The sequence below is a fragment of the Granulicella sp. S190 genome (assembly GCF_009766095.1).
GTDB lineage: Bacteria > Acidobacteriota > Terriglobia > Terriglobales > Acidobacteriaceae > Edaphobacter.
The window spans coordinates 50,230-102,627 of the sequence record NZ_LMUD01000002.1; the positions used below are offsets into that span (position 1 = coordinate 50,230).

Genomic DNA, 52,398 nt, shown 5'->3' on the forward strand with positions numbered 1-52,398 from the left:
GCGGAGTCAAGATAAGAGGCTTGGGGCTGGCATCGTTGGCGAATCCACTTGAGTCTGGCGCGAGCCGGATGATGCTGGATGAAGGTCCTGATCCCTGCAGGGTGACGCAGCAGCCAACCCATTGCAGGGTGTTGCTCACGAGATAGGTTCCGGGTGGAAAGTAGAGGGCCTTTGGAACTCCGTTGTAGTCTTCGGACACATTGGAGCGTCCGTCGGAGAGAGCACTTTGAATGGCGGCGGTGTCATCTGTGACTCCGTCTCCTACCGCGCCGTAGGTTTTAACCGAGGTCATAAAACCTGCGGGGAAGGTGAGCGCTCCGTTGAGCTTGGCACCTGAGACAGCCCGTGGCTGGGTTGCAGCAGCGGTGCCTCCTTCTTCGACGCTTGCCAGTTGGCCGGAGCAGCCGATGAGGCTGAGGACGCAGAGAAGGCCTATCGCACCTTTGACCTTGACGGGCGGCGAGTTGCGCGTTTGCTGCAAACTACTGCACTGCCCTTGTAAAAGGGATATGGGGAGGGACGAAGGCTGACTCATACGCAAATACTTGCATATTTCCAGACCCACCGCAATACTACTAAGGTACCGTGCTGATGAAAGCTAACTCTATACAATCGGCTTAAATGCGCTCTCGTTATACACACCTATAACCTCAAAAACGGAGTACGTTGCTTGTTGGCTTTTGGCGTGGCTTTAGATTCAAATAGTTATCTCCGTTGTGTCATTCTTAGTCAGCTTCTATCAGACGGTCTTAGCAGAGTGGAATGTCGTTGACTCGCACGCGCAGGCCGTTTTCCAAGTACGCACTTCACGAATAATTTACATATCAGGATGTGGTTGCGAATGAATGTGTTGTTGTCGGCCTATGCGTGCCTCCCGAACTCTGGCTCTGAACCGGGAAACGGCTGGAACTGGGCGGTACATCTCGCCGAGCGTGGCATTCACGTGACTGTACTTACTCGCAGCGAAAACCGCGAGCAGATTGAAGCGCATGAACGAGAACATCCCAGCAAAAATATATCCTTCGGATTTGTAACTGTTCCTGGACGATTAAAACCCGGGAGCGGCATACACTATGCGCTTTGGCAGATGTTGGCCGTGGGAGTGGCGAGATCGCTTGACCGGCAAAGACGATTCGATATTGTTCATCATGTGACGTACACGAGTATTCATGTGCCCACGCAGCTGTGGCGGTTGGGCCGACCGACGGTGTTCGGTCCAGTAGGAGGAGGGCAGACTGCTCCTGCAAGTATGCTCGAATACTTTGGACCCAGCAGGCGTTCAGAGGAGCGTCGAAGCTTATTGACGAGGATACTTCCCTACTCTCCCTTTCATAAGCGATGGCTGGGGAAGATGAGCGCCGTGCTGGCTGCGAACCGCGATACGTTAGAGTTGATTCAGGAGATGGGTCGCGCCGATGTTCGTCTTCAGTTCGATAACGGAGTAGGCGCAGAGTACCTGGCTGGGGAGCCGCGCCTCTATCGCGCCGTAACAGATCCGGTTCGGTTGATCTGGGTAGGAAGGATGTTGCCTCGGAAGGCACTTCCGATGGCGCTCGATGCGCTTGCCATGACTCGCCAGAGATCCACTCTTACGATTGTGGGGAATGGCCTTGCGGAGGACGCCGTGCGCCAGATGATTGCGGAACGCGGATTGAACGATCGCGTTGAGTGGGCAGGGCGACGGCTGACATGGGATGAGGTTCGCACAGCTTACCTGGAACATGATGCGCTGTTTTTTACGAGCCTGCGCGAGACCTCGGGAGTGCAGCTGCTGGAGGCAATGGCGGTCGGCTTACCGGTTATCACGCTTGATCTGCATGGTGCGCGAGATGTGGTGCCTGATGGAGCCAGCATCAAGGTGCCTGTCACTAGTCCGAAGGCTGTAGTCGCAAGTCTTGCTTCGGCCATCGACCAATTTGCATTGATGACGGCTGAACAGAAGAATGCAATGTCTCAAGCCAGCTGGGATTTTGCGAAGACGTGTACGTGGACGACACGCGCGGCGGATGCGGATGCGCTTTATAGAGAATTGATCGCTCAGCATTGAGGCAGGTTTCCCTTACGAGTGTTGACATGAGGAGCTTGCCATAGAAGACTCGTTTTAACACTATGAAGTTTTGTTCGACAGGTGCACGGTTCGAACGCTTGTTTCGTTGCAGTCTATTTGTTCGACGAGGGACCAGGAGGATTTTCATTGGAAGTCCGCACCGCGAAGCCTAGCCTGGCTACTTTAGCTGTTCAGACGTGGCTCTTTTTTTTGAGACACGAGACGAAGTTCACCAAGCTTCATCTGACACGTCTACGCCGCCGGAATGAGACCTCGAAGTTAAGCGCGGTGGCATCGGGCGGCCCTGTTGTCTCGGTGACTACGTATGGCGAGCGGCTTCGATCCGTACATCTGGTGCTCGAGTCGATTGCGGCGGGCTCTATGCTGCCATCAAGACTTATTCTGTGGGTGGATCATGAAGAGGCTCTCAACAATCTCACTCCCGGCCTGAAACGATTGGTCGCGAGAGGCCTGGAGATTCGGCTCAGTGAGAACTTTGGACCACATACAAAGTACTACCCCTATCTTCTTTCCACGGATAATTTTGACTGCGCCCTGGTGACTGCAGACGACGATCTCTTATATAGCCGGTGGTGGTTAAAGGGTCTTGTGCGTTCCTACGATGACAATTCAGAGGTTGTGAATTGCTACAGGGCGCATCGAGTAGGATTCGAGGGAGCATCTCTTAGCCCCTATCAGACGTGGGAGCCATGCAGGTCGACGGATCCAAGTTTTCTTCACTTCGCGACAGGGGTTTCGGGCTGCATTTATCCGCCATCGCTGCTGAAGAAGCTGAAGGCTGCGGGCTCTGAGTTTATGCAGCTTTGTCCAAAAGCAGATGACGTCTGGCTGCATGCCAACGCTTTACGAGCGGGTATGAAGACAAGGCAGATCTGGAATCGCCCTCTGAGATTTCCGTTTGTACCAGGAACACAGGACAGCGGACTTTACCATAGCAATGTTCTCCAATCTCGGAACGACGATCAGATTCGCAAGACTTACACAGAACACGATCTGGGTGAGTTGAAATCCGCTGCGGTGTTGGCGGATCAGCGGTGAACTGATTTTTGAACGACTGATCTTTTTGATTGCGGTAAGACAACGGATGACCTATGACGCGGGGAGAACGATGACAGTTGCGACTCAACTAACACCGATGGGGCTCGGCACGGGACGCCTGGCATCCCTTGGGTCGTCGCTTAGCCGACTTCAAGCGACTGAGCTGATTCATGCGGCGATCGATCATGGGATTCGAGTGATCGACACGGCCGACACGTATGGGTCGGGAGATGCAGAGCGCACCATTGGAAGTGCGCTGAGAGAACGGAGCCGCGAGGATTGCTTTCTTATCAGCAAGGCAGGTTTCGCCCACGTTGCGCTGCCTGCTGTCTTTTCTCCTCTTAATCAAATTGGAAAGAAGCTCGTTCAAAAGGTGTCTCCGGGCCGGAGCTTTTCGAAGGCCTATCTAATAAGTTGCGTGCAGAAGAGTTTGAAGCGGCTGGGGACAGACCACCTCGATGCTTTCCTGCTACACGCAGCGGTAGCCGGTGAGCCGACCTCAGAGAGTTGGGAGGCGCTTGAGGAGATACGCGCCAAGGGGCTTAGCCGCATGACAGGAGTTTCTTCAAGCGACGTTGACGTTGTGCGAGAGGGGTTGGCTTCGGGGCAGGTTGGAGTGGTAGAGACGCCGGTCTATGTGTCTGCCTCGCATGCCGACGAGATCTGCACGCTGTGCGCGGAGCAGGGCGTGCCCGTTGTTGCGAATGAGGTGCTGAGGCCGCAGGCTTTCTTGAAGACTCGCGCTGATGTTTGGGATGCGGTCCGCGGTCGCCATGGGGTAGCATCCGTGAGCACGGTGCAGCTGTTGATCGCGTATGCGGCTGCGCAGCGAGGCGTGAAAACAGTGCTGGTGGGAACACTTTCGTCGCATCATCTTGTCGATAATCTGCAGGCTCTGCAGTACTCCTCCAGCATGCACGAGTTTTTCGCCGAGATGAAGGAGAGCTTCGCATGATTGTGATTGGCAATCCTTCAGGAGGAGCGCTCGAAGCTGATGTCTGCCTCATTGGCGGAGGACCGGCGGCGATCAGTATTGCGCTGGAGCTACTGAAGACAGATACGAAGTTTCTTCTTTTGGTGGGTGGAGGGGCTACTCGGGAGTCAGCCTCCGATCAGGATTTGAATCGAGGGCTGATCGCAAGACCCGGCTCGCACGAGAGCCTGGAAGAGAACCGAAGGCGTGTCTTTGGCGGTGCCTCTTCTGCGTGGGGAGGCCGTTGCATTCCGTTCGATGCGCTCGATTTCAAGGAGCGCTCGTGGATCGATCACAGCGGATGGCCATTTTCGTATGAAGACCTAGAACCTTTTTATCGAAGGGCTCTGAGTTTATGCAGGGCGGGTGAATATGAGTTCGATAGCCGCAGAGTGTTTCCCAAGGAAAGTGCCGAGATCGTTCCGGGGGTGAACGGCGAGGGTCTTGAGGATTGGCACCTGGAGCGGTGGAGTCCACCTATCAATTTCGCGAAGGAGTTTGAAAGTGTCCTCTCCAAAGCTACGAATGTACACGTGCACCTGGAGACGCATGCGCTGGAACTGGTTTCGACGGAGAGTAAAGACCGCATTGATTTTGTGAGAGCGATCTCGCAGGGAAAGCGGTTTGACGTTCGAGCGAAGACGTTTGTGGTTGCAACAGGAGGCATCGAGAATGCTCGGATCCTGCTCTCCTCGAAGAATCCTTTTCATCCGACAGGCGTAGGGAATGCAAAGGATCTTGTCGGGAGGTATTACCAAGCGCATCCGCATGGAACCTATATCTCGCTCGCTCCTCAAAACCGGCGGGCGATTAAGTATGACTATGAGAGGGACGCTGCGGGCGTTTACTGCCGTCGGCGCTGGTCGATCTCTGAAGAGGCCCAGGCTGGTCTAAAGATTAACAACATCATCTTTTTTCTGGATCGCACCAACGCAGCGCACGGACATCGCGATGCCATCTTCTCGGCGGTCTTTGTGGCAAAGGCATTCCGCGGAGTGCTTCGGGCGCACGGGGTTTCGAAGAGGTGGTCGAAGTTCAAATCTCTCTCGCCCGATATACGACAGCATCTCGGCGTTGTGATGAAGGATGGTATCGCCTCTGTTCCCAGGCTGGCTCGGCTGGGCCGAGCGCGCTGGGCGAAGGACCGGCGACTTCCCTCGGTTCTTCCATCGGTGGAGTCAAAGTATCTCGGGCTTTACTACCAGGCGGAGCAGGTCCCGAATTATGACAGCCGGATCACTCTCTCCGCGGAGCACACCGATGAGCATGGGGTGCCGAGAGCCGTGGTGGATCTGGCTTTTACCGATCAGGATATCCGTACCGTGGTGGAGGCACACCGGCTCTTCGTCGATCGTTACCGCGCGGCTGGTGCAGGTGAGATTCTCTACAACGAGAAGGAGCTGACGGAGTACGTCCGACAGCGATTCGAGAACTTCAATTCGGGTGCACATCATATCGGCACGACGAGGATGGCGACTTCGCCCGAAGAGGGTGTGGTGGATGAGAGTTGCAGGGTGCATGGCATCAGCAATCTCTATGTCGCGGGCAGCTCCACCTTTCCGACGGGAGGCCATGCGAATCCTACGCTTACGATTGTGGCTCTGGCGATTCGGCTGGGCGAACACCTAGTTGCGAAGGCGGCGCTGGATTCGCGAGGGAGCACCGCCTAGAGAGGACGCCAGGCGGTTGATGCGGCAGCACCCTTTTATTTTTTATCGGAAGGCTTTTTGCGATTGCCGGTGTCTTCATGTTCTGAGCTCTTCCCTCCCCCGAAGGAATAGAACACGTTCAACTGCTGTGACGTATTTACATCGCGAGTAGCCAAAGACGAAGAACGCGCGCCTTGATTTTCGATGACCCAGTTTGGCTGACCGCGTCCGGGTACGTCTACCTTCGTCCAGCCGGTTGCGAAGAGGCTTGAGTCTGTGAGACGTATGTTCGCAGAGATTGGATCCGAGGGCGCGCGATTCTGGTAGAAGAAGAATCCGAAGATCTCTGCCTGTGCGTTGTCCGTCAGGACGATCGAGGGGGTAGGCTCTTCGGTCTTGTATCCGAGGATCCACATCTTGCAGCCAGAACAGTGGAACTTATCCACCGTATGCTGCTCTAGATTTAGCTGACGCGCCCATATGTGCTGGGAGGGGTAAAAGTTGACGAGGATACTGCCGTTCGCTCCCTCACTCAAGATAGAGTCTTCAATGTAGAAGTCGCCCGCTCCGTTTTGCGAGGTGTAGCTGTAGAGTGTCGTGTCCAGCAATACGATGGGCCTGCTGCCAGTATGGATGATCTCACAGCTTTCATAGGGGCAACTGTCGATGATGAGAGGCGTGGTGGATGAATCCGCAATGGTCAGGATGAGCTTCGGCGTTCCTGAAGTGAACTTGGATTGGTAGAACTGAAGATGACTGACTGAGGGTGGGACCTTGACCTGAAGAATAGCGTTGCCGAGATAGACTCCCGCGGGAGCGTAGAGGGTCGGCGAAGAAGAGCCCTGAATCTGCGCGGGCCAGTCAGTGGCGTTCTGACTGAGCTTCGTCCACTGACGAAACGGCGGATCGTTTGGAGCGGGCGTCTCGCGCACGGGAAGGTGAAGAGAGTCCATGCCTTGAGTACTGTTGAATAGACTCTGAGGAGTACCGGTCCAGGCTTGAACGATATTGCCTGTGCGATTTACCGCGGGCCCAGAGCCTGCATCACTCTCCGTCGGATTGTATCCGGTGGAGAGAAGATTTTTGAGATAGACACTGCTGCCTGGATCCACGGCTATTCCCGCAGTGCCAGAGGCTCCGTTGCGAATTTCGGAGTCGAGCACCGCAACGTTTGAGGTGGTGGATCCATAGACGTGGAGCGCCTGGACGGAGTTATCGCTTAGCCAGTGGCGGATGCTCGCCTTGATGTAGTGATTGTCGAGGACACCGGCGGTTTGCGCCTCGGTGGTGAAGCCCTCAAAGGTGACGTTGAACTCCCCCTGTCCCGCAGAGTAGGCCAACTTGCAGCCGTAGACCGCAACGTTCTTGAGGAGCATAGGGCCGGGATAGGCACGATTGAAGTTGATCGCGTAAGGGCAAGCAGAGTCATCGGCCCAGATCAGAACATTTCTTACCGATCCGGAGTTGTTTTGTACGGTCGTAAAAGGAATGGCATTCGGGTTTCCTACGCCGATCTCGATTCCGAGGTTATAGAGGTACTCCGAAAAGTTGCTGTTCTGCGTGACGCTGAGAGGGCTGAAGAACTGAGTGGGTTTGCCACTGTTGAACGCCTGGGAGTTTGGAAGAAGCTTGATGATGGAGGATTGAGGTCCTGCTCCCCAGAGATGCCAGAAGCTGCCGTAGATGGTGAGAGGCTCACTGGTCGCGTAACAGCCGGGAGGAAAGTAGAGGTTTATTGGAGCGCCGCCTCCGTTCGTTGTGGCGGGGGTGCGACGCCCGTTCTGAGTCAGCAGCTTCGCGAAGTTCGCAGCGTTGTCGGTGACGCAGTCGCCTACGAGGTTAGCGGTGGCGTTATGGGTTACATCAAGGACGGGAAAACCCGGGCCACTGAGGAAACCTGGCGGATACAAGATACCATTGGTGAGCTTCGCTCCGATATCGTCCGCGGCGATTACTTCGAGGACGCCGTTTACCAACTTGAAGTTGCTTCCATCCACGCTGGTCATGGAACCTTGATCCACAACGATTGGATAGGTACCCGGAGTTGAGCGGGCGCTGGCTGTCGTGCTTAGGTTGGGCTGTCCCTTGAAGTGACTTGCGTACGATCCGGAGTAAGTGGAGATGGAGAAGATGAGGGGAGGAAGCGGATCGCCGACGTGCATGGTGAGATGCGGCGCGGCGATGGTATAGGTTGAGGCGATGGCGGGAAGCGGGCACAGCAAGAACAGAAGCTTGAAGAGCGTTCTCATCGCTATTCTCCTAAATAATCCGCAGTTTTATGTCGTGCCTTGCAAAAAGCGGAGAGTCGTTCATGACCTCAATGCTTCAGATGCCGCCTCGCTGCGAATCTTTCGGATTCGAAGCCAAAACGCTATACCGACGAAGCTCTGAAAGACGAACTGAGTTGCACACATTCCCAACATCACTCCGTTCAATCCCAGATTGCGGGCAAACGGACCCGCGAGTGCGACAGAGAACGCAATGAGCGCAGGGTAGGCCCAGAAGATCGGCGCGGTGTACTCGAGTGCCTGAAGGCCGGCGCGGAGGGGACCGGAGATGAAGATGAAGATGTAGAGGAGGGCGTAGAGACGCAGGATGGAGCCGTCCGAGGAGTACTTCTGACCGTAGGCGAGCCTGAGCCAGAGCGTAGGAAAGCTGGCCACCAATGCACAGAAGGCTAAGGTTACTCCACCCCATAAGAGAACGATGTGCTTGAGGTACCGTAACATGGCGTCGATGCCACCGATTCGCATCTGCCTTGCCGCTTCGGCCGGGACGACGTTATCGAGGCCAAGAAACCATACGTGCGCGACACCTACGATATTGTTAGCAGCCCTGATGATCGCCGAAGCCGCAGCGCCGTAGTATATCGGGGCAGCCATGAGAAAAAGATTGCCGGCGCCCCACTGCATGAAAGCAGTAGGAGCGAGCCAGCGTGACATCTTCCAGTGCCGGGAAAAGACCTTCTTGAATATGTCTCGATCGAAGGTGCCTTTCTCGTACCACTTCATGCAGCTGATGAAGCCGACGAATGAGGTTGCGGCGATGATCCACAAAACGTTGGAGAGCGTCGCCGTATGGTTGCGGGAGATCCAGAAGAGTATCGGGAGCTGCGTGAGATAACTCACCACATCGGTGGTGAGGGCGAGCTTGCTTTGCCCGGTGCAGAAGAAATAACGGCGGAGAAACTCCTGAAGAAGATAGGCTAACGTCGCGATGCTGATGGGCAGCGCCAGACCGCCGACTCCCCAAGCGGGAAAGAACCTGGTGGAGAGTCGAACGCAGAGGAACATAATGAGAGCAGCCGAGAAGGCGAACCCGAACTCTTGAAACAGGACAGCGCGGTAGTAGGAGGATTTGTCTGCCGGCTCCTGCTTGGGGCCGACGCTCATCATCGGCGTAACGATCAGAGCGTATTGCAGGCTGTTCGCAAAGAGAACGGCGACCCAGGCCAGCGCAAAGACTCCATAGTCCCTGAGGCCGAAGGTGCGCGCCAGAAGAACGTTGGTGATGAAGTTTGCACCGCTAACGAGTCCCTGATCGAACAAGGCGGCGGGCGTTCTTCCGCCACCAACCCGAGAAAGACTTCGGGCCAGGAAATTTTGTTGCTGCCTAGATTGTTGAATGCTCAATGGCACCTGTTCCCGTGTCGATGTCACGATGACTGCCCGTTACGAGGCGTCTTCAGTAAATTGCAGATCAAGATTGATCAAGAACCACAGTCTACGTCGCAAATGACTTCTTAAAGATATCATCTGAATTTGCAGGTAGAGAGAGCTTGCTTGCGACGTGCAGCAGAGCAAGATGCTCGTAAGATTTTGCCTAAGCAACAGACATTTCCAATGACGGCTCCGCTTCCGGGTTCGAGGTTAATCTCTCGCCAGCAGTGTTGAGAGGGCTTGAACTATCGTCGCCGAGGACACTCAGGCAACACAGCAAGAGCAGACCGTCGGTACCTCCATAGTCATGACCAAACTCTGATCCAGTGAATGAGTTGAGAACAAATTGTATGAAGACGATGAGGAGAAAGAGCTGATAAGGCCCGCGTTTGACCCTGAGAAAGCTCAGCAATAACACTCTCCAGTAGACGAAGGTGATGATGACAAAGGCAAGGACACCGCCGTCAAGAGCTGCCTGCAAATAATCGTTGTGAGCGTGCGGAGGAATCCAGTGGGCGAAGCGCCAATGATCGCGAATGGCATTTCGAGCCCCAACGCTGTATCCGTAGCCGATGAGCGGACGCTTCTTGATGGCTTCGATGCTTGCTTGCCAGACACGAGTTCTGTCGTCGAGGGAGGAGAGGGTCTGCACACTCTGTCCGCGGGCCACATACTTCATGACCTTATTACTGAATGCAATTCCGAGCAGAAGCACGAGACCCAGGAGGGCGACGGTACCCCATCGAATTGCAGGCTTACGAGAGTAGATGATGGTGTAGAGAAGAAGGACAAGAAGAAACCCTGCCTGCTGGCCCCTGGCGCCAGTGAGGACAAGTGAGACCAGAGGGATTGCGCAGAGCAGCCATTTTCGCGGGCCAGGCCGAAAGAACATCAACGCATAGAAGAACGCCATGCTTGCCAGAAGCGCGACGTGCGCGGGATGAATGAGCTGTCCCCCGAGCCGACGAACAGCGGTGCTATCTTCTGATCCGCCATAAACCTGCCTGGGCATGATAGGCAGGATGAACCAGATCATGGCAAGCCAGATCCAGCTTGCACGACCGATCAAACGGACGACGAGTTCATTTGCCTGCTCGCGCGGTGTGCGCGAATAGAGAGCGACGATAAGGCAGAAGGCTACTGTCCACTGGCCGAGGCGGAAGAGGGAAAGGATCCCGTCGGTTGCCTTCGGCGCGGTAAGAAGACTGACCGGCTGCAGAGCAGTGGCAATTAAGAAATCTGCGAGCAGAAGTATCCACATCCACGTGTGAATGCGAATCTTGCGGACGATGAGCGGCCGGCGTTCGAGCAGCAACAGAGCTACAAGCAAATAGCCGATTATGACGGATTCAATGATGCTGCTAATCGAGGTAAAATTTAGGGCGTTGCTGGTACGGCCGGTGACGTCGAAGTGAATGAAGTTAGGCAGTCCCACGATGTAAGCCAACGTCATCCCGTAGAGCATTGGATACCGCTGGCGGGTTGGAGCAACACCTAAGTCCATCATAAAGAGCTTCTCTTTCGATCATCCGGTAATACGGTTTGGACTGAACTTTAAGCCTGACGAGAAGAGACCGCGTCAGATTTTCACTTACACAGAACGAGAGTTTACGAAGGTGAAGCGCTCTTTGAATCTCAGGAACGGCTTTTCAAAATACTCATAAGACAGAGCCGCTAGTGGAATAACGACGAGAACAGTGATAATCCAGTTTAACCCCAGCTGCAAGGAATATGGCAGATGCAGCACGGTTTCGGTGAGATGCGAGACTGCCGCGAGGATAAACATGTGGAAGACGTAGAGTCCATAGGAGATCTTCCCAAGGTAGACAAGCGGATTAAAGAGAGAGGGTAGCTTGACGTCGAGAAAAGCTATGAGAAAAAGAACGCAGCCGACGTCGATGGCCATATATCCGCCCATGATGGCCAGGGGTTTTGAAGCAACGAAAGGATTTTGAAAGTGGCAAGGAAAGGCCGCCAGCGAGAAGCATGCGAGAGCAGCAACCAGAGCGGCTACCCTGAGCGAGAGTGCCAGCTTGAGGGTGCGCCTGTGCATCAAGATCGCAAGCAGACCACCAATGGCGAAGAATTGAAACTGGTTGAAGCTGTTGAACCAAAGTTGTGGATGCTTTGGAATGTGAGCCGCTGGAAGAATGAAGTCGGTGGCCCAGGCGATGGGCAGGATGATGAAGCTGGCGAAGATGACACCGCGCTTTCTCCACAACAGAAAGAGTGTCGGCCAAATTACATAAAACTGCTCTTCTACCGAGATGCTCCAAAGAGGGGCGAGAATGGTGTTGCGTGTCTCACCGTGTAAGACGAGTGCCCAGTTCCCTGCCATGAGGAGGTAAGGGAGAAGGAGGTATTCGCCGCGTGGAAAATGATGGTAGATGTGAGGAAAGACCACGCCGACGAAGAGGGCCAGAAGATAGAGCGGCCAGATTCTCAGAATGCGCCTGATGTAGAAGGCACGCAGGTGGATGGTACCGCTGGTTTCAGCTTCGCGTAAGAGCAACTCCGTGATGAGAAATGCGCTCAAGGTGAAGAAGAGGCAGACGCCTGCGGCACCGAACTCCTGAATGACGGACTGGAGGCTTAGTATTCCTGTGTGACTCTTGGGGAAGACGTGGTGATTGAGTACGAAGAAAAATGCCAGGCAGCGAAGGACGTCCAGTCCGGGCTGGTAGTAACGCGAGGAGCGTGATGGTGCGATTGGCTCTTGAGCAATACCCTCTAGCTGCAAGCCTGTGACTTGGCCCATCGGTAGAGCATTGGTGGAAAGCCCAGTAGTAGAAAGAGCCAAGCAGGAGACCTCGAAGATAGATTTACTAAAACGAATAACAAGAGGCCCGGTGAAATAAATCAGATATCCGTGACAGTGTTCTAGTTTGGAGTATCCAGGATTGCGACAGGCTGACGCGAGTTGCTAAGTCTCTTTGCGATGACGCGCTTTCCGAAGAGTCTCATGGGCTCTTCGACAAAGAGATAGATGAGATGAGACAGGCCAGCGGTGATGAAGTACGCAATAACGAGAACAGCGAGTTCGGCAAAGACGCTTTTTGGATGAAGTGCGACACGTACTGGAGTGAGCACAAGCAGATGGATGAGGTACATCGAGTAAGAGCGCCGGCCGATCCAAACCAGAACGGGAGCTGCAAACCAGGCTCGGACTGAACTTGGAATAAGAAGGAGGTGTGAGAGCAAGAGAGCGATGGAGAGATCGAGCGCCATCACAAACTGGCGATCGTAAAAGACGAGCGCGAGAGCCAAAATGACTGCCAGGGGGGGAAGGAACGATGGTATCCGGCTGATCCAACGGGTGTAGGTCTGGGCCAGATTACTTGCCAGAAGACAAGCCAGGAGAGCACCCAGAGCCAGAGCAGCATAAGACCTGGCATGGAAGTAGGCTCGGTCGGAGACGCTTTCAAATATGAGGTAGAGAGAGGCGGAGACTAGAAAGAACGCGCCTGCGACGAGCGCGCGGCCTCTGAGTTTCTTTAGGAGCAGAAAAGCGAGAATGGGCCAGATAAAGTAAAACTTCTCCTCAATGCCGAGGGTCCAGCTGAAGCTGAATGGAGCCTCGTGAGGGACGAAGTCCTGCATGAAGGTGAGGTAAAGCGGGAGTGCCGATTTGAAGGCTGCCCATCGTATGCCGTGCTCTCCGAAGTATGCGACCGGGAAGTAGAAGAGCAGCACAAGAAGAAAGATAGGGACGATACGAAAGAATCGGCGGATGTAAAAAGGGGCAAGGCGTACCGAACCAAAGTCCTTCTCTTCCCGCAGAAGGAGAGTGGTGATGAGAAATCCACTAAGGACACAGAAGAAGTCGACCCCGGTCCAGCCCGGCATCCGGCGCAGAAAAGCGTAGTTGCTGTGGAGATGATTGGACATTACCAGCAGAACACTCACTGCTCTTATCCCATCCAGAGCTGGAAAGTAACGCTCTTTTAGAAATCCTTTCAACAATTCGTTTTGGCGTAATGTGGTCACTAAATTCCCTGCAGAATATGATGCATCAAGCGCTCTGCCTGCCTCCTAGTGGTAAACATAGAGAGCCGCTTGTGAGGTGCTAGCTAAGAGCCCAGTGGAGACAATGGTTTTTACCTTACTTACCGGAACGTAGATAAGATCTTCTGCCTGCAGCCGCACCGGAGGAATCTTTCCCTTCTCAATGTCCCGATAGGCGATGGGTGTCTCCTGTACCTGGCCGTCCGGCAATTTACGAATGAGACGCATGGAGCCTACCGCTGCGTTCAAGGTCGTTCCGTAGGCCATGGAGAGAGCCTCTGTAAGGTTAAGTTCGCCTCCCTCCTGCATGATGTAACCGCCGGGGCGTGTGACTGCACCGAGAACGTAGACGATTCCCGCACGGCGAATAGTTACGGTATCGCCAGGATGAACCTGCGTGTCCACCAGGGTCATATCATCCGAGCTGCGCGAGTAGTGAATCAACTCTTTCTGTGGCGATACGCCGGCTGGATGTCGGATTTCGATCATGTTTCCGGCGAGTTGTGTTTCACCACCTGCGAGAGCGATCACGTCTTCGAGATTATGCGAAGCGAGCAGTTCTACTCTGCCGGGATTGTGGACCTCGCCGAGGATGCTAACGTTTTGACCGGCATATTGTGTGATGTTCAGGTTGACCTGAGGGTTATTCAGAATCTTGCCATCTTTCAGACTCTGTTCAATCAGAACAGTCGCTTCGGTCAAGGTCTTGTCGGCTACATGAACTGCACCAACCATCGGAACATTAATATTTCCGAGGGTATCGATGCGAACGTCGGACGAGAGTTCGGGGGCATCGTAGACTTCCATACCCAGCAAGAATCCCGGGGAGAGCTTCAGGTTGGAGAAGTCCTCCGGGATCGAGGTCAGGGTAGTCATACGGTGCCGGCCGTTTGGGTTATCCGTATCGCCGGCTCCAGGACTGTCGAACGTGCTGGTACCGCCAACTTTGGGTGCACCGTTACCCTGCGCCACGATAGCAAGAGGCGACAGAAGAAGAGCCCCGAGAGCCAACGAAACCGACCATGCATTTTTTCCGCGAAGATTAGACCGTCGCATTGATTTGACCTCCGTCTTGCCTGGAGTAGCTGTAACTATGGAAACCATCCGCCGCCGGGTTTCGGACATCATTCAAAAGAACTCCGAGTAGAGGCGAACTGGTGCGATGCAGGCTATCGAGGAGGCTGGCCAGGACATGCTTGGTCGTACTGCCTGAGCGCAGTACCGCGATCGTACCTGACACTTTGCTGGCGATGATTGAGGTGTCGGTTACCGACAGCATGGGAGGACTGTCGATAAGAACATAGTCGAAGTCTGCGCCGGAGCTGCGAAGGAGCGAGTCGAAGGCCCGCGATTCAAAAAACTCCGCGGGGAACTCCGGGGGGTGCCCTGAGGGCAGGATGAAGAGGTTGGGCAGGGCTGTGTGACGAACGATGCCCATGAGATCCTTTTCGCTGATCGAATCGCCAAGATCACTTACGCCTGGCGATATGGCGCATCCGAAGAGACGATGCAGATCAGGATTGCGGAGGTCGCAATCAATCAACAACACGCGGGCTCCCTGCTGTGCAAAGGCTACACCCAGGTTGTAGACGACTGTTGTCTTTCCGTCCCGGCCGGCTGCGCTGGTGACAAGAAGAGTCTTCGATCCCAATGCGGAGGTCGCTCTCATGATCGAAGTTCTAAGGCCGCGAAATGCCTCTGAAAAGGGAGACTTGGGAGCCTCAATCAGCTTACTGTCACCACCCGCAAATTGGAGCAGGCCCTTCAACGGCATGGAAGGAACGTAGCCGAGCATACGGGTCCCCGGGATCGCCTGAAGATCTCGCGGTCTGCGTACAGTTTCATCAAGACTCTCCTGCAGGAAGGCAGAGGAGATGCCAAAGAAGAGAGCGACCGCAGCGATGACAGCGAGGTATTTGGGATAGTTCGGAACCGTAGGAGTTCCAGCGGGACGGGCCTGATCCGCAATATCGATGCGGGTGGCGCGAACGCCCGAGGCAAGACTTGCGGTCTGGAGCTTCGAAAAGAGACTTTCGTAGAGAGCCCGGTTGGAATAAGCTTCCTGCGCCAGCACCTGGAGATGAACCGTTGCATCAGCCATCACGTTGGCAGCAGACTGCTGTTTGGTGAACTCATCGCGAATCGAGTCTTCGTTCCGTTTCGCATAGAGATAAGCGTTCTCGGCACGTTTGCTGATACGCGCCAGTTCCGCATGCATCTGATCTTTCACGGCATCGAGTTGTTGCTGAATCTGCGCGAGTCTAGGGTTGTTTGCGCCGTACTTCACCGCAGCGCCTGCATAGTCCTGACTAAGTGTCGCCTCTTCGGTACGGAGCGACCGGACGAGTTGCATGCCTCCATCGGGAGTGAGAGACCCGCCGCCGCCGCCGGCACCGCCGGATACGTTCATCGAGCCGAGGCCCAGGACGACTTCAGGATCCTGCGATTGAACGAGGTGGTAGATCGTCTCCGTGGAGATCCTGGCCGATTCCGCAGCTGTCAGCTCCTGGTTGAGACCGAACAGACGTTCAGTGACGGTGCTGTGCGGAGAGATTGCGGCGGAGTTGCCTCCCTCACCACCTGCACTCGACAGCTGAACACCCGCGAGACCGCTCTCTCTTTGATAGTCTGCGAGCTTCTGCTCGGAGTCTTCCACCTGCTTCTTGAGGTCTTCAAGCTCTTTGCGCAGCCAGAAAGAAGATTGAATGGTCGAGCGGTGCCGACGATCCATCGCCGTCTCGATAAACTTCTGCGAGATATCGTTGGCGACATTGGACGCCATGATTGGATCCGGATTTTCAAAAGTGACGTTGATGAGACGTGTATCCGGAGGAGACTCCACCGTCAGATTCTTCGCAAAACGCTTGATCAACTTTTCGCGCGTGAGCGGAGCCTGACCGAGCGGCTTGTCTTTTTCGGTCTTGTCGATATCTTTGCTGTACGGTCGCGTTTGTGTGAGGTTGAGATCTCGAATGACGGCCAGGGCCAAGCCGTCGCTTTGCAGAATACTGATATCGGTTTCGACCTCGGCCTTCAACTCATCGGCCGTCGGAGAGGCGCTTACAGCATCCGTAGAGACGTTTGCGCTGTTGTCTTCCTTATTAATCTCAATCACCGCGATCGAGGAGTACTTGGGAGTCATCACCAGACATACCAGCAAACCCAGCAGAAAGATGCCGAGGGTCACGAGGGCGATTATCTTCCAACGGCGGCGCAGAACACGAAGAACGCCAGAGAGTGTCTCGTACTCCGAAGGGCCTGGACCTGACAACTGGTCTTCCGTTACAGAAGCCAGCGCTGAGTTGTGTGACTTAGAGAGAGAAGGATGGGGCTGAAGTGCACTCATAGCAATAATCCTTTTTTGCATTCGCCCTTTTCGAAGCTAACTGACAGAGGGAATGTTATGAATTGTGCTAGCTCAAGAGCAACACCCTCTTGAGACTCGAGGGTTGAAAGTTTTACAGTGCAGATCAGATATCGATTCTTCAATACTACCATAGGACTTAGAGATCTCCTCTAACTTCGGTGACTCTGTACTGCCTTATGAAGTTACAAAGTAGCAGGTCGCTCCACTCTGTAAAGTTTATAAAAAACGAAGTAAATCCAGTAGTTTACGAGCTCCGCGCTAGCATCGTCTTCGTCCGTATGAAAGTTCAAATGCGACAAATTGTTCAGATCATGTAACAAATTTTTGGCGTCCTTAGACACCATTGAAGTCGATTAGTTTTTGCTTCAAAGCAAGAAGCTATTGCTTCTCTTCTGTATCAGTCCGCCTTCACTCTGTCATGCGAGCTGAGCAAGATGAGTCTCGATGCATTGATGAAAGATAGCCATGAGTTGCTGGTAGTTCTGATCTTCGGTGTAGAGAGTGAGATACCTCTCCCTGGCCTGGGCTCGCATTCTCCCGAGGCGCTGGGGATCTGAGATGAGCAGGCTGACCGCGGAGGCAAGATCTTTGCTATCGCCGGGTTTATAGAGAAGGCCGGTGACGCCGTGATCGACCATTGCGTTCATCGGCGGAGTGAGCGCGGCCAGGACCGGAGTTCCCTTCGCGTAGGCTTCGACGATGGTGCGGCCAAAGGGCTCGTACCACTCGGAGGGAAAGACGAGAAAGGCGGCTTTGCCGAGATACTCGCAGACTTCAGTGAGCGATTTGCGGCCGAGATACTCGATTCTCGAATCGGACTCGGCGGCGCTACGAACAGCTGACTCGAGTGGACCGTCGCCGATGACCTTCAGCGGAATCGCTTGCGGAATATGCTGCCACGCGCTCAGGAGAGAGTGAATGCCCTTCTCTTCCGTCAGGCGGCCTACGTAAAGGCCGAATCCGCCTGAACCGTCGCCAACGCCTGTGTCCGAGATGAAGTTCGGCTTCACGAGAATTCTCTCCTCAGGAAATCCGCCTGCGACGAGCTGCTGCTTTACGAAGCTGCTTACGGCGATGTACCGATCAACAGAGTTTGTCCAGACACCGCGAAGATGAGCGTACGCATTGCTGGCAACGACAGCTGCCGACTGCATATAACTTTGCTGACGGCAGCGGTGCTGAATGGCGGCGAGGGCGAGCTTGCTGCCGACGCATGTAGTACATACGTGCCCATCGCGAAATAGATTGGCGGAGGGGCAGATCAGCCGGTAGTTTCTGACAGACAGAGCCGTGGGAACACCCATCGACTTCGCGGCCTCGAAGATGGAGGGAGAGAACAGCGGAAAGAAGTTATCGACCTTCATGAGATCGGGTTTGGTGGAACGGATGAGATCTTTGATCCGATCCGCTTCCTGGGTGTTCCAGATGGATCGCAGGCCAATCGTGACAAGATTGCCTTTGATCTCGGAGTTGTTGAGAACGTGATCGAGTACCTCTTCTCCGCGAGCCCGAAGCATCGCAATCTCCTGCTCGCGGGATTCGTCTTCTCCACCTCGGAAGATATATCGATTGTGTAGAAACAAAATCCGCATCAGGCCTCAAGGTCAATTCATGCACTTCTCGAGGACGTGTCCCCTTCCTTCAATTGTGCCTGTTTGTTATCGATCAGGAGTGAGTAATACCTCTCATCTTCTTTTATGAGATGCAACGCGGCTCAAGAGTGCGATGGAGTGGTCGAGAGAGATCCTGCCACACTACTCTGCTATAACTCTCACCGAACGCGAGCTATTTGATCTTCTGACGGACGTAGTCATAGACGATGGGCGGCGTCAGCTTGCGGGCGAGGCTGCGTACGGTGGGTTTGGAGCGGTAGCAGTCCGGCGCATAGACGGAGCTGTGAACACCTGACTCTTTGCCCAGCATGCTTCCCGCAGTGTTGTAGTAGGCCATGAAGGAGTAGCGCGATCTGCCACTGGGCTCTACAACCGGCTTGATGCCGTGGTAGGTGGTCTCGGAGATCTCCATCAGCAGAGCACGGTTGAAGATCGGCTGGATCTCAGCCTCCATATGGGTTGCGTCTTTATTCCACAGCTCAAGCTGGCCGCCGTACTCCGGGCTCCAGTCGTGATTGAGATAGATGATCAAAGCCAGACGGCGAATGAGTCCGCTGGTGAGGTCAGCGTTGGAGTCGATGTGGACATCAAACTTTCCCTTTGGGGGAATGATGCTGTAGCCGGCTCCGTGCATGTACGGGTCTGGCAGGAGATTCCAGATGCCGGTGATCTCGGAGAGGAGATAGAGGAAGGGAGCGGAGTGAAGCAGAGCGACCAGTTGAAATCCTGCAGGGCCTAGTCCGGCAGCAGACTTCTGACCGAGCTTCTCGATGTTGTCGGTGTGATGATGGACCCAGTCCGAGCTTTTTGCGCGGGACATCTCCTGGAGAACCGCGGTAAGCTGCTCCGAATCGAAGAGGTTATCGATCGTGAGATGAGGAAACGGCAGACTGCTTTGGTACCGGTTCGCAAGGGTGGTTGAACTCTCGGGGATCGAGAGCTGATCGAGCAGCCTGGACACATCGCGAATGCCCTGTTCAGTTTGCATATCTCTCCGTAGATACAACACCAGAAACGGTATTTCTCGATAAATTCATTATAGGTTCCGCTCCGCCTTTGATAGGGGTAAGTAGACCGAATGCATCAAGGTATAAAAGGAACGGAATTACCCACAAATAGGAAATGTTTAGCACTTTCATTTCGGTACAGCTGGAAATTCGACTTCTATTGACTGCTTTCTCTCACTTCTTTGAGGAAAAACCGTCGCCTGCCCGTGTGCTAGTGCATTTTCGAGTCCAAACTAAATACCATGTTGCGAAATGTTGCATATGAGCTTCGCTCGAGATGAAAAAGATTGCATAGCGCGTTCAATTTTTCTGGGATGCCACTTGTAGGTCCTTGAGTTATAAGAAGTCCTCCACTATATGAACCATGAAGAGCGACGTACGTTTGTTGATCCCTCTTTGTGGATCACTCTGCTATTCGCTCGATAGCGGTATTCGGCGGCAGAGAAATAGTTCAGGGAAGTAGCTAGTAATTACAAAATTCTCTTCCTGCTACTGATCCGGCCACGAAATTGCTTAGGGAAGCAGGTATGAATCGCAATACCTGAGACATGAGAAGCCCTTCTCAGACCATCCGCTTCATTGCAGAGTCGTGCAGAGGTGGTTACCCTAGTGACGTGTAGTAACTCACTTTTCCCTCAAAGGCTTTGCATCATAACTAGAGATCAAGACAGATAGAAGGGGCTGCACCGATGACACCATCAAACAGGAAGATCTTTGTCGAGTTGGTGGAGCTTGGAGATATTTGCCTGTTGTTCGGCAGTTTGGCTGTGGCCTATGTTCTGACCTCCGGCCATCGCTTCTTTGGGCTTCTGGACTCGTTAGAGACGCATCACCCTATCCAAGTCTTCTCCGCTACGTTGGTGCTAGCGGTAGTATGGCATGGAATTCTCAGGTCGAACAGGTTTTATCGTTCCCGGAGAGTTGATGGGTTTCTCAAGGAGGTCATCGAGGTTTGCCTGGCAAGCTTTCTCTGCGCGTTAGCCGGTTTCTGCTGGCTGTGGCTGATCTCCTCGCACGCAAAACATAGCGCTGCTGATCTTGGTTTGATCAGCGTGGACTTTGGCGTGATCAGCTCTTTGGTGTTTTTGTCCACGCGGGTTCTGGGGCGTGCTTTTGCACGTATATTCCGTGCAAAGGGATATAACCTTCGCCATGTTCTGATTATCGGCACCAATGAGCGCGCGAATGGATTTGCACAAGATGTAGCGCTTCACCCGGAGTGGGGATACGACCTGCTGGGTTTCGTGGACGACCACTGGTGGTCGGAGGAGACCGAAGCTTCCAACCCCGGAGAGTTGCTGGGAGGCATGGATGCGATTCCCTCTCTGCTGCGCGCTCTGCCGATTGACGAGGTGATCGTAGCTCTCCCTCTCGCGTCCTATTATCAGCAGATCGCCGAGATCGTGGCGCTGTGCCGCGACCACGGGATAGCGGTGCGAAGCATTGGAACCTTCTTCGATCAGGAGCAGACGAAACGAACCGCCTATCTTCGAGGAGGAGTTGGCACGATCACGCTCCATGATGAATCGTGGAATGCGTGGGGTTTCATGATCAAGCGCGTGACGGATGCAGTGGTGTCGGCATTGCTACTGATTGCTCTTGCTCCGGTGTTTCTGGTGATTTCAGCGTTGATTCGGCTTACCTCGAAGGGACCTGTCTTCTTCCGTCAGACACGAATCGGATTTGGAAAGCGGCCGTTCGAAATTCTCAAGTTCCGCACCATGGTGCAGGACGCAGAGAAGCTGATGGCACAGGTAGAGCACCTGAACGAGACCCAGGGACCTACCTTCAAGTTGAAGAACGATCCTCGAATTACTCCGCTGGGTAAGTTTTTGCGGAAGTCGAGTCTCGACGAGATTCCTCAGCTCATCAATGTGCTGCTCGGCGATATGAGTCTGGTGGGTCCGCGGCCGCTTCCGGTGAGAGACTACGAGGGATTCGAGCACGACTGGCATCGCAGACGGTTCAGTGTGAAGCCTGGAATTACCTGCCTGTGGCAGATCATGGGGCGCAGCTCGATCACGTTCGATGAATGGATGGCGTTGGATATGCGCTATATCGACCAGTGGTCGGTGTGGCTGGATATCAAGATTCTGTTTCAGACCATTCCAGCGGTGTTTCGCGGCTCCGGCGCTGTATAGATCTGCAGTACTTCCACAGTTAGTTCAGAAAAAGATCCCGAGCTGAGGTTAGGCAGAGATGCCTTCTCGCTACTCGGGATCTTTTGTGCGAGTGGCCTCGCGGAGTGCGGTGAGCTGGGGGTGAAGCAGCTTGGCGGTGAGGGAGCGGGTAAGAGCTTCAACTGCTTCGCGTTGCTGTGGAGTAAGGCTGGCCAGCTTTGATTGCGAGCGCATGAGTTCGGCCTGGCGCAACTCTTCAGCCTGTTGCTGCAGGGCTTTGATGGCGGGAACTGCGTCGCGGGACTGGAGTCGCTCGTGATATTTGTCGACTTCCCTACTGACGATGGTTTCAGCGGCGGCAGCTTCGCGGCTGCGGTCGGCAAGGTTTGCGGCGGCAACTTGCTGGAGATCGTCGATGTCGTAGACGAAGCAACCTTCGACCTCGTTCATGCGTGGGTCAACATCGCGGGGGACGGCGATATCGATGAAGAACATGGGGCGGTTGCGGCGTCGATGGAGGAAGAGCTGGCCGTGAGAGTGCTCGAAGATCTTTTGCGGGGCGCCGGTGGAGGTGATGACGATGTCGGCGCGGTCGGCCTGCTCGTAGAGAGCCTCGAAGGCGAGGGCCTCGGTGTGGACGGTGGGGCTGACGAAGTCGGCTGCGATCTTCTCTGCGCGGGAGTGGGTGCGGTTGGTGACGAGGATGGAAGAGGCACCCTGTTGGATGAGATGACGCGCGGCGAGCTCTGACATCTTGCCGGCACCGACCAGAAGAACAGTCTTTCCCTGAAGCGAACCGAAGATCTTTCTGGCGAGGTCGACGGCGACCGATGCGATGGAGACGGAGCTGGAGCCGATGTGGGTCTCGGTGCGGATCTTCTTTGCAACGGTGAAGGTTCGCTGGAGGAGAGCTTCGAGGTGGGTGGAGACTGCGCCTGCATCTCGCGCGATGGTGTAGGCCTCTTTAACCTGGCCGAGGATCTGGGGTTCCCCTACAACCATGCTGTCGAGCGAGCTGGCGACGCGGAAGAGATGGCGGACGGCTTCGCGCTCGCGGAACTCGTAGAGGTGAGGCTGGATGTCGTGAGGCGGGACGGCGAAGTACTCGTGGAGGAAGCGGAGGAGATCGGTGTTTGCCTGAGGCTGCGCTGCTTCGGCGTCGTCCTGGAGGGTGAGCAGCTCGACCCGGTTGCAGGTGGAGAGGATAAGGCCTTCACGGACGCCAGGCTGATGGACGAGGGTGCGGGTGGCGTCGGCGAGTCGCTCGGCGGGAATGGCGAGACGCTCACGCACCTCAATGGGCGCGGTGTTGTGGTTGATGCCGAGCAGAACGAGACGGCCCTGTGTGGTGGTGGGCTGGTTCATGGGGCGGTGAACCTGTGGACCGCGGAGAACTGGTTTGCGGCCCAGACTGCGAGCACGACTAGGAAGACGAAGCTGGAAAGGTAGACCGCGCGGCGGCCGCGAAGACCGGAGATGCGGCGGATGTGGATCATGCCGATATAGGCAAGCCACATGGCGAAGGCAAGGAGGATCTTGGGATCGCGGAAGTAAGAGGCTCCGACGGTGGCCTGGGCGATGAGCGAACCGATGAGGAGGCCCGCCGTCATGCAGGGGAGACCGAAGAGAAGCGACTTAAGGGCGATCTGATCGGTGGTCTCGAGGGGCGGGAGCCAGGGAATGGTCGGCGATTTCTGCTTGAGGCGGCGCTCCTGGATGAGATAGAGAAGCGAGGTTAACAAGGAGAGCAAAAGCGCGGCATAGGCGGCAAGGAGAAGGGCTACGTGGAGAAAGATCCAGCCGGTGTTGAGGATGGGAAAGGTGGTGCTTTCCTGGCCTGGGTGGAAGGCAGGGACGAGGCCGAGTAGGAAGCAGATGGGCAGAAGAAAGATGCCGAGGGAGACCGTCCGGTAACGGGCGTATACGAAGAGGAAGGCCAAGGCGAGAAGAAGGCCAAGAAGGGTCTGGGTCTCGTGAGTGTCGACCGGGAGGCGGTGGTGGGCGGAGTTGAGCATCTCGGCGAGCGAGACGAAGTGGAAGAAGACGGCGGCGATGGTGGCGGGGATGGCGATGTGGCGCCAGCGGGGGCGATCATAAAGGGCAGCAGGCAGCACCGCGAGCGCGGCTATGCCGTAGAGAGAGACCGCGACTCGGAGCCAGAGAAGAGACATAGGTGACGTACTAAGTGTGTGCTACGGGCTTTCCGCAAACACTAAGTATATCGCTTATGAGGAGATGGCTGGTGTGGAGTGTCCAAAGGTAAAAACAAATGCGGGGGTTCTTCGCTTCTTTCAGAATGATAGTGGTAGGAGGGCCACAGGACGTTGAAGCTCGATGTGAAGATCTGCGAAACGTTCTGATGAGAACGTGGATCGGTCTGCCGAATCTATCGAGCGACGGTGGCCAGCTCGTGGAGGCGGTAGATGCCGTAGGCCAGGAGGAGCCATGCAATCGCCGAACAGAGAAGACCGAAGACGATTCCGGTTGCGGCGCCTGACATCACGCGGGGTTTTTTTTCGGAGATCTTGTCAGCTTTTGTTGAGTTTGAGGAGGTGAGGTGGATGCCTACTCCTGACGGTGATGCGAATCGGGCCATGGCTCTTTATCCTGTAGAACGAAGACGAGAGTACGAGAGTGGGGATTCGACTCGATATCCCTCGAAGGATGTAGGGCGGCCTCGGGTTGGATGGGGCTTGATTTCAGACGCGTTCCCTTTAGGAGCGAGCGTGATTTACGGCCTCGCCGTGAGCTTTTATGCGCTTTCGAGGATGCGGTAGACCCACTGCGCCTCGTTGACAGGAGCAGCCTGGGTGATGGCGACAAGGCTTGCGTGTTGATCGCTGAGAGTGCAGGCGGGGTCGGTGTTTGTGGCATCGCCGGTGAGTTGAAAGGCCTGGCAACGGCAGCCTCCGAGGTCGATCTCCTTGCGATCACAGCTGCTGCAGGGGTCTTTCATCCAGTCGTTGCCGCGAAAACGGTTGAACGCTGCAGAGTGCTTCCAGAGCCATTCGAGCGAGTGATCGCGGACCGAGTCGAAGTGCATGCCGGGGATGATGGCGGCGGCGTGGCATGGGAGGGCAAGGCCGACGGGGTCGAGGAGCATCATCTGGCGTCCCCAGCCGCCAACGCAGGTCTTGGGGTATCGTGCGTAGTAGTCGGGCAGGACGGCCTGAAGCTGGATGCGGCCGCTAAGGCGGGATTGCGCTTCGTTGATGAGTTGGACGGAGCGCTCGACCTGGGCGGGCGTGGGCATGAGCCTGCCGCGATTTTTTAGGGCCCATCCGTAGTACTGGACGTGGGCGACTTCGATTCTTTGCGGCTGGAGCGACTCAGCCAGGGCGAGGATGGCTTCAAGGCGGTCGAGGTTTTCGCGGTGCACGACTACGTTTACGGTGAAGGCGATGTCGTACTGGCGGATGAGTGCGGCTAGCTTCAGCTTGTGGGCGTGGGCGCGGGCTCCAGCGAACTCGTTGGCCCTGTCCTCGTCTGCATCCTGGAGGCTGAGTTGAATGTGTTCGAGGCCTGCGTCTTTGAGTGCGCTCATACGGTCGGCGGTGAGGCCGAGGCCGGAGGTGATCATGTTGACGTAGAGGTTCGCTTTCCTACCCGCAGCTACGAGTGCGGCGACATCGTTGCGGGCTAGCGGCTCGCCACCAGTGAGATGAAGATGATATGCGCCGAGTGCTGCGGCCTCCTGGAAGACTCTGCTCCACTCCTCGGTGGATAGCTCGTTTGTGGGAGGCTGCATCTGGAGAGGATTGGAGCAGTAGACGCAGTGCAGCGGGCAGCGATGAGTTACTTCGGCTACGAGCGAGAGTGGGCCTGGGATCGTCGACATATTTACTTCTTACTTGAGAATTTTATGCCGATTGAATTTGCCCTGCGCGGGCGGCGGTCACTTCGTGACTTGTATACACCTTCGGGTGGCGCTTCGGTTGGTCGCGATCACGGATTTTCCAAGTGATTCTTATAGAGTAGAACGCTACGGGCGTGGAGCTTGTCGAGGAACTGCTTTAGCTCGGCGGCAATCTGCGAGGCTTCGGTGGTGGAGTGTTTTTGCTGGAGGAGTGCGCTGATAGCAGAGACGGAGCGCTCGCCGTCGATGAGGCCGACGATCTCGCTGGCTGCGCCCTTGAGCCGCAGGGCACCCTCAGGGACGAGAAGGACTGCTTCGTCGGGAGAGACTACGCGAACGCGACAGCCTACTGCGAGCCGCGGGATTCTTGTGTCTGCGGTAAGGTCGCTCATGATGACTCGGGACGGAAGACGTTGGGCTGTGGGGGCAGAGATCCGGGTTCGACGTAGCAGTATTGGAGAGCGTCGAGTTGAGCCCAGAGAAGAGCGCACTTTCGCTCGAGTGAGCGAACCACCAGAGATTGAAGGTGGGGCGTGGTGGCGTGTTCGGCGGCGTAGTCGAAGGCGAAGGCGGCGTCCTCCGGAGCCTGGGTGAGCCTGCCGTGGAAGTAAGCCAGACCGCCTTGAAGCCAGGGGTAGTGCTTCGCGAGGGCATCCATGCGGAGGGCGATGAGTTGGCCGGCGAAGAGCTCGGTGAGCGAGGAGGAGACGGCTTCGAGGAGGGTGCTGTCGGTGACGAGGTCGATGTAGGCGTCTACGGCGTAGCGAACGCCGGGGAGGATCGCATTCCCTCGGGTGACGTAGTCGCGGTCGAGGCCTGCGGCCTCTGCGAGCTGCAGCCATTTTTCGATGCCGCCTACGCCGGTGTCGCCGTCGTGATCGATGATGCGTTTGCGCCAGGCACGACGGAGAGCTACATCATCTGTCTTCGAGAGGATGATGGCGTCTTTGATGGGGATGACGCTTTGATAGTAGTAACGATTTAGCACCCAGGCCTGCATCTGGCCGCGGGTGAGCTGGCCTTCGTGCATGCGCAGATGGAAGGGGTGACGATGGTGATACATCGCCTCGCCGACCTGTTGAAGGCGTTGGCGCAGCTCGGTTTTGGTGAGCAGCGTCGTCTCTGCGGATTCTATGTGTTGATCTCTAGTCCGTCCCATGCCACTTCCCAGCCTGCGTCCTCTATGGTGCGACGCTCCGAACTTTGCTCTTGCAAGATCGGGTTTGTGTTGTTGATGTGTGTGTAGATCTTGCGAATGTTTTTGAGGTCTCGAAGAGTTGCGAGTGAGCCTTCGGGGCCGCTGATCGGTAGATGGCCCATGGATCGGGCCAGCGGAGTTCCGGGTTGGATGCGCTGCAGCTCGTCGTCGGTCCAGAAGGTTCCATCGATGAAGATAGTGGAACAGGTGGAGAGGAGCTGCTTCAAGGGACCGGAGACGGATGGCAGCGCGGGGAGGTAGGCGGCGCGTGCGCCGTGGAGGTCTTCGAGGATAAGTCCTATAGTTGCACCGGTTGGGTTGAGCGAGGCGCGATCTTCTTCGCTGATATAGGTTGGGAGGTTGTTTGATAGTGCGATTGGGGTGCAGGTGAGTCCGTTGCCTGCGTCGAAGGGTGCGCCTGGTTCGATCTCGGTCCAGCGGGACTGTCCAGGCAGGCGGTCAAGCATCTGGAAGAAGCTGTTTTTCTGGAGGATCGTGATGACGGGGCGAGTAGCGTAGATGCGGACAGGGGTGAACTCTCGCATGAGCAAGAGGCCGAGAACGTGGTCGAGATCGGCGCTGGTGAGGATGATTCCGGCGACAGGGGTGTTGCGGAACCCCTTTGCGGGGCCAGGATGGAGGGTGGGAGTGTCGATGAGTTGCTGACGGAGGTCGGGGGAGGCATTGATCAGGAACCAGGCGGAGTCGTCTGCGGTGACGGCTAACTGTGACTGCGTACTGGATTTGATGTGGGGCTGGTTGAGGCGGATGGCAGAGCAGTTGGGGCAGGTACAGTTCCATTGCGGAAGGCCGCCACCTGCGGCGGCCCCCAGGACTTTAATCCTCACGGAAACTCTTCTTAGAGTTCTACGGGAGCGTAGGAGTTGATCTCGCAGTTAAGGGAAACTTCTTCGAAGTCGGGCGTGGCCCAGGTCGGCTGTGTCATAGGGAAAACCTCTCGGGGAGAATCTAAGACTGCTGGCTGTAAGTGTACCGTATTGGCGGTGGGTTGCGTAGGCTCTGCGAGAAGATACCCAGAACAGACAACTGCGTGCTGCGCGCACGGCGCGATCTGCCATCGAGGCCGACTCGCCTTCAACGCCTTTTCTGCGGCAGGTGCGGTATTCTTCGGTTCTGTGACGATGACTGAAATAGTGAAGAATTTGACGGGTGAGGTGGCCGGGGCTACTCCGACGATGCGGCAGTACTTTGCGGCCAAGGAGCAATATCCGGACTGTCTGATGTTCTGCAGGATCGGGGATTTCTACGAGCTTTTTTATGAGGACGCGATCCTGGTGTCGCGAGTGCTGCAGCTTACTCTGACGGCGCGGGACCGCGAGAAGAAACAGCCGATGTGCGGGGTCCCTTACCATGCGGCTGAGGTGTATCTGCAAAAGCTGCTGCGCATGGGCTACAAGATTGCACTGCTGGAGCAGATGGAGGATCCGAAGCAGACGAAGACGGTGGTGCGACGCGAAGTGACGCGGGTGCTTACGCCGGGGACGGCGCTCGATCCGACGCTGGGTGCGGAGCAGAGTAACTATCTGGCGAGTGTGGCGGTGATGGGTTCCAGCTCGACGCAGGGCGGATCTCAGATATGCGGGTTGGCTTTGTTGGACTTTTCTACTGGTGAATTTCGAGCTACCGAGTTTACCGGGGTTGGGGGATGGGCGGGGCTGGTCGATGAGTTGGGGCGGGTGCGACCGGTGGAGTTACTGTATGGGTCGGGTTTACTTGGTGGAGTGAACCTGGCTGGGGAGAGCGAGACAGCGGCGGGACTGGATGCGATTCGGACGAAGACTGCCGTGGAGGAGTGGGTGTTTACGGCTGAGTATGCGCTGCCGCTGGTGAGGAATCACTTCAAGGTGCATTCTCTGGATGGGATGGGGTTGGGTGGACATGATGCAGCGGCGGTGGCGGCGGGTGCGTTGCTGCACTATATGGGGGCGACCAAGCAGGGTGGACTGGAACACGTGGATGGTCTGCGGTTTTACGAGCGCTCAACCTGCCTGGAGCTGGATGCGGTGAGTGTGCGGAATCTGGAGCTGGTGGAGCCGCTGTTCTCAGGCGAGTCGATGCAGACCACGTTGTTTTATACGATGGATGCCTGTTGTACGCCGATGGGAAAGCGGTTGCTGCGGGCTTCGCTGCTGCGGCCTGCGAGCGGATTGGCCGAGATTGAGGCGCGGCTGGAGGCGGTGGGTGAGGTTGCGGGTGATCTGCGACGACGCGAGGAGCTGCGGCGTTCGATGGACGGCGTGCTCGACTTGGAGAGGTTGTTGGGGAGGGTGGCGCTGGATTCGGCTGGCCCGCGAGAGGTGATGGCGCTGGCGAAGACGCTGGCGTGTCTGCCGGGGGTGGTGTCGGCGGCGAGGAGTTTTGCTGCGGCACGATGGCAGGAGCTTGGGGGTACCGTCGATCCTCTTGCGGACTTGCACGAGATGATCGTGAGGACGATTGCGGAGGAGCCTCCGGTGTCGCTTGGGGACGGCACGGCGATTCGGGCTGGAGTGGATGCAGAGCTCGATGAGCTGCGCGAGTTGAGCCGGAGCGGACGGCAGGCATTGGCAGCCATTGAAGAGCGGGAGCGGGAACGGACCGGGATCGGATCGTTGAAGGTGCGGTTCAACAATGTGTTTGGCTACTACCTTGAGGTGACGAAGGCGAATGCGAAGTCTGTGCCTTCGGACTATGAGCGCAAGCAGACGCTGGTAAATGCGGAGCGGTTTACAACGCCGGAGCTCAAGGAGTACGAGACGAAGATTCTGACCGCGCAGGAGCGGAGCGGCGAGATCGAGAAGAGGATCTTTGCGGAGCTGCGACGACAGCTGCTCGGGGCTGCGGGAAGGATGCGGGAGACAGCGCGAAAGGTTGCGGAGATTGATCTGCTGGGGTGCTTTGCGCACCTGGCGGCACTGCGCGGTTGGGTGAGACCGCAGGTGGAGGTCTCGGGAGTGCTCGAGTTTGTTCAGGCGCGGCACCCGGTGGTGGAGCGGCGGATGGAGGAGTCGGGCGGCGGGAGGTTTGTGCCGAACTCGGTACATCTGGACGCGGATGCTGGGCCGGCAGTGCTGCTGATTACGGGACCGAATATGGGCGGAAAGAGTACCTATCTTCGCATGGCCGCGCTGCTCGTTGTGATGGCGCAGATGGGAAGCTTTGTGCCTGCGCAGGGGATGCGGCTGGGGCTGGTGGATCGGATCTATACGCGCATTGGTGCGAGCGATAATGTCGCGCGGGGGCGGTCGACGTTCATGGTGGAGATGACGGAGACGGCTGCGATTTTGAATACGGCGACGAACCGTTCTCTGGTACTGCTGGATGAGATGGGGCGTGGGACCGCTACCTATGATGGGTTGAGTCTGGCCTGGGCGACGGTGGAGCATCTGCATGACCGGATCGGTGCGAGGACGCTGTTTGCGACGCACTATCATGAACTGACGCTGCTGGCGGACCGGCTGGCGCGACTGACGAATCTGAGGGTGACGGTGAAGGAGACCGCCGGAGGGATCGTGTTTCTGCACACGGTGGAATCGGGCCCGGCGAGTAAAAGCTACGGGATCGAGGTGGCCCGGCTGGCGGGTCTACCAGCTGGTGTGATTGCTCGCGCTCGCGAGGTGCTGAAGGTGCATGAGCGGGCTGAGACGCAGCAGGTGAGAGAGGCGTCGCCTACACTGGCTCCGCAGATGCAGATGACGATGTTTACGCCGCTGTCACAGAGGATTGTGGATCGGCTGGCGGAGGCGGATGTGGATGGGTTGACTCCGCGTGATGCGCTGAATTTGTTGGCGGAGCTACAGAGGGAGTTGAAGGGATGATGTCCTGCCGGACGGGCCCACTTCGCGTGGGGCGGTCACTTCGTGACTTTTATACCTTTCATTATTCAGGAGACGCTTTGTGAAGAGCTTGGTGGTGGCTGGAGTGATGAGCGGGACGTCGGCAGATGGCGTGGATGTTGCAATTTGCAGGATCTCTCCTGCGTTGGCGGCTGGCGGAACGCCGCGAATTAAGCTACTGGGTCATTTGGGAGTGGCGTATCCAAAGACTCTGCGGGCGGCGGTGCTCGCAGCAATGGATGCCGATGCCATTTCGGTGGCAGAGCTTGCGCGACTGAACTGGCGGTTAGGAGAGATGTACGCCGAGGTGGTAGCACGGGCGCAGGAGAAGTTCGGAGTGAAGGTAGGGTTGGTCGGATGTCATGGGCAGACGGTGTATCACCAAGGTGCTGCGGAGAAATATCTGGGTAGGCCCACGAGAGCTACGTGGCAGATGGGCGAAGCGTCGGTGATTGCGGAGCGCCTGCGGGTTCCGGTGGTGAGTGATTTTCGCCCCGCGGATCTGGCTGCCGGAGGACAGGGCGCTCCCTTGGTTCCGATTCTGGACTACTGCATGTTTCGATCCGCGAAGGTGAGCCGGGTTTTGCTGAACCTGGGAGGGATTGGAAATATGACAGCGATTCCAGCGGAGTCGGGTCTCGATGGGCTGATTGCTTTCGATACTGGACCAGCGAATATGGTGATCGATGCGTGCATGAAGAGGCTTTACGAGTGCGAGTTCGATCGGCGTGGCGCTGTGGCTCGCACCGGGCGTGTCCTGCAGGATATTGTGCAGAAGATTTTGAAGGAAGAGTACTTCTCTGCCCTGCCACCGAAGTCCTGCGGGCGTGAGCAGTTCGGAGAGATGTTCGTTTCGCGATTTATTGCGATGTGCCGGAAGGCTGGCACACAGGATGAGGATGTCATCGCCACGGCGACTGCCTTGTCGGCTGCGTCGATTGCACAGGCTTACCGGCGGTTTGTTTGGGGGCATGTAGGGCAAGCGGCTCCGCTGTCGCCTGTGGAGTTTGTCGTTGCAGGCGGGGGGACGAAGAATGCTTTATTGATGAGTCTGTTGACTGCAGAGCTTGAGGCAATGGGAGCGAAGGTGCGGCTGATGGAGGAGCTTGGGGTTCCTTCGCAGGCGAAGGAGGCAGTGGCGTTTGCGCTGCTGGCGTGGCTGAGCTGGAACGGGCTGCCAGGGAATGTTCCGGCGGCGACGGGTGCGACGCGAGCTCTGGTGTTGGGTAAGGTGACGCATGGATAAGGCGCAAGCAATAAATGACAGGGGCGAGATGCGGTGGTTTCTCCACTCCGCTGCGCTACGGTCGAAATGACGAGAATTTTTCTTGCGAGAAAGAGACGAAAAGAAGAGCGTGTCCGGGCCCAAGGATGCCATCCTCTTCTGGCAGTTGTTTTAATCTGTGGAGTTCTGGCGGGGTGCAAAGGGCGGTTGGAGGAGCCGGGCTCGGTTGTTGTGATTATTGAGAGTAGTCCGAATAACCTCGATCTGCGAGTAGGTGCGGATGCGCAGTCGGAGCGAGTTGGTGGGCTGATCTTCGATGCGCTGGTGAAGAAGGATGAGCACTATGAGCTGCAGCCATGGCTGGCTACGAGTTGGGAGCAGCCAGATCCTTTGACCTGGGTGTTTCACCTGCGCAATGGAGTGCGGTTTCATGATGGAAGGCCGGTTGAGGCGGAGGATGTTGCTTACACGATTCGCAGCTTGATCGATGGTTCTCTGGTGACGGCGAAGGGCGGAGGCTTTGCTGCGGTAGATAGGGCGGAGACCAAAGACAGACTGACGGTGGTGGTGCATATGAAGCGGCCAGATGCGGGGCTGCTGTTCAATGTGAGTGACGGCTTGTTTGGTGTGGTGCCGCGGGGGAGTGGGAGGGAGTTTGGGCTGCATCCAGTGGGATCCGGGCCGTTCCGGTTTGTGAGTGCGGTGCAGGATAAAGAGGTGATCGTAGAACGGAACAAGGACTATTGGGCGGCAGCTCCAGCCGTCCCAACGGGTGCGCGACGGATTGAGCGGGTGCGGTTCGAGGTGGTGCCAGACGCGATTACGAGCGCGTTAGAGCTGAAGAAGGGATCTGCTGACCTGGCGAGCAATGTGGTGACGCTGGACATGGTGCATACGCTGGAGGGTGCGGCGAACCTGATGGTAGAGTCCGGGGCCGGATCGCCCGTGGTTTATGTGACATTTAATGTTACAGATCCACTCCTGAAGGATAAGCGGGTGCGACAGGCGATTGCTTGTGCGATGGATCGTCAAACGATTGTTGATGCGATCTGGCGGGGGCAGGCTCGGCTGGCGAATACGCTGCTGCCTGTGGGTCATTGGGCAGCGGCGACGGATGCAGAGCTAGCGCATTATCCGCACGATGTAGCGCGGGCGCAGCAGTTGTTGGAGGAAGCCGGCTTCCCTGCTGATAAAGATGGCGTGCGGCTACGGCTAACGATGAAGACCAGCACCGATGAGACGACCCGGCTGATGGTGACGGTGTTGCAACAGCAGCTTCGAGCAGCGGGGATTCGCCTGGAGATTCGGTCGGCGGAGTTTGGAACGTTCTACGCGGATGTGGCCAGGGGCGCGTTCCAAATGTATGCTCTGCGATGGATTGGGAGCAACGAAGATCCGGATATCTTCCGGTATGCGTACGCTTCCACCAGTTTTCCTCCGAAGGGCGGGAATCGTGGACGTTATAGGAATCCGCGGGTCGATGAGTTGCTGACGGAGGCTGCGGCTAGCTCTGACCGTGCGATTCGGAAGGCCAAGTATGTGGAGGTGCAGAAGATTCTTGCGGAGGAACTGCCGGGAATCCCGTTGTGGTATCCGAATAATGAGGTTATCCACACCCGACGTGTGGAAGGGGTGGTGCCTCGAGGAGCCGGGACGTTCGATTTTTTACGAGAGGCGTGGGTTCGGTAATGCTGCTACTGTCGCTGGTTAGCCTGCGACTTGCAGACAACGGCGCAGGAGAAACTTCGAAGTAACGTTAGTTTTAGAGACGTATGAGTTCCCCTTGGTGCAGAGTAACTCAGACTACACCAAGATGCTGATATGACTTACTATGCAGTTTGAGATTAATCGGCTTTCGCAGAAAGCGCGCGGTGCAGATAAAATTGCCAAGTTTCAGTGAGAGCACCCTTTGACGAAGAAGAACTTGAGCGGCGCTGAGATGTTAATTGACGAGCGGCGCCAGCATGTCCTGGCGCTGATTCAACGCGATGGCCGGGCACTCGTTGGAGATCTCTCCGATCAACTAGGCATCTCCCGGATCACGATTCGCAAAGATCTGGAGTTCCTGCAATCCAAGGGATTGATTCAACGCACGCACGGCGGTGGACTGGCGCTGCATTCCGGTGCGCTGTTTGATCCCTCTCTAGTCGAGAAAGAGAAGCTCCATCAGAAAGAAAAACAGCGCATCGCCGACGCCGCGATCAAGCTGGTCACAGAGGGTCAATGCGTCATTCTCGACTCGGGGACGACAACAACGGCGATCGCTCGAAGCCTCCGCGCGTTTTCCAGACTCACTGTCATCACTAACGCAGTCAACATTGCTGCGGAACTTTCAAATACCGACTTCGAGGTCATCCTTACAGGGGGGACCTTGCGCAAAAACTCGTTTTCGCTTGTCGGTCCACCCGCCGAAGATCATCTTCGCGACATGCACGCCGATATCTTGTTCCTCGGGGTTGACGGTTTTCATTCCGCGGTCGGCCTGACGACACCTAACGTGCTTGAGTCTCGCGTAAACCGTGCGATGGTCCGCGCATCACAGACCGTAGTCGCGGTCTGCGACTCGACTAAGTTCGGGCATATCAGCATGGCGCGGATCGTGCCTGCGTCGGAGATCAACATCGTGATCACCGATTCGGACTTGTCACCCGAGTATGTGCAAGCATTCGAAAAATCCGGCATTAGGCTGATCCTCGTCTAGCGTGAAGACGGCTAACTAACCGACAGAGACAATACCCACGAGCAGGTGCTCCCTCAACGGTTGTGGATGGCCCACGTGCGTCCCCGTTTGAGCGTTTCGTGGGTGTCCACCGCATCCTTGCTATTGGCCGCGCGCGGTCAATCAGGCTCTATTCGTAAAGAAGTAAAAATTGTCCTTGACTTTAAGCGACAAACGACGCTAAAAATAAGATCTCGAAACCAATCGTAACAAATCGATCACGCATTACGCGGTATGCCTCTCATTTTATCGACCTCGGAGCAATCCATGAGCTTTGTATCTTCCGCAAGTCTCCGCACTGGTCTCCTCGATTTGCTGGCAGTTGTTTCGCTCGGCCTTAAGTGCGGTGCGAAGAACCGGCGCGTCTTCTTCCCCACGGCAGTGGCAATCGTTTTATTCGCCATTAGTCAAACAGGGTTGGCACAGAAAGATGCCGGAGCAATAGCGGGTGTGGCGCGGGATGCATCGGGGGCGGTCATCAGTGGCGTAACCATAACCGCCACAGACCCGGACCATGGAACAGCCGTCACAGTCAGCTCCAACGCGAGCGGCGAATACGTTATTGGTCCATTGAAGGTTGGTCGTTACACCATTAGTGCACGCAAGCCGGGGTTCACAAGCGTAGTTTCTACCCCGATAACTTTGCAGGTGCAGCAGCGTGTGGTCTTCGACGTTACTTTGACGGTAGGAGCGGTCAATGAGTCGGTGACGGTGACCGATTCAACAGCACAGCTTCAGACCGAAACATCCGACCTCGGTCAGGTGATCGACAGCCGACAGATATCCAACCTTCCCCTTAACGGGCGCGACTTCGCCCAGCTTGCATTACTCTCGCCAGGTACGGCGCCAGCTGCTCCGGGCTCGCGGGATCAGAGCAGTTTCGGCTTCAGCGCAAACGGTGCGCGCAGTCTTCAAAACAATTTTCTGCTGGATGGAATCGACAACAACTCCAACCTGCCAGATTTGTTGAACGGATCAAGCTATGTCATCGAACCGCCTGTCGAGTCGTTGCAGGAGTTCAAGGTCCAGACGAGCTCGTATACCGCGGAGTTTGGCAGGGGAAATGGCGCCATCATCAATGCGGTAACGCACTCCGGAACCAATCAACTACACGGCGCTGTCTACGAGTTCTTTCGCAACGATGCGCTCGATGCACGCAACTACTTCGATGTAACCCGTCAACCGTATAAACAGAATCAGTTTGGGTTTACGGTTGGCGGCCCCATTGTGCTGCCGAAGCTTTATAACGGCAGGAACCGCACGTTCTTCTTCACTGATTACGAAGGATTCCGCTCAGTCGATTCTGAGCCGATTCCAGCCATCGTGCCTACAGCGGCCCAACAGGCGGGCGACTTCTCTGCAAATCTCGATCCAACGACCCCCATCAGCGATCCTAACTCCGGCGCGCCTGTGGTCGATTGCAACAACCAACCGACCTACTCTGGGGAGATTTTCAACTCGCGTCTCGCCCAGCAGTCAACGCTGAATGGTACTGGATTCTGTGGTGTACCGTTCGGCTATACCAACGGGTTGCCGACAAACATCATCCCCAATAATGTTATCGATCCCCTTGCCATGCGTCTTGCGGCTCTTTATCCAGCGGCAAACGCAAATAATCCGGGATACAACTTCATATCGAGCCCCAAACGGGTCATCAACCGCAACAACTTCGATGTTCGCCTGGACGAGCAGGTGGGCACCGCCGATAGCGCATTTGCACGATATAGCTTCGAGACCGTACCAACCAATATTCCTGCAGTCTTCGGCCCTGTAGCCGATGGCGGCGACTTCTTCTCCGGTATCTCGAACACGCATTATCACAGCCTTGCTCTCGGCGAGACGCACATCTTCAACCCTCACCTCATCAATGAGTTTCGCTTCGGCTACAACCGGATCGTCGCGAGCCGTTTGCAACCGGGCTACAACTCCTCGATTGCGCAGCAGATCGGATTCCCCGGCATCCCGGTGGCGGAGGATAATGGCGGTCTGCCCCAGCTTACCTTCAGCGATGTGTCGACCATCGGAAGTTCACTCTATCTACCGTCGCAGGAGTTGCAGAACACCTACATCATCTCCGACAACGTGACCTGGGTTGTCGGCAATCACAGTCTGAAGTTCGGTGCAGAGATTGGCCGCAACGAGTTTGGGATCTATCAACCAGCCGCACCGCGCGGGACGCTCGACTTCGGCACGCAGTTTACGGATAACCCAGGGTCCGAAACCACAGGAACCGGAGGCTCTGGCTTCGCGTCGTTCCTGCTTGGCATTCCTGATAGCGGCAGTATCAGCAACGCCATCAATATCGACTATTTCCGTCCGAGCTGGAGCTTCTACGCGCAAGACGACTGGAAGGTGAGCAACCGTCTCACATTGAACTACGGCTTGCGTTACGAGCTTTACCAAACCGTGCGCGAACGCAACAACCACGAGGCAACGTACGACCTTGCGACGCAGACACTGATCGTTCCTAAAGGCCAACCCTCGACGCTGACCCCACAGCTTGCGGCTCTCATTCCGGTGAGTGCGACAGGGAGCGATGGGCTTATCAAACCCGACCTGAATAACTTCGCCCCTCGCGTCGGACTGGCCTACACGCTTGCGCAGAAGTCTGTTATCCGTGCGGGTTACGGCTTTTTCTATGGAGGCAGCGAGAGCGGTCCATACTCCAACCCTAGTGCCGGCTACAACCCGCCCTACTACGCGACAAACTCTTATTCGCCTAACTGCTCTCTAGGCAGTGCTAACCCGAACCAGACCGACTGCTCGATTACGGGGCTCAGCGTGCTCGCGAACGGCTTCCCTGCAAACGCGCTTACCGATCCAAATACCCCTCTTCTTTACTCCCTCGATCCTCATCTCGTGACGCCCTATGTGCAGCAGTACCAGCTCTCAACGGAGTATCAGCTTCCCCAGAGTTTTCTGCTCACGGTAGCCTACGCGGGCTCGCACGGGCTGAAGCTCTATACCTTCTTCAATGGGAACGAAGCCACGCCTTCCCCAGATCCCACTGCCGATGTCGCATCGCGTCGTCCGATTCCGGCGATCGACGCACCTATTCAGTGGTTCCGCTCTTCGGGCAAGTCGAACTATAACTCTCTCCAGTTCAGCGTGGCTCGCAGCGCAGCGTCGGGGCTCTCGTTGCTTGCAGCGTACACCTATGCACACGGCCTCGATAATGCTTCCGCAGCAAATCTCGGATCTCAGAACGGAGGCGACTTCCGCGACTTCCGGCACCCCGAAGCGGAGTACGGCAACTCCGACACCGACGTTCGCCATCGCTTCACCTTCAGCTCTTTGTACCCTCTGCCAGTTGGTCAGGGCGAGCGCTTCCTGGGCAACTCAGGCAAGGCTCTCGATACGGTGATAGGTCACTGGCAGCTCGGCGGCATCGTAACGCTTTCAACCGGCAACTGGTACACCGCTACCGACGCCGTCAATTTTGCGAACGTCCCCGATGGCGGAGGCAATGTCGGCAGCTCGCAGCGGCCGGAATATGCAGGTAATCCCAACAGCAAACCCTGCCTCGCCGGGACCTACTTCAATACGTGCGCCTTCACAGACCCGGCCCAGGGCTCCTTCGGCAACGTAAATCGCAATACGATTGCCGGCCCCGGAACGGAAGACGTCGACTTCTCCGTCTTCAAGTTGTTTCATGTCGCCGAGCGACTCAACGTAGAGTTCCGCTCCGAGTTCTTCAATATACTCAATCACTACAATCCGCTCTTTGCGCCTGCCGCGGCAAGTGCTACAGTTGGCGCGACAGTACGAGATACTCCCGGATTCGGTTTTCTTACGGCTGCTCAAGCACCACGTCAGATCCAGTTCTCGCTCAAGCTGACGTATTAGTCGAAGTACATCTTGCACACATAGCCCAAAGGCTCAACGGCAATAGTTCCAGCAACCGAAACGAGCTGCAGACTTGAAACAGACAAGCCTACCCCTGATCTTTGGTCTCTACCTCGCCGCGGCCTTTCTACCTGCTTTCGCCGTTGTGGCCCCCGGCTCGCAAAACTCCTCACTGGAAGTTACTGCCAACGCAGCGGACGGTAGGTATACCGTCTCTCGTTCCGGCTCAACTTCACCTGTGCTGCGAGCTGCAGCAGCTATCAAGGTGAATGGCAAGTGGCTGCACGCTTCGGACTATCCGAAGCATGCCGTCTCTACTGCGGATACAACGGGCGAACTCGGCCCCGCGAAGATGACAACCGTTCGCTACACAGGACGTAACGATGCACCCGACCTTCTCTTGAAACTCCGCACCTATAGCGGAGTTCCCTTCGGCGATATTCAGCTGACGGCAAGCAACACGTTGAGCCATCCCGTCGACATTCAATCGCTTCGTGTTCTCGAAATACAAAAGGATGCGAACACGACCAAAGACATCGTCGGTCTCGGCGCTCCCGCGACGGCCGACCGTGTTCTCTCGGATAGCTTTAGCGAAGATCGCCCCGGCATGCAGCTCCGTGATATCGCTAACGTTGAGAACAACGTTCACCGCGCGGTGGGGGTACAACTCCTCTACAACCAGCAAAGCAAAGAAAGCTGGTTCATCGGCGCGTTGACCTCCGATAAATTTCTGAGTGTCCTTCGACTTCACATGAGTGCTAAGGGTGCGATGGATTCGTATGAGGTTGATTCAACCGGTACCACAGAGCTTTTGCGAGAAAACTCACTCCTCGACTCTCCGGAGAAAGACCGCGTCGAGTTGAGTCTACCTCTTGCTCCCGCGGCCGAACTGTCCTCTGAACGTATGCTCTTTAGCGTCAGCAACGACTATCACAACCAGCTTGAGACCTACGCACATCTGGTGCGAGATCTTCACCATGCGCGCGTCACGGCACCTACTCCCATCGGCTGGTGGAGCTGGACCGCTTATTACTTCGGGCTCAATCACGGCGCTGCTCTGAGCAACGCGCAGTGGCTCTCACAACACCTGAAGTCATTTGGTTACACCTTCTTCCATATGGACGAGGGCTACCAATACGCACGCGGCGAGTACGCTATCCCCGACGCGGCACTCTTTCCGCAGGGCATTGGCGCGCTGGAACATGAGGTGATGCACGAAGGCCTCACTCCTGGCATCTGGACTGCGCCATTTGAAGTCTCAGAGCGCTCCTGGATATACACGCACCACCCTGAGTGGCTTGTCCATAATGGGCAGGGTGAACCTATCCACATTGGATTCGTCACCGAAGGTCTTGATCATCTTTACGCGCTCGATACAACGCATCCGGGTGCCCAGGCGTACCTTCGCGACACCTACTCGACGCTTGTTCATCGCTGGGGTATTCGCTACATCAAGATGGACTTTATGGAAGATAGCGCTATCGAAGGCTTTTACCATGTGCCACAGACCACGGCTCTTGAGGCGCAGCGCATCGGCATTCAAACAATCCGCGATGCCGTTGGCCCTGATGTGTTGCTTGATAAAGATGGCTGTGAGCTGCTCAATCCCGTCGGCCTGGTCGACATGGGTCGCATCTCTCAAGACACGGGACATACCTTTTCTGCCAGTAAAGACGCGGCTCCCGGCATTGCCGCTCGATACTATATCAATCGTAACTACTATCTCGCCGATCCCGACGCTTTTTCCGTCTCTGCACAGACTGTTGACGACCAGAGCTGGCACGGCGGCTCGAAGCCGCTGACGCTCGACGAAGCAAAGGTTTCCATCGCCCTCTCCGCAATCTCCGGCGGTCTCTTTGAAGAAGGTGACGACCTGCCGACACTTGGCGAAGATGCCGACCGCGTAAGGCTCGTCGAAGATCGCGACCTGCTCGACATGGCGCGTCTTGGACGGGCTTCCACTCCAGTGGATCTTATGAGCTATGAAACAGCGGATATCGAACCAAGCATCTTTCTGCTCAAACAGACCAGCCGTCAATCTATCGTCACTGTCTTCAACTGGTCCGAGACCTCCCGCCACCATAGCCTCACACGCGGCATGCTCGGGCTCGACGAGAAAGGCGACTATACCGTGACAGAGTTGCTAGAAAAAGAAGTAAAGCCAACCTTACTTTCCGGAATAATCGAAGTGCAGCAGCCGCTCCACTCTGTGCGCCTCTTCAAGATCGTCAACAACGGTGTTCCTGTGCAACCTCCGACTGTGACTGCCTCCGTGCCAACTTCGGCGACGGCTGGAGACACGATCGCCTTTAGCGCCGAACAGAGGAATGAGAACAATGCAGCACTTCGTTATACATGGGACTTCGGCGATGGGATCACAACCGAAGGAGCGAGAACAACGCACACTTATACTCATGCGGGAGTCTACGCGGCGCATTTGACTGCTGAGGGTTTCTCACCAGAACTAAGCCGAAAAGACTTCTCGATCACCGTTACGGGTTCGATCTCGACTAAATTTGTGCCGCAGAATAAACGACGTTTCGTCGAAGTTCAACCTTGAGGGATATCGTCATGAACATCTCTACGTCACACCTACTCGCCATTTTCTTTTTTGTAGCTGGCGTGCGGATGCAGGCACAGACCGCTACACCGGGAGCCGCAGCTCAGACGCAGAGATCGCAATACCTTCAATCACTTTCGAAGCTCAATCCGATCGATGCCCATGCCCACGTCTGGAAGAGCGATCCAGCATTCACCGCGATGCTCGAACGTTTGAACCTGCACATCCTTGACATCCTCTATGTCGACGACAAGCACACTGACGCGCTGCCCCTCAATCCTCAACGTGCCGATGCTCTGGAGTTCGTGCGGTCGGCTCATGGTCATGCGTCTCTCTGCACGACCTTCGATCCATTCCTCTTTGATAAGCCTGACTTCGCGAAGAACGCAGTCGGCAGTATCAACGATGACTTTGCCAAGGGGGCAGTTGCCGTCAAGGTGTGGAAGAACGTCGGCATGGAACTCAAAGACGAGAGTGGCCATTATGTAATGGTGGACGATCCTCGGCTTGAGCCCATCTACCGCGACATCGAGGCGCACAACAAAACGCTGATCGCACATCAGGCCGAACCAGATGTCGCATGGGGCCCCTCCGATCCGAAGGCACTCGATTCTTCGTATTACGCTACACACCCTGAATGGAATATGGAGAAGATACCTGATGCCCCCTCGAAGAAGGTAGTCCTGGCCTCGCGTGATCACCTTCTCGAAGAGCACCCTAAACTTCGCGTCGTGGGTGCTCATCTCGGCAGCATGGAGGCCGACGTGGACATGGTGGCCCGTACGCTCGATCGCTATCCAAATTTTGCCGTCGATACCGGAGCGCGGGTCGCACATCTCACCATTCAGCCCTCATCCAAGGTCCGAGCTTTCCTCATCAAGTACCAGGACCGAGTCCTCTATGGAACCGATATCGAGTTCTCTCGGGGGGACCTAGGAAGCGCAATAGTCAAAGAGTGGGAGACGCAACTAGCCCTTGACTGGCGATACTTCGCCACCGCCGACACTTTCGATTATGAGGGTCGCACCGTCCATGGGCTCAACCTTTCGCCCGACGTGCTCAAGAAGATCTACCATTCGAACGCCGTACATTGGTTCCCCGGCATCGATGCCCCGCTCCACTAAACTAGTTGCACATGACACAAAGGAACGGCGGATAGCGAGCACGATGCAACCCAGCGAAGTCGTCACACCACATCTCAAGCGATCGCTGAAACTCTGGCATCTGATTGTCTACGGCATAGTCATCATCCAGCCGACCGCTCCCATGGGCATCTACGGGGTCGTCAACAACGTCGCGCGTGGCCACGTTATCTCTACGATTCTTATCGCTATGGTCGCTATGCTGTTTACCGCGGTCAGCTACGGTCGCATGGCGCGCATCTATCCCAGCGCGGGTTCGGCCTACACCTATGTGGGCCGGGAGATCCATCCGCTTGCAGGCTATATCGTAGGATGGTCCATGTTGATGGACTATCTTCTGAATCCCATCATCTGTGCTATCTGGTGCAGCGCCGCTGCGCGCAATGTGCTGCCGAGTATTCCCTACGCCGCGTGGGCCGTCGCTTTTGTCCTTGTCTTCATGCTGCTTAACCTTCGGGGTGTCCAGGCCTCAGGGCGCGTTAATGCCATCCTGGCGATTGGCATGAGTCTTGTGGTCGCTGTCTTTTTTGCGTATGCCATCCGCTACCTCGCCCTGGTTGCCCGTCCTATCGGCCACGCTTGGCTGACACCCTTCTACGATCCCACTACCTTCTCACCGTCTCTTCTCTTTCGCGGAACGTCCATCGCCGTGTTGACCTACATTGGCTTCGACGGTATCTCTACAATGTCCGAAGAAGTAGAGAATCCCCGCCGAAATATCATGCTGGCCACTGTCTTTACCTGTTTAATCATCGGTCTGCTCTCAGCCGCTGAAGTCTATGTTGCGCAACTCGCGTGGCCTTACCACGGCCCCTTCGCCGATGCGCTGGTCGATACCGCATACGTGCATGTGGCCCGTCGCATCGGCGGCCCGGTACTGTTTCAACTGCTCAACGCCACGCTGTTGATCGCAAATCTTGGTTCGGGAGTCGCAGCGCAGTTTGGCGCAGCCCGTCTGCTATATGGCATGGGCCGCGGAGATGCGCTACCTAAACGTTTCTTCGGTGCCCTTGATCCAAAGACCGCTGTGCCGAGGAACAACGTTATCCTTGTGGGTGCCATCACGCTCCTTGGCGTCTTCCTGCTCACCTATGAGCGCGGCGCGGAGTTACTTAACTTTGGTGCGTTCATCGCCTTCATGGGCGTAAATGCCGCTGCGCTCATCCACTATCGTTTCCGGTCGACCGAGAAGGTTCTGCTCCCCGTGGCAATCCCTTTGGCCGGTCTAGTCGTCAGCGCATTCATCTGGCTCAATCTTGGTCATAGTGCGCAGCTCCTCGGCTTCGCTTGGATCCTGTGCGGCCTTCTCCTCTACTGGCTCCGTCGTAACAGCTCCGCTGCGTCCGCGCCCTCCCCATTCGACGAGTCCGTCAGCTAGCGTCAGCCAGTTCTTTCCTGGTGCGGAGCTAGACGTTGTCTCTGTTTCGATTTGAAGGGTTTGGTTCTAACAAGCAGCAGCGTAGACGCGCAGTACGTCACGTACTTTGTCTACAATCAATGACTCGGCGTCGTTTTTCAAGATGCCTTCGCGCACTCGCTGGTACTGCTGCGGCAGATAAGCACTAAGGGTGGTCTCGGGAATTGCTGTGCGGGTAAGGTTCGTGACCAGGCGTAAAACTGCTGCTTCAACGGCTGCATCGTTCCAGTAGTACCGCATACGGTCGCTGTAGCTGTAGACACGGAGCAGTCTCTGCCTTTGCTCATTACCGCTATAGTAAGGTCTCCAGGAGACAGGCTCTGCGAGCATCTTTTGCTCAACTATCGACGGCAGATGAGACGACTCCGCTTCGCCGAACAGCTCCTTCTCAATTGCAGCAAGTGCAAACAGCGCCTCTCGCATCGCAAAGGTCAGGGCGGGACCAACCTTAAGGATCGCAAAGCCGTCCTGCACCAATTGCGCATATGTCTCGGGCTTTTGATAGTCCGTGGAGTGTGCTTCAAATACCAGCTTTGGGGTCTGCTCGCGGAGCCATCGAGCAAGAGCAGCAGCTTTCAGTGGAGCGTAATCCACTACGCTGTCATGGTCAAACTCGATCCCGGGCTGCACCACCAGCGCCATCACTCTCTCCCACGCATCGTGCAGACCCGCCTTCATAAAGGCTGCATGATGCACATCGAGTGTATTTTGCGCTGCCGTGGTCGTTGTTGCGGCCAGCTCGTCCAGGTCGTGCGTGGCGCCACCTGGCGTAGGAACCTCAGTACCGATGACGTAGACCGGCTCGGGTAATCCCGCAGTCTCGGCTGCAGCCTCTGCCGTCGCACAAAGCTGCGCCGCACGTGCCGCGATAGTCTCATCTGTCAAAACCTTCACTTCATTGCCGCACGGCATGCTTGCATCCAGATGAATCTTCGAGAACCCCGCCGCAGCATACTCCGCAACCATCTTGAGGGAATGCGTCATGGCAGCTTCCGGAGCGAGGTTGCGCCACGGATTGGGTCCGAGATGATCTCCTCCCAGTACTAGACCAGCACAATCAAATCCGGTACTGTTTACGATGCGCTCGGCAAACCGGCGAAACTCCGACGGTCTCATGCCTGTGTATCCGCCAGCCTGATTCACCTGGTTGGAGGTCGCCTCAATCAGCAGAAGGCTTCCATCTACCCTGGCCTGCTCACCGGCCGCGCGCAAGACCCAAGGATGCGCCGAGCATACGGAATAAATTCCCGTCCGCTTACCACTCTCTGAGCGTTTCGAGAGATGCTGTTGCAGCACGTGCGTCATTCGCAGTGCTCATAGATGCGGAACTCTCCTACAACGCGGCTGATGACACCGCGCGGACTCGGCGCATCCGGCTTGAGTCCTTGAGCCAGCGAAGAGTAGAGTCCAAGCAGCTGCCCCAGCATCACATCCACTGGCGGACGATACAGGTCGGGCACTCCGTGCCCGATTGCCAGATACTGTTCGCTGCAGCCTACAAGATGATCTGCGTTCGGCGGCCCCACGACGACTCGTTGCGCCACGATCTCTTTTTCGCCGACCTCGCGCAACAGATCCGCTTCGTAACTTTGACGGCGGCTGTCGCTCGATAAAAAACAGACGAGCAGCGTCTCCTTATCGAGCGCTGCCATTGGCCCGTGCCGCAGACCAAGGACTGACTCAGCCATCGTCTTTACGCCACCGGCAGTCAGCTCCAGCACTTTAAGTGCAGACTCCCGCGCCACGCCAGTAAGCGCGCCCGAACCGAGCACGCAGACGCGCCTATATTTCTTCTCCGCCAACTCGCGAGCAGCTGCGTCTGCTATCGGAAGAAACCGTTCGCCGGAGCTCACAAGAGCTTCGAACACCGGCTCGTAGGTAGCCTCCGACCAGGTATGCGCAAGGCACTGCCCGAAGACGACCATGTTGGTGAAGGAGCTGGTCATCGCCAATCCACGATCGTTTACCGCATCGTCCAGAATCACGGCGTACGCCCTGTCCCGACCGTCCACCAACTCTGCCATGCGGCCTTTTTCGTTACACGTGACGATCAAATGCGCGATCTCTGGATATCGTTCGAGAGCCCGCTGCAGCACTGCTACGCCCTCTGGAGAATCGCCCGAACGGGAGAACGAAATCATTAAGTATCGACGGCCCGGGACTAATTGATCGGACATATTCAACAGAAGGTCCGTACTAGCGATGGCCTGGGTCTCGCAGCCCCAGCAGGAACGAAGGACGAGCGCCAACGACTGACCGATATAATCCGAGGTTCCAGCCCCCGTCAACACCACTGTAGGCCGTCGCTCCAGTGGACCAGTGACGCCTGCAGCCTCGAGAAACGCCCGTAGCCTTTCGGCATGTTGTTTGAAGATCTTTCGCGTTCCACGCCAGGTCGCCGGTTGCTGCGCGATCTCACCGGCGGTCGCGGTCGTCCCCAGAGCCTCTTGGGACTCTTCAGGTAGATTAATCAATTCCTCTAGTGCTAGCACTTGCTCTAACCTCATGCTTTGAACGTCTTCAGCTTCTTCACTTTGATACTCCAACCACAAAGGAAAGTAAAGATAATCATTCGTAATAATAAATTACCTATATGATCTCATAAAGTCTGGAGGTTTCTCGTTTGAACGACCCTGAGTCTCGATTCACCATGTCCGGCGACCCCGTCGCGCGTTTCGACATCACTATCGCGGGAGAGATCAATCTCGATTTGATCCTCTATGGTCTACCGCGCGAGCTTCCAGTCGAACGCGAATTGCTTGCCACGGACTTCGCGATGACCCTTGGCAGCTCATCTGCAATTCTTGCGCACAACATGGCTGCCCTTCATGCGTCGGTCGGCTTCATCACCTGCGTCGGCCAGGATGCTCTTGGGCAGATCGCGCTCGATCGTCTGGGTGAAAGTGGAACGGACCTGTCCCGCATCTTACGCTCTCCCTCAGGCCTAGGAACAGGCGTCACGGTGCTACTTCCCCATGGCGCGGTTCGTCGCATCCTGACTTATCCGGGGACTATGACAGAGCTGACCTGCGCAGATCTTGACATTGATTACTTAGCCTCGGGGCGTCATTTTCACTTATCTTCGCTCTTCCTGCAGACCGGTCTACATCCAGGCTTGCCGCGATTACTCGCCGAACTCAAGTCTCGCGGACTTACGATCTCACTCGACACCAATGACGACCCGGTAGACGAGTGGGGCGGCATTCTCGATGATGTTCTTCCTCTGATCGATATCCTCATGCCCAACGAGGACGAGCTTCTTCGTATCGCCGGAGTTTTTTCTATCGAGGATGCTCTGGCTAAGGTGGGCACTATCGTTCCACTCATCGTCGTGAAGCGCGGAGCACGCGGCACTCTTATTTCTGAACGCGGCATCAAGACTGAGGTACCAACGGTCGCCGTCACGCCCGTCGACACCATCGGGGCAGGTGACAGCTTTAATGCCGGCTTTCTCACTGCATATCTAAAAGGCAACTCTCCGAACTTTTGTGCTGCAGCGGGCAACGTTACCGGTGCCCTATCGACACAACGTGCCGGCGGGACCGAAGCCTTCCGTGACCAGTCCCTGCTTCAAGACTTCCTGCGCCTCCACTGGCCCGTTCAAACAGAGCGGGACTGAGGGGGCTAGAGACGTGTCATGAATATGGAAGAGACCTAAGGTCGAACCGTTTCCGCAGCGGTCTTTCCTGGCAGCCGGGGCCTCGACGTCGAGACCGTTCTGCTCATGTGCCCGCTTCTAATGTTTTTGCAGAGTGCTCGTTATCTACCTACGAGCCTCGGGCGAAATGATCAGTATGGCTCTTTCTTTCCTTGCCGCCATTACGCTCGCTTAGATTCCGTTCCGCTAAACTAGAACTTGCCCTCACGGAAGCGCATGCCAGCCGAAATCATCCTCCAACAAACCCCGGACAACGCCGCACTCCTCGACAAGCGCGAGCAACTTGCCACCGTCCGCACGACGCTCGCCGAGCGCGAATCCGAGCTTGCCCAGATCCGCACCCAGTTCAAAACTTTCGAAGGCCGTTACGTTCGCCAGGTCGGCATCCTCTACGCCGAGCTCGACGACCTCGAAGCACGCATCGCCGAGCGCGAGGTCGATCTTTACGACTCGGACTGCGCCCGCCGCCGCGCCGAAGAGACTCGACAGCGCGCACAGGAGACCCACGATGCCGCCTTCGGTGATGCCCGCGAAGCTGAGGAGTTTGACCCACCGCCTAGCCTCAAGACCCTCTTCCGCGAGGTCGCCAAGCGCATCCACCCCGACTTTGCGCGCGACGACGCCGAGCAGATGCACTTTACCCTGCTGATGGCTCGCGCCAATCATGCCTACAGCCGCGGCGACACCGAGACGCTACAGCGTCTTCTTGACGATCACCGCGAAATCAACGCCTCCATCGCCGGCGAAGGTGCTGCCGCAGAGCTTCTCCGCATCACTCGCCAGATCCACCATGCCGAGCGAGATATTGCTACCCTCGACGCCGAGCGGCATACGCTTCTTTCCAGTGAAATCGCTCAACTACATCTCGATGCCGAAACCGCCGCCCGCGAACATCGCGACCTCCTTAGGGAACTCGCCTCCAATCTTCATGAGCAGATTGCCGATGCCCAGCGCCGCTTCGAACTGATCGACCGCCAGATTAGTGCCCACGGAAGATAAAGATGGAAGACAAGCCCAAAGCCGGCCTGCAGCACATCCCTACCAGCGGCGCACTGTCACTGCATTCCATGCGCTCCAGCATCATCGCCCGCGGCCGGCGGGACGCAGCCAACGCATCCTCCAACCCACACTATAAGCAGGCCGTCACCGACTACAATGCCGGCAACTTCGCCGAAGCCGCAACCAGCTTCCGACTCGCCGCTGAGCAAGGCCATGCCGAGTCACAATATCTACTGAGCACTATGTACGACGCGGGCCGGGGCTTGCTGCAAAATGATAGCCAAGCTGGCTATTGGGAGCGCAAGGCTGCCGAGCAGGGCCACGCCTACGCACAGGCCAACCTCAGTTTCCGCTACTACGCGGCGGACAACTTTTCTGAAGCTTTCTTATGGTGCCAGCGCGCTGCCCACAGTAATCTCGCGTGGGCGCAGTACAACCTCGGCCTGATGTATCGCAAAGGCGAAGGGGTTCAGCAAAGCAATACGGAAGCTTCCTATTGGTATCGCCTAGCTGCCACCCAGAACTTTCCTGAAGCCCAGCAGAAGCTAGCTGACCTCTACTGCATGGGCCAAGGCGTCCCGCTTAGTTATACTCAGGCCGCCGCGTGGTATCGCAAGGCCGCTGATCACGGCAACGCCGAAGCGCAGTTTCAGCTTGGACATCTCTACGCCATTGGCCACGGCGTCGAGCATGACTACACTCAGTCCCGCCATTGGATTCGTCAGGCTGCTCTCCAAGGCCACGAACAGGCAGTACGTGAACTCAAACGCCGCGAGTATCGCGACCCATAGCCCAAGCCTAGACATCGCACGCGACGATCACACTTATGCCGGCTGCACTCGCAGGTGATTTTTAGAGGAATCTTGTTTATCGCGAAAGCGGCGATACCTATAAAGAAGAGATGCTGGGCCGCGGGCTCGGAGGAAGACGAGGTTTTCTTCGAAGCGTTTCTCGGAGACAATCGCTCCGCCTTCGAGTGAGGCAAGAATGGAACCTTCCGATTGCGGGAGCCTAAAACTGAATTCGACGAGCGGATCGACGACGAGTTCGGCGTCGATGGCCGCCAGGAGTTGTTGCAGGCCGGTATGCTGAAGCGCGGAGACAGGAATTCCTTCGCGATCACTGGAGAGATGGGTACGTTCCTGGGGCGGGACGAGATCGATCTTGTTCATGACTTGAATAACCCGCTTGGTGGAGATTTCAAGCTCCGCCAAGACACTTTCAACCTGGGTCTTCTGCTCTTCGCGGATAGGACTGGCGGCGTCCTGAACGTGAAGAAGAATCTCCGCACGTTCTACTTCTTCGAGGGTGGCGCGGAAGCTGGTGACAAGAGTGGGGGGAAGATTGCGGATGAATCCTACGGTATCCGAGAGCAGAATTTTTCGTCGGGAAGGAAGTTGGAGCTGCCGGAGCTTGGGGTCAAGGGTAGCGAACATGCGCGCCGATTCAAGCACACCGGCCTCGGTCAGGGCGTTGAAGAGGGTGCTTTTGCCTGCATTGGTATAGCCGACAAGAGCAACCACCGGGACCGGAACAGCCTCCCGGCGTTGCCGCTGCTGATGGCGAATGCGGCGGACGGCGGCGAGCTGGGTCTTGATGTGGTCGAGGCGCAGGTTGATCTTGCGGCGATCGGTCTCGAGCTGAGTTTCACCCGGGCCTCGGGTTCCGATGCCGCCGCCAAGCTGTGACATGGCGCGTCCGCGACCGGCAAGACGGGGTAGTTGATATTCAAGTTGCGCGAGCTCTACCTGAAGCTGACCCTCACTGGTTTTGGCATGGCGAGCGAAGATGTCGAGGATAAGCTGCGAACGGTCGATGACGTGGCAAGGTAGACGGGCTTCTATGTTGCGAAGCTGGGAGGGGCTGAGGTCGTGGTCGAAGAGAACAAGCGAGGCATTGGTGCTGGCCACAACGCCGACGATCTCATCAAGTTTGCCCTGGCCGACGAGGCTGGAGGGGTCGGGTTTCTGACGGCGCTGAACCAGGGTGGCGGCAATAGTCGCGCCGGCTGATCGAGCGAGTTCCTCGAACTCTGCACGGCTGGCATCAAAGTCGAGGGTGGATGACGCTTCGCCTCGGAGATCTTCTTCTCCATCCACGACTGCCGCTGCGGTGCGGGCAAGTTTAGCGGCGGCGGTAAGCTGCTTGCGCTTGCGGAGCTCGCCGGTGAACTCGACCACGACGAGTACGGCGAGTTCCTGTTGAGTTTGCGAGGTGCGGAGTTCACGGGCAAGAAGCGCCGCGTCCTGGGCCTCACTCGCTTCGACAAGACTGCGGCGGACTGTCTTTGCGCGGTTTCGGCGCGGTGGCGCTTGCTCCGTAGTGGCGTCCAGCGATTTCTTCTTACCGGTCAAATTTGTCTCAATTCGGGGCTGGGCTTCCGACCTGTTCTGGTCTCATGATACTGATAGGAGGGCGTGCGCTCCCGTTCTCCAGACTCGGGGTTGCTTCATAAACGCAATAAACTCTCGTTACGTTCGATGCTCTTCGACTAGGTTTCCTGGCATTTATTTAGGCTGTGTAAAAAGAAGGGTGTGAATCTTGACAAAGTCCGAGATTAGACAGAATCTAAGTTAGGACATGGACACCGAGTCGATTCGACAGAGTCTGGAAAGCAACGGGTTGAGATTCACTCCCCAGCGTCACTGTGTCATGGCGTTCCTGATGGAACATGCAGGCCATCCCACAGCGGCGGAGATCTTTCAGGCAGTCAACCGCCTCGATCCACGTTCTTCAAGGGCCACCACTTACAACAATTTGCGGGATCTGGTGCAGGCTGGTCTGGTGCGCGAAGTGGCAGTTGAAGGCCGCTCTGCCCGTTTCGATGCAAAAGGAATGCGGCATCATCACTTCATCTGTGACCGCTGCGGCAAGGTTGAAGATGTGGATTGGTACGACGTGCCGAAGCCAGCATCCTCCTCTCTTGGCAAGCGAATTCTTCGCGAGTGCGAACTCATTGTCCGTGGACTCTGCACGGGATGCGCTCCTGCCAAGGGGCGAAGACGTATGGGTGTGGAGACCGAATGAATAGCATGCGTGGGCAAGTGCAGCCGGGTTTTTGGATTTGCAGGAAGTTAAGTTGTTCGAACCTAAACGCAGCATAGTTACAGGGGCTCAGTCCCCGGTTAAAAGGAGCGGAACTTGTCAGAAGAGATGAAATGCCCTGTACCCCACGGCGAAGCGAAGGCATCCTCACCCATGCACGGCGCTGTCACACACAATTCGCGCAGGATCATAAAGGATGCTGAATGGTGGCCCGAGCGTCTGGATCTCGCAATCCTCCATCAGAACACCGTGCTCGCGAATCCTCTGAAGTCGGACTTCAACTACGCGGAAGAGTTCAAGACGCTCGATCTGGATGCGGTCATCAAGGATCTTCACGTGCTGATGACGGATTCGCAGGACTGGTGGCCCGCGGATTACGGTCACTATGGTCCGTTTTTCATCCGCATGGCATGGCACAGCGCCGGTACGTACCGTACCTATGACGGCCGTGGCGGCGCAGGCATGGGGACGCAGCGATTTGCTCCTCTTAATAGTTGGCCTGACAACGTGAGCCTCGATAAGGCGCGCCGTCTGCTCTGGCCAATCAAACAGAAGTACGGCAAAAAGATCTCATGGGCCGATCTGATGATTCTTACCGGTAACGTCGCGCTCGACTCGATGGGCTTCAAGACCTTCGGCTTTGGTGGCGGCCGCGCTGATGTCTGGGTGCCGCAGGAAGACATCTTCTGGGGCTCCGAACATACATGGTTAGGTAGCGATCGCTATCAAGGCGAGCGCGATCTCGACCATCCTCTGGCCGCAGTGCAGATGGGCCTTATCTACGTAAACCCGGAGGGACCGGATGGCAAGCCCGACCCGGTCGGCTCCGCCCGCGACATTCGCGAGACCTTCGGTCGCATGGCCATGAACGATGAAGAGACCTTCGCCCTCATCGCCGGTGGCCACACCTTCGGCAAAGGTCACGGCGCATACGACCCCGGCCCGAATGTTGGTCCCGAACCCGAAGGAGCACCGATCGAGCAGCAGGGCTTTGGCTGGAAGAACACTAAAGGCAAGGGGCACTCGGAAGACACCATCTCCTCGGGCCTTGAAGGCGCCTGGACCAGCAGCCCCACCAAGTGGGATAGCGAGTACCTCGACAACCTCTACAACTACGACTGGGCATTGAAGAAAGGTCCAGGCGGCGCATGGCAGTGGTACGCCGTCAATGAGGAAGCTAATATTCCTGACGCGCACGTCAAGGATAAGAAGCACCTGCCCATGATGTTCACCTCGGACCTCGCACTCAAGTTCGACCCCGCCTACGAGACCATAGGGAAGCGCTTTCAGAAGGATCCGGCTGCGTTCGCCGACGCCTTCGCTCGCGCCTGGTTCAAACTCACCCACCGCGACATGGGCCCCATCGTCCGCTACCTCGGGCCATTGGTTCCCCAGGAG

38 protein-coding genes are annotated in these 52,398 nt (G+C 56.5%); 18 read left to right on the forward strand and 20 right to left on the reverse strand.

The features are described from left to right. Positions 1–481, reverse strand: a 481-nt coding sequence (locus GSQ94_RS00200; protein ID WP_216842977.1) for a glycoside hydrolase family 55 protein, incomplete at its 3' end; no start/stop codon positions are given. A gap of 360 nt (positions 482–841) precedes the next feature. Here GSQ94_RS00200 and GSQ94_RS00205 point away from each other — a divergent pair. The 4 genes from GSQ94_RS00205 to GSQ94_RS00220 all read left to right on the forward strand — a co-directional run bounded on the left by GSQ94_RS00205 (position 842) and on the right by GSQ94_RS00220 (position 5,749). Beyond that, entirely contained in the window at positions 842–2,047 is a 1,206-nt protein-coding gene (locus GSQ94_RS00205; RefSeq protein ID WP_158941317.1) for a glycosyltransferase family 4 protein, read from the forward strand. Positions 2,048–2,194: 147 nt separating this feature from the next. Next, positions 2,195–3,106 carry a glycosyltransferase family 2 protein gene (locus tag GSQ94_RS00210; protein ID WP_158941318.1) on the forward strand — a complete coding sequence of 304 codons (912 nt, stop codon included), beginning with the start codon at positions 2,195–2,197 and terminating at the stop codon, positions 3,104–3,106. A gap of 70 nt (positions 3,107–3,176) precedes the next feature. Continuing rightward, on the forward strand, positions 3,177–4,061 hold the full coding sequence (locus GSQ94_RS00215; protein WP_158941319.1) for an aldo/keto reductase: 885 nt from the start codon (positions 3,177–3,179) through the stop codon (positions 4,059–4,061). Further along, complete coding sequence (locus GSQ94_RS00220) at positions 4,058–5,749, forward strand: GMC oxidoreductase (RefSeq protein ID WP_158941320.1); 1,692 nt, start codon at positions 4,058–4,060, stop codon at positions 5,747–5,749. The genes GSQ94_RS00215 and GSQ94_RS00220 overlap by 4 nt, the downstream gene beginning before the upstream one ends. Before the next feature lie 35 nt (positions 5,750–5,784). On the opposite strand, the gene GSQ94_RS00225 is transcribed toward GSQ94_RS00220, so the two are convergent. The 9 genes from GSQ94_RS00225 to GSQ94_RS00265 all read right to left on the reverse strand — a co-directional run bounded on the left by GSQ94_RS00225 (position 5,785) and on the right by GSQ94_RS00265 (position 19,360). Further along, positions 5,785–7,977, reverse strand: a complete 2,193-nt coding sequence (locus tag GSQ94_RS00225; protein ID WP_158941321.1) for a glycosyl hydrolase family 28-related protein — start codon at positions 7,975–7,977, stop codon at positions 5,785–5,787. A gap of 60 nt (positions 7,978–8,037) precedes the next feature. After that, positions 8,038–9,276 carry a lipopolysaccharide biosynthesis protein gene (locus tag GSQ94_RS00230; RefSeq protein WP_158941322.1) on the reverse strand — a complete coding sequence of 413 codons (1,239 nt, stop codon included), beginning with the start codon at positions 9,274–9,276 and terminating at the stop codon, positions 8,038–8,040. A gap of 274 nt (positions 9,277–9,550) precedes the next feature. After that, positions 9,551–10,894 (reverse strand): O-antigen ligase, encoded by a 1,344-nt coding sequence (locus GSQ94_RS00235; RefSeq protein WP_158941323.1) that lies wholly within the window; start codon positions 10,892–10,894, stop codon positions 9,551–9,553. 84 nt (positions 10,895–10,978) lie between these two features. Beyond that, complete coding sequence (locus GSQ94_RS00240) at positions 10,979–12,187, reverse strand: acyltransferase (protein WP_158941324.1); 1,209 nt, start codon at positions 12,185–12,187, stop codon at positions 10,979–10,981. 80 nt (positions 12,188–12,267) lie between these two features. Beyond that, positions 12,268–13,374, reverse strand: coding sequence for an acyltransferase (locus tag GSQ94_RS00245; RefSeq protein WP_256369947.1), 1,107 nt, complete (start codon positions 13,372–13,374; stop codon positions 12,268–12,270). A 45-nt stretch (positions 13,375–13,419) separates the two neighbouring features. Continuing rightward, positions 13,420–14,448 carry a polysaccharide biosynthesis/export family protein gene (locus GSQ94_RS00250; RefSeq protein WP_158941326.1) on the reverse strand — a complete coding sequence of 343 codons (1,029 nt, stop codon included), beginning with the start codon at positions 14,446–14,448 and terminating at the stop codon, positions 13,420–13,422. Further along, positions 14,435–16,738 (reverse strand): polysaccharide biosynthesis tyrosine autokinase, encoded by a 2,304-nt coding sequence (locus GSQ94_RS00255; RefSeq protein ID WP_158941327.1) that lies wholly within the window; start codon positions 16,736–16,738, stop codon positions 14,435–14,437. Before GSQ94_RS00255 ends, GSQ94_RS00250 begins: the two co-directional genes overlap by 14 nt. A gap of 437 nt (positions 16,739–17,175) precedes the next feature. Further along, complete coding sequence (locus GSQ94_RS00260) at positions 17,176–18,351, reverse strand: glycosyltransferase (RefSeq protein WP_158941328.1); 1,176 nt, start codon at positions 18,349–18,351, stop codon at positions 17,176–17,178. A gap of 193 nt (positions 18,352–18,544) precedes the next feature. Then, on the reverse strand, positions 18,545–19,360 hold the full coding sequence (locus GSQ94_RS00265; RefSeq protein WP_158941329.1) for a 2OG-Fe(II) oxygenase: 816 nt from the start codon (positions 19,358–19,360) through the stop codon (positions 18,545–18,547). Between the two features lie 708 nt (positions 19,361–20,068). Between GSQ94_RS00265 and GSQ94_RS00270 the strand changes: the two genes are divergently transcribed. Beyond that, complete coding sequence (locus GSQ94_RS00270; protein WP_158941330.1) at positions 20,069–21,520, forward strand: sugar transferase; 1,452 nt, start codon at positions 20,069–20,071, stop codon at positions 21,518–21,520. 69 nt (positions 21,521–21,589) lie between these two features. On the opposite strand, the gene hemA is transcribed toward GSQ94_RS00270, so the two are convergent. The 7 genes from hemA to pqqB form a co-directional block, all read right to left on the reverse strand. Next, positions 21,590–22,864, reverse strand: coding sequence for a glutamyl-tRNA reductase (gene hemA, locus GSQ94_RS00275; protein WP_158941331.1), 1,275 nt, complete (start codon positions 22,862–22,864; stop codon positions 21,590–21,592). Next, positions 22,861–23,670: a cytochrome c biogenesis protein CcsA gene (ccsA, locus tag GSQ94_RS00280; RefSeq protein WP_158941332.1), complete on the reverse strand. Its 810-nt coding sequence runs from the start codon at positions 23,668–23,670 to the stop codon at positions 22,861–22,863. The genes hemA and ccsA overlap by 4 nt, the downstream gene beginning before the upstream one ends. Before the next feature lie 215 nt (positions 23,671–23,885). After that, positions 23,886–24,095, reverse strand: coding sequence for a hypothetical protein (locus GSQ94_RS00285; RefSeq protein ID WP_158941333.1), 210 nt, complete (start codon positions 24,093–24,095; stop codon positions 23,886–23,888). 156 nt (positions 24,096–24,251) lie between these two features. Next, the gene (gene pqqE / locus GSQ94_RS00290; protein ID WP_158941334.1) at positions 24,252–25,337 is read right to left on the reverse strand and encodes a pyrroloquinoline quinone biosynthesis protein PqqE; all 1,086 of its coding nucleotides are present in this window, start codon (positions 25,335–25,337) and stop codon (positions 24,252–24,254) included. 107 nt (positions 25,338–25,444) lie between these two features. Beyond that, positions 25,445–25,747: a pyrroloquinoline quinone biosynthesis peptide chaperone PqqD gene (gene pqqD / locus GSQ94_RS00295; protein WP_158941335.1), complete on the reverse strand. Its 303-nt coding sequence runs from the start codon at positions 25,745–25,747 to the stop codon at positions 25,445–25,447. Continuing rightward, positions 25,744–26,514 (reverse strand): pyrroloquinoline-quinone synthase PqqC, encoded by a 771-nt coding sequence (pqqC, locus tag GSQ94_RS00300; RefSeq protein ID WP_158941336.1) that lies wholly within the window; start codon positions 26,512–26,514, stop codon positions 25,744–25,746. The genes pqqD and pqqC overlap by 4 nt, the downstream gene beginning before the upstream one ends. Beyond that, entirely contained in the window at positions 26,487–27,401 is a 915-nt protein-coding gene (pqqB, locus tag GSQ94_RS00305) for a pyrroloquinoline quinone biosynthesis protein PqqB (protein ID WP_158941337.1), read from the reverse strand. Before pqqB ends, pqqC begins: the two co-directional genes overlap by 28 nt. Before the next feature lie 294 nt (positions 27,402–27,695). Between pqqB and mutS the strand changes: the two genes are divergently transcribed. From mutS to GSQ94_RS00345, 8 genes are all read left to right on the forward strand, one after another. Beyond that, complete coding sequence (gene mutS / locus GSQ94_RS00310; protein ID WP_158941338.1) at positions 27,696–30,371, forward strand: DNA mismatch repair protein MutS; 2,676 nt, start codon at positions 27,696–27,698, stop codon at positions 30,369–30,371. Between the two features lie 79 nt (positions 30,372–30,450). Further along, positions 30,451–31,635 carry an anhydro-N-acetylmuramic acid kinase gene (locus GSQ94_RS00315; protein ID WP_158941339.1) on the forward strand — a complete coding sequence of 395 codons (1,185 nt, stop codon included), beginning with the start codon at positions 30,451–30,453 and terminating at the stop codon, positions 31,633–31,635. 210 nt (positions 31,636–31,845) lie between these two features. Beyond that, positions 31,846–33,303 carry an ABC transporter substrate-binding protein gene (locus tag GSQ94_RS00320; protein WP_254063477.1) on the forward strand — a complete coding sequence of 486 codons (1,458 nt, stop codon included), beginning with the start codon at positions 31,846–31,848 and terminating at the stop codon, positions 33,301–33,303. A 220-nt stretch (positions 33,304–33,523) separates the two neighbouring features. Then, entirely contained in the window at positions 33,524–34,315 is a 792-nt protein-coding gene (locus tag GSQ94_RS00325) for a DeoR/GlpR family DNA-binding transcription regulator (protein WP_371417409.1), read from the forward strand. Between the two features lie 285 nt (positions 34,316–34,600). Then, positions 34,601–38,179, forward strand: a complete 3,579-nt coding sequence (locus GSQ94_RS00330) for a TonB-dependent receptor domain-containing protein (RefSeq protein WP_158941341.1) — start codon at positions 34,601–34,603, stop codon at positions 38,177–38,179. 73 nt (positions 38,180–38,252) lie between these two features. Then, complete coding sequence (locus GSQ94_RS00335) at positions 38,253–40,739, forward strand: PKD domain-containing protein (protein ID WP_158941342.1); 2,487 nt, start codon at positions 38,253–38,255, stop codon at positions 40,737–40,739. 11 nt (positions 40,740–40,750) lie between these two features. Further along, positions 40,751–41,863 (forward strand): amidohydrolase family protein, encoded by a 1,113-nt coding sequence (locus GSQ94_RS00340; RefSeq protein ID WP_158941343.1) that lies wholly within the window; start codon positions 40,751–40,753, stop codon positions 41,861–41,863. A 43-nt stretch (positions 41,864–41,906) separates the two neighbouring features. Continuing rightward, positions 41,907–43,259, forward strand: coding sequence for an APC family permease (locus GSQ94_RS00345; RefSeq protein WP_158941344.1), 1,353 nt, complete (start codon positions 41,907–41,909; stop codon positions 43,257–43,259). A 66-nt stretch (positions 43,260–43,325) separates the two neighbouring features. On the opposite strand, the gene GSQ94_RS00350 is transcribed toward GSQ94_RS00345, so the two are convergent. Then, complete coding sequence (locus GSQ94_RS00350; RefSeq protein WP_158941345.1) at positions 43,326–44,603, reverse strand: D-tagatose-bisphosphate aldolase, class II, non-catalytic subunit; 1,278 nt, start codon at positions 44,601–44,603, stop codon at positions 43,326–43,328. After that, a complete protein-coding gene (locus tag GSQ94_RS00355; RefSeq protein ID WP_254063478.1) occupies positions 44,600–45,790 on the reverse strand; it encodes an SIS domain-containing protein in 1,191 nt (396 codons plus the stop codon). Before GSQ94_RS00355 ends, GSQ94_RS00350 begins: the two co-directional genes overlap by 4 nt. Before the next feature lie 131 nt (positions 45,791–45,921). On the opposite strand from GSQ94_RS00355, the gene GSQ94_RS00360 reads away from it, so the two are divergent. From GSQ94_RS00360 to GSQ94_RS00370, 3 genes are all read left to right on the forward strand, one after another. Then, positions 45,922–46,917: a carbohydrate kinase family protein gene (locus GSQ94_RS00360; RefSeq protein WP_254063480.1), complete on the forward strand. Its 996-nt coding sequence runs from the start codon at positions 45,922–45,924 to the stop codon at positions 46,915–46,917. Between the two features lie 255 nt (positions 46,918–47,172). Further along, positions 47,173–47,955: a hypothetical protein gene (locus GSQ94_RS00365; RefSeq protein ID WP_158941347.1), complete on the forward strand. Its 783-nt coding sequence runs from the start codon at positions 47,173–47,175 to the stop codon at positions 47,953–47,955. A gap of 2 nt (positions 47,956–47,957) precedes the next feature. Further along, entirely contained in the window at positions 47,958–48,746 is a 789-nt protein-coding gene (locus GSQ94_RS00370; protein WP_158941348.1) for a tetratricopeptide repeat protein, read from the forward strand. Between the two features lie 33 nt (positions 48,747–48,779). Here the strand turns inward: GSQ94_RS00370 and hflX are convergent, their stop codons facing one another. Then, entirely contained in the window at positions 48,780–50,309 is a 1,530-nt protein-coding gene (gene hflX / locus GSQ94_RS00375; protein WP_254063481.1) for a GTPase HflX, read from the reverse strand. A 268-nt stretch (positions 50,310–50,577) separates the two neighbouring features. On the opposite strand from hflX, the gene GSQ94_RS00380 reads away from it, so the two are divergent. Next, positions 50,578–50,982 (forward strand): Fur family transcriptional regulator, encoded by a 405-nt coding sequence (locus GSQ94_RS00380; protein ID WP_254063483.1) that lies wholly within the window; start codon positions 50,578–50,580, stop codon positions 50,980–50,982. A gap of 114 nt (positions 50,983–51,096) precedes the next feature. Then, a partial coding sequence (locus GSQ94_RS00385) for a peroxidase family protein (protein ID WP_371417410.1) occupies positions 51,097–52,398 on the forward strand: 1,302 nt, incomplete at its 3' end.

What these genes read in the sequence shown, in the direction of transcription:
- GSQ94_RS00215 (WP_158941319.1), top strand. Translation starts at nt 3,177, where the DNA reads ATGACAGTTGCGACTCAACTAACACCGATGGGGCTCGGCACGGGACGC.
- GSQ94_RS00350 (WP_158941345.1), bottom strand. Translation starts at nt 44,603, where the DNA reads ATGACGCACGTGCTGCAACAGCATCTCTCGAAACGCTCAGAGAGTGGT.
- GSQ94_RS00220 (WP_158941320.1), top strand. Translation starts at nt 4,058, where the DNA reads ATGATTGTGATTGGCAATCCTTCAGGAGGAGCGCTCGAAGCTGATGTC.
- GSQ94_RS00260 (WP_158941328.1), bottom strand. Translation starts at nt 18,351, where the DNA reads ATGCGGATTTTGTTTCTACACAATCGATATATCTTCCGAGGTGGAGAA.
- GSQ94_RS00205 (WP_158941317.1), top strand. Translation starts at nt 842, where the DNA reads ATGAATGTGTTGTTGTCGGCCTATGCGTGCCTCCCGAACTCTGGCTCT.
- GSQ94_RS00340 (WP_158941343.1), top strand. Translation starts at nt 40,751, where the DNA reads ATGAACATCTCTACGTCACACCTACTCGCCATTTTCTTTTTTGTAGCT.
- GSQ94_RS00270 (WP_158941330.1), top strand. Translation starts at nt 20,069, where the DNA reads ATGACACCATCAAACAGGAAGATCTTTGTCGAGTTGGTGGAGCTTGGA.
- GSQ94_RS00370 (WP_158941348.1), top strand. Translation starts at nt 47,958, where the DNA reads ATGGAAGACAAGCCCAAAGCCGGCCTGCAGCACATCCCTACCAGCGGC.
- pqqD (WP_158941335.1), bottom strand. Translation starts at nt 25,747, where the DNA reads ATGAGCGACCTTACCGCAGACACAAGAATCCCGCGGCTCGCAGTAGGC.
- pqqE (WP_158941334.1), bottom strand. Translation starts at nt 25,337, where the DNA reads ATGTCGACGATCCCAGGCCCACTCTCGCTCGTAGCCGAAGTAACTCAT.
- GSQ94_RS00285 (WP_158941333.1), bottom strand. Translation starts at nt 24,095, where the DNA reads ATGGCCCGATTCGCATCACCGTCAGGAGTAGGCATCCACCTCACCTCC.
- GSQ94_RS00225 (WP_158941321.1), bottom strand. Translation starts at nt 7,977, where the DNA reads ATGAGAACGCTCTTCAAGCTTCTGTTCTTGCTGTGCCCGCTTCCCGCC.
- GSQ94_RS00250 (WP_158941326.1), bottom strand. Translation starts at nt 14,448, where the DNA reads ATGCGACGGTCTAATCTTCGCGGAAAAAATGCATGGTCGGTTTCGTTG.
- GSQ94_RS00345 (WP_158941344.1), top strand. Translation starts at nt 41,907, where the DNA reads ATGCAACCCAGCGAAGTCGTCACACCACATCTCAAGCGATCGCTGAAA.
- pqqC (WP_158941336.1), bottom strand. Translation starts at nt 26,514, where the DNA reads ATGGGACGGACTAGAGATCAACACATAGAATCCGCAGAGACGACGCTG.
- GSQ94_RS00330 (WP_158941341.1), top strand. Translation starts at nt 34,601, where the DNA reads ATGAGCTTTGTATCTTCCGCAAGTCTCCGCACTGGTCTCCTCGATTTG.
- GSQ94_RS00235 (WP_158941323.1), bottom strand. Translation starts at nt 10,894, where the DNA reads ATGATGGACTTAGGTGTTGCTCCAACCCGCCAGCGGTATCCAATGCTC.
- GSQ94_RS00265 (WP_158941329.1), bottom strand. Translation starts at nt 19,360, where the DNA reads ATGCAAACTGAACAGGGCATTCGCGATGTGTCCAGGCTGCTCGATCAG.
- GSQ94_RS00255 (WP_158941327.1), bottom strand. Translation starts at nt 16,738, where the DNA reads ATGAGTGCACTTCAGCCCCATCCTTCTCTCTCTAAGTCACACAACTCA.
- GSQ94_RS00365 (WP_158941347.1), top strand. Translation starts at nt 47,173, where the DNA reads ATGCCAGCCGAAATCATCCTCCAACAAACCCCGGACAACGCCGCACTC.
- hemA (WP_158941331.1), bottom strand. Translation starts at nt 22,864, where the DNA reads ATGAACCAGCCCACCACCACACAGGGCCGTCTCGTTCTGCTCGGCATC.
- ccsA (WP_158941332.1), bottom strand. Translation starts at nt 23,670, where the DNA reads ATGTCTCTTCTCTGGCTCCGAGTCGCGGTCTCTCTCTACGGCATAGCC.
- mutS (WP_158941338.1), top strand. Translation starts at nt 27,696, where the DNA reads ATGACTGAAATAGTGAAGAATTTGACGGGTGAGGTGGCCGGGGCTACT.